Here is a 57245-nt window from a genome sequence, read left to right as displayed (position 1 = left end):
GCAGCGTGTTTTAGAAGCGGAAGGGGCCGCCTCGGCCCCGATCACGATGTATGAGTTCCCGGGTTATACGTGTATCTCCATCAATGAAGTCGCAGCCCATGGGATTCCAGGTGACCTCGTCATCCAAGACGGTGACGTGGTCAACGTCGACGTATCGGCCGTGAAGGACGGCTACTATGCCGACACAGGACGTACGGTCATCGCGGGCACACCGAAATCGGCTAAACACGAGCGGTTGGTCGAAGTGTCATTGACATCGCTCGAAGCGGGTCTCAGCAAAGTGAAGGCCGGCGTCAAGGTCAACCAAATCGGGAAAGCGATTTATGCCGATGCCCGTAAGAACGGCTTCACGGTCATCCGTAACTTGGCGGGCCATGGCCTCGGTCGCACGCTCCACGGTGAGCCGGAGACGATTTCGAACTACTATAGCCGTGAAGAGAACGACATCTTGAAAGAAGGACAAGTCATTGCCGTCGAGACGTTCATCTCGACGAAAGATGAAATCGTCTATCAATCAGAAGAGGACGGTTGGTCGTTGTTCACCCCGAACAACAGCCTCGTCTCGCAATTCGAGCACACGGTCGTCGTCACGAAAGACGGCTATGAAGTGTTGACGGGCACATTCCGTTAACGATGAAAAGGCGGCAGACGCGAGGTCTGCCGCCTTTTTTACGGAGTTTTTACAGGAGTCGAATCGTCTGTTCGCTCAGTTGCTCGATTTTCGTCCAATCCGGTGCGACCTGGTCGGGAAGCATCAATTGTCCGTTCTCGACTTCGAGCGGGGTATCGAGCAAATCGGTCTCGAAGTAAGCGCTCGTCCCGGCCATATCGGCCGGGTAGGCGGCTCCGTTCAATGAGGCGAATAAGAGCGTGTGATAACGGCCGATGGAGGACTCATACATCCCACCGACCCAGTAGGGGGTGCCGCTATCACGAATCGCGAGCGCCTCGCTCCAGCCGCCGACGCGGGCCGGTTTGATATTGACGATGCGACCGGCTCGAAGTCGATGCATCGTCGCCACGTCTTGAGCGGCACTGATCGATTCATCGAGACAAATCGCTGTGGTGAGCCGTGCCTGCAAGTCCGCTGTCTCGACCCAATATGTGCTCGGATAAGGCTGTTCGATCATCAAGAGACGGTAGGTGTCCAATGCCTCGAACCAGTCAAGCGATTGCTCGGAGCCACTTCCGTTCAAATCAATCATGAGCGGGGCGTCCGGAAAAACGCTGCGAATCTCGCCGAGCGCAGGAAGCAGTTCATGCGGGGACGCTTTTAACTTGATCCGGTCGAATCCGGACGCGAGCGCAGCCTCGATGGCGTTCAACGTCTGACTGAGCAGACCGATGCCAATCGTCCGGCCGCATGCCACGGCATCGCCGGCTTGGACGTATTGTTTTAATGTCTGATTCGCGCGGGCCGCTTCCACTTCCCATAGAGCGCTCTCCCACATCGCTTTCGCCATCGGTTGGCCGATGATCGAGCTGACATGGGGACCGAACGAGGTGGCAGACAACGTCATCCCTTTCAGGAGTTGGACAATCAAAGCGGACGTATCGATGACGGAGCGGACGGTCTCAGCCGTATACCATGGCGTCTCGAACGCGACACCTTCCCCGTAGCCGACAACACCGTCGACCGTCTCCAGCCGGAGAATGACCGTCCGTCTCGTCGTCAACACGGCGTGGGCGGTGACAATCGGATGTTTGAACGTGAGGGGGACGATATACAGTTCAGCGCGACGAATCATGGTCAGCCTCCTTTAAGCGATGACGCATCAATTTACCGTTGGCGTTACGAGGCAGCTCGTCGACGGCAATCCATGCTTTCGGATGTTTATAAGATGCCAGATGGTCGTGCAGCAGCTGAATCGCCTCATCGAAATCGAACGTACCGACCGTGAAGGCGGCGGGTACCGCTCCCCAAGTCGGGTCGGGACGACCGACGACCCCGACGTCTTGAATGCCCGGGCAACGCAATAACACGCTCTCGATTTCGGCCGGATAAATGTTCTCACCGCCGGAGATGATCAAATCACTGCGGCGGTCATGGACGTACAAGTAACCGTCTTTCATCGTGCCGAGGTCGCCCGTTTGCCAATAGCCGTCGGGCGTCCAAGCATCGGCCTCTGGCTGTTTATAGTAACCAGGGGTCACCGTCGGTCCGTTCACTTCAATCTCCCCATCCGCATTGATACGGAGTTGGGTCGGCGCGATTGCTTGACCGCTCGAACCGATGTGGGCGAGTGCCTCGGCTGGCAACAGCGTCGCGACTTGCGAACACGTCTCCGTCATCCCGTACGTCTGGGCGACCGGTAACTGCCGCCGCTCGGCTTCTTCGAGCAACGGACGCGGTACGGGACCGCCGCCGACGAGCAGAAGTTGCAACTGATGGCGGGAGAGACCTGCGTCGAGGAGCCGCTTAAGCATGACCGCAACGAGCGAGATGTGGGTGATTCTTGCCGTCGCAATCAACTCGAGTGTACGAGCGACATCGAACTTCGGTTCGACGTATAGTAGCGAACCGAAACGGGCGCTCCGATACACTTGCGCGAGTCCGCTCATATGGAAGAGCGGCGTCACGACGAGCATCCGGTCACTTGTCCCGTAACCGAGGCGCGTCTTGGCCGCCTCGGCGCTCGCGACGTGATTGCCGAACGTCTGCTTTACGGCCTTGGCCCGTCCAGTCGTGCCTGAGGTGAACATGAGCGACATGACTTCATCGTCTGCCCACTCGTGCGGTGTAGCGAGTGACGCCTCATCTCGTGACGTCAACGCGAATTGGGTGATTGACAGGTCAATCGGTTCATCGACGAGCAATACATCGATATCGGCCGTCTCGATTTGTCCTGCCAGTTCGCTCATCGTCAACCGCGTGTTGAGCGGAACGAGCACTTTTCCGAGTAACTGGATGGCATGGACAGCGATGACATAATCAGCGCTGTTCGCAGCGCGTAATCCGATATGGCGGGCTTTGGGTGCGACCCGTTCCAAGAAGTGGGCTAAACGGGCACTCTCCGCGCTTAACTCGGCCCAGGTCAAACTGACGGACGCGGTGACGAGTGCCATGGCGTCACGTCGATGTTGTGTCACATAACGATTCATCATCAGGACCTCCAAAAAAAGAGTAGCGAAGTCGCTACTCTTTGTCGATTTACGGGAAACGCGGGAACTGACCGAAGTCTGGGTCGCGTTTTTCTTTGAAAGCGTCGCGTCCTTCTTTTGCTTCGTCTGTCGTGTAGTAGAGAAGCGTCGCGTCGCCGGCAAGCTGTTGAAGTCCTGCAAGTCCGTCCGTGTCGGCGTTCATCGCTGCCTTCAAGAAGCGAAGTGCCGTCGGAGAGTGTTGCAAGATCTCTTGGCACCATTGGATCGTCTCGGCTTCAAGTTGCTCGAGTGGGACGACCGTGTTGACGAGTCCCATGTCAAGCGCTTGCTGTGCGTCGTATTGACGGCAGAGGTACCAGATTTCGCGTGCTTTCTTGTGGCCGATGATGCGAGCCAAGTAACCTGAACCGTAACCGGCATCGAACGAGCCCACTTTTGGTCCAGTTTGACCGAAACGGGCGTTGTCGGCTGCAATCGTCAAGTCACAGACGACGTGCAAGACGTGTCCGCCACCGATCGCATAACCGGCTACCATGGCGATGACTGGTTTCGGGATGACGCGAATCAAGCGTTGAAGGTCGAGGACGTTCAAGCGTGGAATCTCGTCGTCACCGACGTAGCCGCCGTGGCCGCGTACTTTTTGGTCGCCGCCTGAGCAGAAGGCTTGATCGCCTTCACCAGTCAAGATGATGGCACCGACTTCTTTATCGTCACGGGCGCGTGCGAACGCGTCGATGAGCTCGTTTACCGTGAGTGGACGGAACGCGTTCCGTACTTCCGGACGGTTGATGGTGATTTTGGCGATGCCGTTCCACTTCTCGTACTTGATATCTTCGTACGTGCGGACCGATGTCCAGTTTGCTACTGATTCCATTTAAATTCCCCCTAAAATCAATTTCTCTATCATTGTACCAAATTGTTGGGCATTCTCGACATGTGGAGCATGAGATGCGTCCGAAATTTCATGAATTTCAATATCGGGACGGATCAACTGCATATTCCGAGCAATCTGTTGAAACTTCACATCGTGTTCCCCGACGATCAAATCGGTGCGAGGTAAACGGTCGAGTAGCGGCCAGAGCGACGGCATGCTACCCGTCCCGATGGCACGGAGGCTGTCCGCGAGTGCGGCTGGATGTTGGGCCAACCGCTCAGGACGGAGGGCGGCGCGCATCTCGTCGGTTTGATGCCAGAGCGGAAGACGTTCCCAACGGTCAACGAACGCCTCAAGTCCTGCTCGCTCGATGAATTCGGCGAGCTTTTCGTCTTGAAGCCGGCGTTGTCGACGTTCAGCCGCTATGTTGAGCCCGGGTGTCGTGCTAATGCCGATGAAATGGGTGACCCGATCATCATAGGCGGCGAGTGTCATCCCGATACGTCCGCCGAGCGAGTAACCGACGACCGTCCACGGACCTTCGTCCGTATCGAGTAGCGCCGACAAGTCTTTAATCTGTTGACTCATCTTGGCACGCCCGACCGCTTGCTGTCCGGTGCCGCCGTGTTGCAATAGCGACGGGGCGACGAGCCGGACGGGAAGCTCAGGGAACTGGGAGATCCAAGCCGCACTCCCAGTGAATCCATGAAGAAGCAAAACGGGACGGCCGCTCCCACGTTCGAGCACCTCATAGGAGACGCCACGCACGGAACGCATCACGTTTCGTTCTCCGTCGTCAAACGGTCCGTGAGCGAAGCGGTCCAACGACGATGCTCGGCCACGTTTTTATCGCGATCAGACGGAAATTCGATCAGCTGAACGCCTGCTTCAATCGCCGTCATGACATCTTCAGGCTGCTCGAGCAAGCGATAGCTGAGTCCGTATGTCTCGGCAAATCCGCGCAAGTTCAAGTGGAGCGGTGTCCCGAACAAGTCCTCGAACATTTGTGGTGCAATCGAGGCTTGTGGTAAGAAAGAGAAGATGCCACCGCCATCATTGTTGACGACGACAATCGAGAACGTGCCAGGATGCGATTTGACGAGTTGCAGGGCGTTACTGTCGTGATAGAATGCCAAGTCGCCGATCAAGAGAGCGGCCTTGTCTGTATCGTGACAGGCACCGAGCGCGCTCGAGATGATGCCGTCAATCCCGTTCGCCCCGCGATTGGCGAGGACGTCGATTGACTGACCGGCTGAAAGTGTCGTATCGATATCACGGATCGGCATGCTATTGCTGACGAAGATGCGATCAAGACGAGACGCCAGCAAATGACGCGTCAATGCACTTTCTCCGCTCAAAGCAGGTTTTGCGGATTCGGCGACGCGTTCGAACAATGCGAAATGATCGAATAAGTCGGCGTCATAGTCTTTGTTGATGGTGGCGACATAATCAATCGCATCGCCGTACACGACCGTGGCGCTGTTCGACGGGTCGCGGAACGATCCCGGTTGCTCAATCAAGACGTATGGCACGTCGTGAAGCCACTGATTCAGCCGTTTCGAGACGGGGGCAGCCCCGAACCGGACGACCGCATCAGGTGTCCATTCTGTGCGATCCTCGCTAGCGAGCCACGCGTCATAGTTCGTCAAGACATGGTCAAACCGGCGCATCCCGCTCAATGGGTCGGCGAAGACCGGAATACGGTGGGCCAGCGCCGACGCATAGAGAGGCTCAAGCCATGATGTCGGAGTACCTGGTCCGACGATGAAGGCGAGACGATTGACGTCAATCTCTTGTTTGAACCGTTTCAAGTCGAGACTTGTCGGTTTAAGATAGGTCGGGTCAGAGGATTCGGCTTCACCGCCCAGGAGTGACGTCAAGCGCTCGATATCCGGCAACAACGGTTCACGGAACGGGATGTTCACATGGACCGGGCCGAATGGCGCATGCATACTCGCCCGAACGAGCCGGGCCACTGTCTGTTCCATGTAGCGCTGGCTCGCAGCTTCAGGAACGGGGAGGTCGACGCTCGTTTTCACGTGGTCGCCGTACAGTCGAACTTGGTCGATCGCTTGAGGCGCCCCGACGTTCCGAAGTTCGTGCGGCCGATCGGTCGTCAACACAACGAGCGGCAGTTGTGAGATATTTGCCTCGGCCACCGCCGAAAAGTAGTTGGTGGCGGCAGTACCGCTCGTGCAGATGAGCGCGACCGGGCGCAACGATGATTGCGAACGAGTCAACCCGAGTGCGAAAAAGGCGGCCGACCGTTCGTCGACGATGATATGATGTCGGACGCTCGGATGAAGATAGGCGGCCATGGCGAGCGGTGTCGAGCGAGAGCCGGGACTGATGACGACGTCCTCGACCCCTTGTTCGACGAGCCGGTTCATCATACCGGCGACCCACTCCGTTAACGGTTCATTCATGCTTCATTGCCTCCTGCGCGTACTTTGTCCAATCCGAGAGCTTGCTTGATTGGACTGAGCTTGATTTCTGTCTCGGCGAGCTCCGCTTCGAGTTCAGACTCTTGGACGATTCCACAGCCTGCGTATAGCGCCACGAATTGATGGTGGACAAGAGCCGACCGGATCGAGACGACGAACTCTCCTTCACCGTCCGTGTTCAGCCAACCGAACGGTGACCCGTACCAGCCGCGGTCGAACCGTTCAATCTCGCGCAACAAGCGGACAGACGTCCGTTTCGGAGATCCACCGAGCGCCGGGGTCGGGTGGAGCGACTCGATGATCGACAGCAAGGATGCGTTCGTATCGAGCGTTGCTTGAATCGGTGTGTGCAGATGGAACACCGACCGGTTCTCCAAGATGCGCGGCGACTCCGGTGCCTTGATGGTAGCCGCGTATGGTGTGAGGGCGTTCTTGATGTCCTTCACGACGATTTGGTGTTCCTCGAGGTTTTTGGCGTCGTGGAGTAACGTCTGTTTGGCTACATCTGATTCGATCTCGGTGTCTGGTCGCTTGATGGTGCCGGCGATGGCGGCCGTTTCAATGTACGGTCCTTGTTTCTTGACGAGCCGTTCCGGCGTCGCTCCGAAAAAACCGATTTCCCGCTTCGGCTGATACAAGAACACGTAACTGCCCGTCTGATGTTCTGACAAGTGGCGCAGTGTCGTCGCGAACGGGAACGCCTCTTCCGAGGTCTGGTAGATTTCTTCCCGGGCGATGACGATCTTTTCGACTCGTTCTTCGGTGATGTTCAGTTTAGCTTGTTGGAAACTCGACTTGAAATGGTCGACGCCGTCTTTGACTTGTGAGTAAGTCGGTGTTTGTTCGTCGGGCGCATGTAGCGCGTTGAACTGGGCGAGTTGATCGGCCAATTGAATCAAATATTGTTCGACCGAACGTTTGGCCGAGACGAGCGTCGAAACGGTCAACGTGTGCTTGTCGCCCGAGCGGCGATATAGAAATTTCGGCACGACCAACGATGCTTCACCGAACGCTTCCCACATATTTTTTTGGGGCCGCACGAACGTGTCGAACGAAAAGCCCGAGAACGCATAAATGACTGCGTCGACGTCCCGGCGGTGCAGGCTCCAATCGTACTGTAGACGTTGGAAACGTTCGGGACCAGAAGCCGTCAACACGAGCGCATCGGCACATCCGAGCATCTCGAGGGAGCGGTCTGGCGTCGAAAAATAGTAGTGGGACGTTTCAGTGTTTTGAATAATATGGAACGCGTCGAACGAAGGGATTTCCCACGTGTACGAGGCAAGTACCGGTCGTTGCCAAGCACGTGCCCGTTTATGGGCTTGTTCGATTCGTTGTTTAATGTGTGTTTGAGTATCTGGCATGAAAGAAAAGCCTCCTCAATCCAATGGAATTCTCATTCTTTAGTGTATCATGACTTCACGACAGAACTGGCCGTCAAATGCTCGAGAAAGTGAAGGGAGCCGTCCGAGCGGCGGGCATTGACAGGTTTTTTCAAAGAGACGTAAACTAACGAAGGGAGGGAAGTGCATGAAGAAGAGAGAGAAAGGTGCGTATTGGCGCATGATTCGCCCGCATACGTTGACAGCGAGCTTTATACCGGTGCTGTTAGGGACGTTCATCGTCCTCGGGCAAGTCGAGTTGAAGTGGGGATTGTTCTTAGCGATGCTCATCGCCTCGGTCTTGATTCAAATCGCGACGAATTTATTTAATGAATATTATGATTACAAGCGTGGACTCGACCACGAAGGTTCCATTGGAATCGGTGGCTCGATCGTACGTGATGGGTTCACACCCGGACAAGTGCTCGGGATCGCGCTCGGTATGTATGGGGTGGCGGCTGTGCTCGGGCTCTATATTGCGGCTTCAACGAGTTGGCATTTAATTTGGATCGGTGTGCTGTCGATGGTCGTCGGATTCCTGTACACGGGAGGTCCGCTCCCGATCGCCTACACGCCGTTCGGGGAAATCGTCGCTGGCCTATTCATGGGTTATGTCATCATCGGCATCTCGGGATATATCCAAATCGGGACGGTGACGACAGAACTGTTGCTCGTATCGTTTCCGATGGCGCTTTTGATCGGGGCGATCTTGCTCGCGAACAACATTCGTGATTTGGATAATGATAAAGTGAATGGGCGCAAAACAATCGCCTGTCTCGTCGGACATCGTCGTGCCGTTCTCGTCTTGGCCGGATTCTTTATCGCGGCATTGGTCGGCATCCTCGTCGCCGTATTCGGGTTTGGCGTGACGCCGTGGGTGCTGTTGTCATTGCTGACAATTCCAATCATGGTACGGGCAGTGAAGTGTTTTTGGGTCAAGCGTGAACCGGCTGAACTCATGCCGGCGATGGCGATGACCGCAAAAGTGAACACGTTGTTTGGCGCTTGGATGGTCATCGGGTTAATGGTCGCGCGGCTAATCGCGTGAATTAAGAGGAGGGAACCACATGTCAGTCGTTCAAGAAATGCTAGCGTTCAATGAAAAATTCGTAACAGAGAAACAATATGAGCAATTTGTCTCGGATAAGTTTCCCGATAAAAAAATCGTCATTTTAACGTGTATGGATACGCGTCTGACGGCGTTGTTGCCTCAAGCCCTCGGACTAAAAAACGGGGATGCCAAAATCATAAAAAATGCGGGAGCCGTATTGTCACATCCGTTCGGATCGGTCATGCGTTCGATCCTCGTCGCGTTGTATGCGCTCGGGGCCGAAGAGGTCATCGTCATCGGTCATTATGATTGCGGCATGGCGGCGATCGATCCGAATGCGGTCATCGCAGAAATGGAACGTCGCGGCATTGAACCGCAGACACTTCAAACACTCAAGTCGTCAGGGATGGATTTGGAGAAGTGGTTGCACGGGTTTGACTCGGTCGAAGCGAACGTCGTCAACTCGGTCAACCTCGTCAAAAACCACCCGCTCTTGCCGCCGGGCACGAACGTCCATGGGTTCGTCATCGACCCTGCGACCGGTCGTCTCGACGTCGTCGAAGCATAATGCAAAAGGCGGTCTCTTCTGGAGAGACCGCCTTTCTTTCGTTACCCGTATGTGTTGACGGGAATATCTTTATAGTCGTCATCGTCCGAATCTTTTGATTTGGACTTTTTATTTTTCTTATAGTTTTTCTCGTACTCACGTTCGCTCGGCGTTTTGAAGAAACGTTGCCAAGTAGCGTTGATTTCTGAGCCGATCAAAATGATCATGCCGGTCAATTGTAACCAAAGCAACGTGACGATGATTCCTCCGAGTGAGCCGTACGTCGAATCGTAATTGCCGAAGTTCGAAACATACAGGCTGAAGCCGAGGGAGACAATTTGCCAGGCGATGACGCCAAAGATCGCACCAGGAATCGTGCTCTTCCAGAACACGTGTTGCTGCGGGGCGATTTTATAGAAAATTGACAGCGTAAAAATCAAGATGACGGTCGTCAACACGTAGCGGAACACATTGATCAAGATGACGTCAGCCCCCGAAATAGGGATGAAACGGGCCACGAAATCGATGATTTGCGAACCGAACACGTTCGAGACGATGAGCAGTAACATGCCAACGCCGAGTAATAACGTCAACCCGAGGGCGATGCCTTTGCTGACGAAGAAATTACGTTCGTTATCTTCCCCGTACGCGTGAATCGCCATATTGATCAAGCGTTCAACCCCTTTGGCCGCCGACCAAATGGCTAAAATCGCACCGATCGAGAGGAGTCCGCCGCGCGGTTCACCGATGGCGTCGAAGATACCGGTCAAAAACTCAGTCGCGGCAGCCCCGGGCGCCAAGTTGTTCAACTGCTCTTGGAACGACGCCTGAGAAATGTCAAAGAACGACAGCAACGCGAGAATGAAGATGATACCCGGGAAAATCGATAAGAACCAAAAAAAAGCGAGTGTCGCGCCGTAATCTTGAACATCATGTTCTTTGAAGCGACGAAGCAACTCTTTCCCGAAGGCGAACCAATTCTTTTTTTCTTTTACTTCTGTAGTATCCATATATGTGCCTCCTGAACGTTATCGTTAGAAACTTTCTTTCCCGAAATGTCAGGAGGCTACACATGAAATCAGTCTTCGGCCAGCGTTTTATTGAAAAATCGCTCGGCTTCATTCGACAGCAAGTCGGCGAGTGACGGTGGTCGTACCGGCAAATGGCTGAGCGCGCTTCGCTTCACCCACATCGGCGTATACGATCCGTTCGTTTGCTCTGCTTGAAATTCTTCACCTGTCCCGGTCCCGAACTCACCACCGGTCATCCGGGCCCAGTAGTATGGGTTCAACTCTCCATTGAAGGCGACATGTGCGGCCACGCCTTCAAGTTCGACGTGGACGCCGAGCTCTTCGAACGCTTCACGGACGGCCGTCTCTTCAGCCGTATGACCGAATTCGACACCGCCGCCCGGAAACACATAATACAAAAGGTTTTCTTTCTCTCGGCGAATGAGCGCGACTTCGTCATGTTCATTCACGAGGATGATGGCACTGCGTAATTTCGTTCTGACCAATGGAATCGTTCCTTTCGATTTCGTATCGTGAACAAAACGCATCGACTCGCGGCCGATGCGTTTTGGTTAATCTGTTGCTGGTTGTTCAAGTGAGGCGTACATGTCAGGTGTCAGGCCGTTATCGTGCGAGGCGATGACTTTCCCAGCGACGCGCATCCCGAGTCGGAGCGCATCTTCAATCGGGTGACGTTTCATCAACTCAGAGATGACAGCGGAGAAGAATGAGTCACCCGCACCGGTCGAGTCGGCAACTTTCACTTTCGTCGTCGGGACGTGACCTTGTTCATTCGTGCGTAAGTCGACATAGACGGCGCCGAGCTCACTCATCGTGACGATTGTGAGCGGAGCTCCTTTCATTGCGAGCACTTCGGCGACGCGTAACGCATCGTCCACAGTGACGATGGACATATCAGACAAAATCTCCGCTTCTTCGCGGCTACAGATGAAGCCGGTGAAACCTTGGAGTAAATGACGGTTCCGTTCAATCACCGACAGATGACCGCACACGCCATACAGCGGAAGCTTCATTTCGCGGCACAGTTCAATGGTCTCGTTCAATACATTGACCGACAAGTCGAGGTCAATCGCGACCGCCTCACTTTCAGCGAACACCGTATCGATGCGACGGAGGATACATTCTTCCATCATCGCTTCGTCCGGTTGCTTCGAGATTGACGTTTGCAGGTCGCCGTTGTTATCCATGACGGCAAGCCACATGCCCATCCCATTGTCATCGAGCAAATCGACGTGATCGACGTTGACGTTCAAACCGCGGAGTTCTTCGAGAACACCCATCCCGATTTGATCGTTCGTCACGGTCGACACGAAACGGACGTCATTCCCGAGAACACCTAAGTTTTGGGCGACGTTTCGGCCGGTCCCACCGTTCGAGAACGCGATGTCACCGACGTTCTTGGCATCTTTATGAAGCGGGGCGAACGAGGTTCCTTTAATATCGACAAACACCTTGCCGATTACTGCAATCGTATTCATATACTGTACCACCTTTAGCCAATCTTCCTATCAGTTCCGGTCTCATTAGACACATTGTTTCAATTATAGCGAAATTACTAACGGCTTTCAACGACGGTTTGAATGAGTGTCGAATTTTGTCATTCCCACGAGGTGCTGAGCAAACGAAGCCCGTTCAAGATGACGAGGATGGTCGATCCTTCATGGCCGACGACCGCGAACGGCATGACGAGCAGTTCGAAGATATTCGTCGCAATCAACACGAGGATGACACCTAAGGCGAACACGACGTTTTGGAGGACGACGCGATTCAATTTACGGGACTGTTTGATGGCCGAGCTCAACCGACGGAGGTCGTTTTTCATTAAGACGACGTCGGCCGTCTCGAGGGCGGCGTCTGTCCCTTCACCCATGGCGATCCCGACATCGGCTGTCGCGAGGGCAGGGGCGTCGTTGATGCCGTCGCCAATCATGCCGATGCTACCGTATTCTTGTTTTAATTGTTTAATCTGCTCGACCTTCTCTTCTGGGAGACATTCGGCGATGTAACGGGTCAACCCGGCCTCAGTGGCGATGGCGCGGGCTGTCGCCTCGTTATCGCCCGTGATCATGATCGTCGCGATACCGAGATGGTTGAGTCGTTCGATCGCTTGTTTGGCTTCAGGGCGCAGTGTGTCCCGGAGCGCGAACGCTCCAATCGTCTTCTCTTCATCGCTGACGAACACGAGCGTATGGCCGGCAGCTTTTAAACGTTCGACATCGTCGCGGAAGAAATCTCCGCTCAGATCGGCGAATTTTTGTTTGCCGACCCGATAGGCGACACCATCGATCGTCGCTTCAATCCCGGACCCGGTCACGTCTTTGAAGTGTTCCATCGTTCCTGTGTAGTTCCCTGTGAATTGGACGAGCGCTTCGGCGAGCGGGTGCATCGAATGTTCTTCAATCAAGCTGACGATGCGATAGACGTGCTCTTTCTCAACGGTTGGATGGATCAATGCCGATTGGACTTCTGGTTTACCGATTGTAAGCGTGCCGGTCTTGTCGAAGGCGATCGCTTTCAAACGGCCCATGTTCTCGATATGAACGCCGCCTTTGAACAAAATCCCATGTTTGGCGGACGAAGCGATGGCGGCGAGTGCGGCCGGAGTGATGGCTGCGACGAGGGCGCACGGCGAAGCGACGACGAGTAAGATCATACCGCGGTAAATACTCGTCTCAAGCGACCACGGCGTCAACACAGGTCCGAGCAAGATGATTGCGGTGACGGAGGCGAGCACGACTTGAACGTAGCGTCCCTCGTACCGGTCGATGAACTGGGCGGACGGTGATTTTTCTTCTTGCGCTTGCTGTACCATTTGAATGATTTTTTGGAACAACGTTTCCGTGGCGAGTTTTGTCACTTCTAACATCAAGACACCGTTCAAGTTGACGCTTGAGCCGTATACCTCGTCGCCGACGTTTCGGTCGACCGGAATCGATTCACCGGTGATGGCGGCTTCCTCGATCGAGGCACTGCCTTTCAAAATCCGACCGTCGACCGGGATGCGTTCGCCGGGTCTTACGTAGATGTGGTCTCCGACGCGAAGGTCGTCGATATGGACGACCTCGAGGCCGCCCGAAGCGTTCAATCGCGTCGCTTGTTCAGGTTGCAGTTCCATTAATGACTCGAGAGCGCGTTCGTTTTTGTTCATCGTGTACGTCTCGAGTGCACCGGACAAAGCGAAAATGAAGATGAGGATGGCACCTTCCATCCAATAGCCGATGGCCGCGGCGCCGATGGCCGCGATGATCATGAGCAGTTCGACGTTCAACGAACGGGTTTCCCACGTATCGGTCAGACCTTCTTTCGCTTTGGCATATCCGCCGATTAAAAAGGCGGTCAAATAGAGGGTGACGTAGAGCGCAGGAGCTCCGTCTTGTCTTTCCGCGATATATGCGAGTACAATCAATACACCACTGATGAGCGCCATGATGAGCTCGATATGTTCGAACCAGTTGGCCCGTTTGAAGACGTGGCTTTTTTCCTGTGTGACGGTTGATGTGTTCATGTGAGCACCTCTTTCTAAATGAGAATATATATCAGTTAAATGATAATAATTGAGGATGATTATCATTATCTATTGTTGATATGATTGGATTTAATACTAGTTTCGGCTCATAACCTTATTTATAATGATTATCATGTAAGTCTATTTTAGCACCAATCGTAATAACTCACAAACTAAAAGATTAAGGAGTTTTTGTGTCATGCAGAATGTATTTCAACGCCCTTGGACGGTCACGTTCCTCGCGCTATTCAACACGTTTTTATGGGGGAGCGCGTTCCCGTTCATTAAACTGAGCTACGAGGCGCTCGATATTCAAGAACACGAGTACGGCCAGCAGTTGTTTTTTGCCGGCGAACGTTTTTTATTGTCCGGACTGCTCTTGCTCGTGATTAGCCGCCTCGTCTTCAAACGGCCGATTCGATTAAACGCGGAAAAGTTGAAGGCGTATGCACATTTAGGGGCATTTTTGACATTCTTACAATATTTGTTCTTTTATATCGGGCTTTCCATCTCGACCGGGGTGCAAGGTTCGATTATCGCGGGATCGACCTCATTCTTCCAAATGGCGCTTGCCCATTTCCGTTATGAGGATGATCGTCTCAACCGATTGAAGGGGATTGCCCTCACACTCGGGTTCTCTGGGATCGTCATCGCCAACTGGCCGACAGCGCACGCAGAGATAGGATTTGGGATTGGCGAGATCTTGCTCATTATGGCGATGATCTCAGGGGCGTTCGGGAACTTGATTGCGAAAGACTACTCACGCGCACATGATGTCGCCCCGATGACGGCTTGGGCGATGGTCTTCGGCTCGCTCGGTCTTCTCGTCGTCGGCTATGTGCTCGCGCCAGGGGATGTGTTCCTTCCTTACACAGTCACGACGCTTTTCTTCTTGCTGTATCTCGCGCTCTTGTCTGCAATCGGGTTCACGTTATGGAACACACTCATGAAATATAATCCGGTCAGCCGGGTATCACTTTATATGTTTTTTGTTCCCTTATTCGGTGTCGTCTTATCGAGCGTTTTACTCGGTGAAACGATCCCGTGGAACGCGCTTGTCGGATTATTGTTCGTCATCGCGGGCATCTATCTCTCGACTTATTTCCAGGGGCGAGTCAACCGTTCGGCCCGTTGATCAAACAAAGCTGACGCACGGTTGACGGAATCTTGTTCCCATGGCAAAATATATTAAAAATTCTGAATTCTTTCAGTTGAAAATCGGTCTTCGTTGTAAAGACTTGCGTGCGAATCTGATAGAAGGGAGGATTGTGCCATGGCAAGAAATCCGATTGTCCGAAATATACTCATCTCGCGTCAACCACGGGACGAGTACGTCAAATACGTGATGAAGTGCGTAAGTCGCGGATTGAAGGAGCATCACGACCAAGTAGACGCGCGTGCCACGAGGCAAGGGGAGGACATCCAGACGAAGTGGCATATCAATGATCGCGTCATTGAAGTCACAATCAAGTCGGACGTGCTGGCCTCACTAGAGACAGAACCGTTCGCGCTCGATGAAGTGTTCATGCGCGCGTTCGAACGGAATGACGTTCGTCTCGGTCCAATCAAGGAATGAGTGATACGAAAAAGGGTGAGTCTCCGTCGAGACTCACCCTTTTATGCGTCGATTGGCTTCGCTTTCGCTGTGAACAGACTCACAGCCAAGATGCCGAGAATAAGTGTGTACATCAAGAAATACACTTCTTTCGGTAACGCAATCCAAAACGCGCCAATCATCGGTCCGCTGATCGAACCGACGCTGAACGAGATGCTATAGAGCATATTGCCGGTCGGTAACAACGAACGTGGCAACACTTCTGTCATATGAGCCAAACCGAGCGAATACGTGGAGCCGAGACCGGCCCCGGCAAGAGCGAACAAGACGAGCAGCCAGGCGTAATGGTCGACGGCGAGGTTGGCGACGGCGAAGACGAGCGTGCCGAGTGTCAACACGATTTGCAGGATGCGTTTCTTTCCGAAGTGATCGGCGAGGCGGCCGAGCGGTAACTGGACGATAATCGAGGCGACGATGAACGTCGTGATGAGCGTACTCGTCTGCGTCAGCCCGATGTCGTTGCGGACCGTGAAAATCGGTAAGTTGGCATTCAAGCTCGCCTCAAGGAACCCGTATGTAAAAGCAGGTAAGAGTGTATATCCGCCACCGATGAGGACGAGGCGGATGCGTCCTTTCGAGTCGGTCTTCACTTTCTCAGCCTCAGGGTACTCGTTGTCGACCTTGAAGATCAAGAACAAGGATGCGAGACAGAAGACGATCAAGACGAGGAACGGCAGCCAAAAGTGGAGGTCGACGAGCGGGGCGATGAGCGGGCCGACCGCGAATCCGAGGCTGAACGCCATCCCGTAATACGCCATCGCCCGGCCAAGACTTCGCTTCTCGCTCGCAGACGTGACCCACACTTGGGATCCGTAATGGAGCGCCGAATCCCCAAATCCGATGACGAAACGCATGAGTGCCCACATGAGCAGTGACGGCCAGAGCGGCAAGAAGAACGTGGCAAGCGCCGTCAAGACGATGCCGAGGACGATGGTCGGCCGAAACCCGTACTTGCGGACGAACCGTTCGAGTAGTGGCGCAGAGACGATGACGCCCAAGTAGAGCATCGTCGCATTCAACCCGTTCAACCAGGCCGGGTTGCCGTCCCGTTCGATGAGCGTCGACAAGAGCGGGATGAGCGCGCCTTGAATCAAACCAGAAATAAAGACGACGAGTAATAAAATCGAAAACCGAAACCGTTGCATAGTTCACCTCATTATTCATTACATAGTAAAAAGCTGAGAAAGGTCTCAGCTTTTTGGTTCGTCAATCGGTTGAGGTACATGATTCAAGTGTAAGAGTTCATCATCCCAACTGCCTTGACTGAATACTTCATCACGGTCTACTTTGTCTGAAACGAATGCGGCTGTCAATAAGATGCTGAGCACACCACCGAAAATGATGATGGCCATGACGGTGATCATGAATACATAGATGGCTGTCATCTTTAAACACCTCGATTCAGTTTATATACTGAACATTTCCCGAAATGAAACAATTAAAACGGCTCGGCGACACGTTCTTGAAAGTTCACGTCCGGGTAATACGCTTGCTTGACGAGCGCGTTCGGTCCGAGACACTTGACGGCGGGGCAGTGGCATGACAGTGTGGCGTTCAGACTGCTGTTCGTCCACGCCTCATACGCGTCTTGGAACGAGGTATCATACAGTGTGCCGAGCGTGCCGAGCTCGTCTCCGAAGTCGGTGACGATAATCTGGCCATCGAAGATATTCGTGTTGAGGCGTGAGCGGCCATCTGGGTCGTTCCGAACGGTGACGTTCTTCGCCTCGTGGAGTCGTTTCAACAAGGCGCGGTCCTCTGGCGCGTCGGAGCAGGCATAAAACGGCAACGTCCCAAACAACATCCAGACGTTCTCGTCCCGGACGTCGAGCAGGTCATGAATCGCCTGACGGGTGTCGGCAAGCGATGCCGACTCGAGCGCGCTAGCAAAATCTGCGGGGTACATCGGGTGAACTTCATGACGCTGACAGCCGAGTGCGACGATCTCTTCATGGATTTCTTTCAAGTGCGGGATTGTCCGCTTGTTGATCATCGTCTCGGCGGATACGATGATGCCTTCGGAGGTGAGCGCCCGGGCATTGTCTTTCATCGTCTGAAGCATCTTCAAACGTGCCTCCGCGCTCGGTTTCCGGTCCATCATCGCGAAACCGCCCTCTAAGAAATCGGCGTCTGTGCCCCAGTTATGCGAAATGTGCAAAACGTCGAGGTAAGGGGTAATAAGATGGTAGCGAGAGAGTGGGAGCGTCAAGTTCGAGTTGATTTGCGTCCGGGCGCCACGCTCTTTCGCATAACGCAAGAGCGGGACGACGTAGTTCCGCACCGACTTCATCGACAGCATCGGCTCGCCGCCTGTGATGGAGAACGCCCGTAAATGCTCGATCTCATCAAGGCGCGAAATCAATAGGTCGAGCGGGACTTCAGGTTCTTCCGTCTGATCGAGCATATAGCCGACCGCGCAATGTTCGCAGCGCATATTGCATAGCTTGGTCGTCGTCACTTCGACGTTCGAAAGGACGAGGCGACCGAACTCGGTTTGATCGAGGTAGGCTTCCCATGGATCAAACGTTGTCGAGATGTTTTGCATATCAATTCCACCTTTTCATCAAGTCACACGAAATAGTATGCTATAATAACAACTCTTTGTCACGAACCAAAGGAGCGATCACGAGATGGGTAAATCACGAACAGATACGGCAGGAAAAATGAACGTGTTAAAATCGAGAACGGAATTACTGTGCTTATCAGTCAATACGTTGGACGAATTCACGACGCCAGAGGATTTGCATCGATTGTTAGCTGATATTGATTCCTTACGTGCGAAAGTCGTACGTTACGCCAAAGATTTAGAACAAGTATCTCGAAAGGATGAAACACATTGAAACTGATCGTAGGAGAATACACTAGCGCCCAAGCCGAACGGCTAGGCATTAACGGAGAGGGCATCGCGACGATTGATCGGATGGTCATCTTCATCCCAAACTTATTACCAGGCGAGAAGGCGAAAGTCGAGATTACGCGCGTCGAACGGAACTACGCCGAGGCACGCGTCATCAAGCGCGACAACGATTCACCGGACCGGGTCAAACCGCCGTGTCCGATTTATGACGAGTGTGGCGGTTGCCAGATTCAACATATGAGTCCGCGCCTACAGATGGACTATAAAGAAGAAATCGTCCGCAACGCCTTCCGTCAGAAGACGAAACTGAACGTCGACAAGTCGGATATCCGTGCGACGAAAGGGATGGACAACCCTTGGTACTACCGCAACAAGTCGCAATTCCCGCTCTCGACGCGTCGCGGCGAGATCGTGTCGGGTCTCTACAAACCGAACACAAACGAACTCGTGCCAATCGAACACTGCATGGTACAGCAGCGCGACACGACGAACATTAACAACGCCATCGTCCGTATTTTGAACGAGCTCGACATCCCGGTATACGATGCGCGCCGTGACGTCGGTTTCGCCCGTACCGTCATCGTCCGCTCAGGCTACAAGACAGATGATGTCCAAGTCGTGCTCGTCGTCGGGAACGAGGACGTCCCGCGTTTAGATGAATTGAGCGATCGCATCATGGCGTTACCGAACGTCGTATCGTTCCACATTAATATCAACTCGAACCGTTCGGGTGTCATCTTCGGTTACCGTACGGTCCATATCGCCGGTCAAGACAAGATGGACGAGCAACTCGATGACGTCCATTACCACTTGTCACCGCGCGCGTTCTTCCAGCTCAACCCGGCTCAGACAGAAATCATGTATCGTGAAGTCGTCGAGGCGGCTGGACTCACGGGCGAAGAGCGCGTCATCGATGCGTACGCCGGTGTCGGTTCGATCGGGCTATGGCTCGCGCCGCACGCAAAAGAGATCCGTGGGATGGAAGTCGTCCCGGAAGCGGTCGAAGATGCGAACGCGCACATGCGTGAGAACGGCTTCAGCCATGCGACTTATGTCGAAGGCCGGGCCGAACATTGGATCCCGCGCTGGGTGAAAGACGGATGGATTCCAGACGTCATCGTCGTCGACCCGCCGCGCACAGGGGTCGATCATCAACTGTTGAATGCGATGATTTCATCGAAAGCGAAACGCATCGTGTACGTGTCATGTAACCCGCAGACGCTCGCGCGTGACGCGGATCAACTCATGAAAGCCGACTATAAGATCAACTATATTCAGCCGTACGATATGTTCCCGCAGACGGCGCATGTTGAGTCAATTGTCGTCTTCGAGAAGAAGAAAAAGAAAAAGTATTGACGGGGTTGTGAAAACGCTTGCAATAACGATGTTTTCACGTTATAGTTCAGATGTCAGACTTCTTTGATAAACGTTAAGAAGCGGAGGAACATCAGATGATCCCACAAGAAAAAGTGAACGAGCTTGTCCATAAAGCGATTGATGCACGGTCGCGCGCCTATACTCCTTATTCGAAGTTTAATGTCGGGGCTGTCGTCATCGACGAGACCGGCAAAGAGATCTCGGGTTGCAACGTCGAGAACGCTTCGTACGGCTTGTCGATGTGTGCAGAACGGACTGCCATATTCAAAGCGGTATCGGAAGGCAGCAAGGCAATCGAGACTGTCGTCGTCGTCGGCGACACGGACGGACCAATCTCGCCATGTGGCGCTTGCCGTCAAGTTATCGCCGAGTTTGCCAGTGACGACTTTACATTGATTCTCGCGAACATGGCCGGGGAGACGAAAGTGATGACGAAAGAAGAGATGTTGCCTTACGGCTTCTCGCCAAGCGATTTAACATAAAAATGCGGACGAATTTCGTCCGCATTTTTATTTATTGCCCTCATATTTTTTCTCGCTGACCGAGTCATCCTTCGAGTGCCGCTTATGTTTTTCATCTTTCACTTTCTGGTTCAGCTCTTCTACCGGGATCGGGTCGACCGTTTCCATCCCTTCCTGGTCGAAGATGCTCTCCTTGTCCGTATCGACGGCATCCGGATTATCAAACGGTCGCTTGGACGTATCTTTTGACTGTTTCATCTTCATCGCCTCCTTGTCTTGACTGTTATTCCACTTCCTGAATGGGTGTAAACGCTTTAGAAAACGGGTTTCGATTTTGCGGAACAGTGGAATTATCGGTACATAGTGACTAAGGAGGGGTATTCGGATGGATAAGAAAGTATTGATGGGAATCGTACTCGGGGTAGCTGGGGCCGCGCTCGTCGCACCAAAAGTGGCGGCACTCTTGACTCAGGACCGAGATGACGATACATGGAGCAAGATGGACAAGATGGAAAGTGTCGATTCGGATAAGGATGAGGCGGAGGAAGGCCTCACTCAACTCGATTCGAACTATCGGGCCGAGTGGCAAGCGAATGGTTATCCACAGACGCACGCCGAGCGGGAACGTCTCATGAATGAATCAGATGACGCCTATAAAGGCAAAGACATATAAAAAAGACAGCCGCGGCTGTCTTTTTTATATGTCTTCATCCGGCAAGAGCGGCAATGTGAGCGTGACGGTCGTTCCGTTGCCAACTTCTGAAGTGAAGTGCATCGAGCCGCCGTGGCGTTCCATGATGTGTTTGGCGATGGCGAGGCCGAGCCCGGTCCCGCCATCTTCGCGTGTGCGGGACTTATTGACACGGTAAAATCGCTTCGTCAATTGATCGAGATCCTCTTTCGGGATCCCCCGACCTTCGTCCCGAATCTCGGTGACGGCATTGTCGGTGGTCGCATATGTCTTCACATGGATCGATTTCCCGGCTTCGGTGTAGCGAAGGGCGTTATCGAGCAAGTTTCCAACGACTTGCTCGAGGCGGTCGTGGTCCCCAAGAATAATCAAGTCGAAATCGAGGTCCGTCTCAATCGTGACGCCTTTCGCTCCAGCAATCGGCTCGAAACGGTACAGCACATCTTCGAGCACTTGCGAATAGACGACCGGTTCTTTCGTCATCGGATATGAGTCACGTTCGAGTTGGGCCAAGTCGAGCAAGTCATTGACGAGCCGTTGCAAGCGCTCCGTCTCATTCTCGATGATCTCGTAATATTGGTTTTTCGTTTTCTCGTCGAGCGACGGGTCTTGGAGCATTTCCGTATAGCCCCGAATATATGACAACGGTGTCCGCAATTCATGACTGACGTTCGCCAAAAATTCTTTCCGTTGCTCTTCGACGAGACCGAGTGACTCGGCCATCCGGTTCAGCGTCTCGGCGAGCTCGCCAATCTCGTCATCGTAATAAATCGGGATACGGTGCGAGAAGTCGCCTTTGGCATATACTTGCGAGGCTCGCTTCATTTGTATGAGTGGCTGAATGATCGTATCGATAATTTGCGTCCCGAAGATGAGCAAGTTCACGATCATCAAGATGAGCAAGAACGTGATCATGAGCCGAATCGGTTGGAACGGCTCACTGATTTTACTTAACTCCATATATAGGATGAGCGCATTATCGAGCTCGCCGTCCCGGATGAGCGGGAAGGCGGACATCAGGATATCCACATCCTCGGTCGGGTGTTTACGGGTGACGGAGATCGCGTAGCCGTCTTGCAGTTTGGCGAGGTCTTGTTCCCTTAAAAACGTCTTGCCTGAGCCGAGACTGTCTTCCCTGACCGACGAGAGGAACACTTTCGTCTCGGTCAGTTCGTTCGTGTACGTCATACTGTCCGAAAACGCGTCAGAGAAGCCGTCCGCCTTGTAGATGGTGACGAGCTTCTCTCCGCGGTTGATGAGCAGTTCTTCCTGCGTCTGAATATAGAACTTGTCGTACAAGTAAAACGTCATGATGATGAACACGAACGCGGAGAAGAGGCTAGCGGTCCAGATGGTGATCCAAATCCGCTTCCGGATCGTGTATTGCTTCATACGGTCGCCTCGAACTTGTAGCCGATCCCCCAGACGGTTTGAATGTAGCCACCTGCTTCACCGAGCTTGAGGCGAAGCGTCTTGATATGCGTGTCGACCGTCCGAAGGTTACCGTGGTACTCGGTGCCCCAAATTTGATCGAGCAACTGTTCACGTGAGAAGACTTTCTCTTCATTCGTGATGAACAAGTAGAGCAAATCGAACTCTTTACGGGTCAAGTTGACCGTTTTCCCTTTTACGCTGACCGCACGGCCGTCGATATCGATGGACAAGACTCCGGTATCGAACGTCGCTTCTTGTTCTTTCGAGAAGTTATGCGTCCGACGAAGCGTTGCTTCGATGCGGGCAAGCAGCTCGCGCGGACTGAACGGCTTCGTGATATAGTCGTCCGCGCCGATCTTCAAGCCATGGATGCGGTCGAGTTCTTCTGACCGGGCCGTGAGCATGATAATCGGGACGTTCGAGAACTCGCGGATGCGCATGCACGCCGTGAGGCCGTCGAGTTCAGGCATCATCACGTCGAGCAGGACGAGGTGGAACGACTGTTCTTTCAATAAGTCGATTGCCTCGAGGCCGTTCGTGGCTGTGACGGTCTCATATCCTTCCTTCTCTAAGTTCGAAACGAGTAAATCCCGCATTTGTTCTTCATCATCGGTCACTAAGATGCGAAACGTTGGTTCTGACATTGGGCATTCTCCTTTACAAAACGGTTAACGAGGCTGTGTGATAATTCCCTCATACCTCTATCATACCTATCTCTCCGAATTAGAACAGAAATATTCATTGCCGTAAAGTTGTCCTCATGAAATCCACACAAAAACGCCACAAAAAAGCCAATTCTTTGTCAGAATTGGCTTACGCTTCGAGCTGTGCTTCATAGGTATGGTCGAATTCAGGCGCATGGAGTGAGTGCAAGTAGAGTTGGAAGCTCGACTTCGACACTTCATACAAGACATATTCGACGTCCCCTTGGTTGATTTCAGTCAATAGTTCAGACCGGATCTCGTTAGCGCAGAAAGCGTACGGTAGTTTCTCAGCTGCCGCGATCGAACGCTCATTCGATTGACGGATTTTTAAAAATACACTTTCCATGTCAAGCTCGAAGAAAAGTTCAGAGAAGAACGCTTCTTTCGCGACTTGATTGTAACCTTTGCCGTGATACGGTTTGCCAAGCCACGTCCCGAGGAATCCATAGCCCGATTCCACATCGAACAAGCTGATTGTCCCAATCGGGGTACCGAACTCGTTCGTGATGGTACGTGAGATGATGTTTCCTTGCTCTTCTAGCTCGATGATTTGCTTCGTGCTAAATAAAAACTCGTCAAAGTGGACCGTCTTTTGACGGACATACGGAAAGACATCTGGGTGTTGCATCAGTTCGAACAACTCCGCGCAGTCGGTAAGCTCACGAAATTTGAGCACCTTTACATTCCTCCTCCTATTTCAGACCGCTGAAGAATAGTTGTAACGAAAGCATACTTCTGGCTTCGTTGTTCGAACTTGCCTTGGCTGCTCCCTTTTATGAAGTTACAAGATTATTTTATATAGTTTTTTTGAAAAAGCAAGTAAATAAAATGCAACTTCACAAAAAAATAATAAGAGCGCTTTCATGACTGGCCTCACTCACATCTCATGATGTGTTTTCGATCGGCTCGTCGAGTAAACGATGTGGCCATCGACGATGGTCATAATCGGCTTTGACATGTAGTCGAGCGGGAAGTGACTCCAAAGGACAAGGTCGGCATCTTTGCCGATTTCGAGCGAGCCGATGCGGTCGTCTACTCCAAGCGATTCGGCCGGATGGATCGTGATGGCGCGGAGTGCGACGTCGACCGGAAGTCCTTCGCGGGCAGCAAGACCGGCGCAAAGATTTAAATATTGAACGGGCGTATAAGGATGGTCCGTCGTGATCGAGACGATCATATCGTGTTCATGTAAAATTCGGTACGTCTCCCATGTTTTGTTCTGGAGCTCAATTTTCGATTTACGTGTGAACGTCGGACCGACGGTGACATGTTTGACACCGAGTTCGCGTAACTTTTCAGCGACGAGATGTCCTTCCGTACAGTGCTCGATCCGATAATCGAGGTCGAACTCTTGCGCGAAGCGGACGACCGATAAAATATCGTCGGCGCGGTGGGCGTGGACCCGGATTGGCATCTTGCGGTCAAGGGCGAGTTGAATCATCTGGCTGCCGAACGTGCCGATCGTCTTCGTCGAGTCGACGGTCCGGAACGCTTCACGCAATAATCCCATGATCCCCATGCGGGTCAACTCACCAGATCTCCCCATACTGTGGACACGCTTCGGGTTCTCCCCGAGGGCGAGCTTGAGACCGGCATAACGCCGAAGTACCATGTCCTCGATGAAGCGGCCGTGCGTTTTAATGACACTCGTCACCCCGCCGATGACGTTCATACTGCCGGGCATGACTTGAACGGCAGTGACTCCGGCCATGAGCGCCTCTTGAAACCCTTCATCGAGCGGATAGACGCCGTCGATGGCCCGAGCGTGCGGCGTCATCGCCTCGACGGTCTCGTTTGCATCGTTTCCGACTGAACCTGTCCCTTCGTCATACAGTCCGAGGTGGGTATGGGCATCGATAAACCCTGGGAACAAGAAGTTGCCTTCGGCTTCGATGACCGTTTCTCCGTCGAGCGGGTCCAGCAAGTCTGCCATTTCAATGATTTTGCCGTCCTTGACGCGCAAATCTCCGTAAAAATGTGGGGCAGTGATTGGATAAATGTGGGCGTTACGAATTAACAAATTACTCACGTGCTAGCTCCTTTCAAATCAAATGAAGTAGTTGTTTCAAAGCGGGTTCTAACGTTTCGTAACGGAAGCGGAAACCGTGATTGAGTGCTTTCGTCGGGACGACTTTCGCCCCTTCAAGGACGATGACACTCTTCTCTCCGAGCGCGAGCTTGAGGAGCGGTGCTGGGGCAGGTGCCCAATGCGGGCGATGCATCACGCGTCCGAGCGTTTTTCCAAACTCATTCATCGTGACGGGCGTCGGTGCCGTGCCGTTGACGGGGCCTTCGATGGAAGTCGTCTCGATGATATGGACAAACAGGCGAACGAGGTCGTCCAAATGAATCCACGGTACCCATTGCTGTCCTGAGCCGAGCCGTCCTCCGACACCGAGCGTGTACGGCAGTTTCATGAGCGGGAAGGCACCGCCGTCATTCGATAAGACGACACCGGTCCGCATCGTGACGAGGCGAATTCCCATGTCTTTGATCGGGGCCGCCTCTTTCTCCCACAATACACAGACGTTTCCTAAAAAGTTGGTCCGGTCCGGGAGTGGGGTCGCTTCGGAATACGTGATGGAACGGTCTTCCCCGTAAATCCCGATGGCGGATCCGCTGATGACGACGCTCGGCTTGCGTTTCATATTTTTAATGATCCGAACGACTTCTTTCGTCCCGTCGATTCGGCTTTGAAGAATGGCTTGTTTCTGTTTATGTGTCCAGCGTCCATCGTTGATGGAGGCGCCAGCCAAATGGATGAAGGCGTCGACGTCTTGCAACTCGGACTCAGGATGGCTGTCAGGCGTCAACCATTCAACGAACGAGATCCCTCCTTGTCGTGGGCGCGGGCGGCGCGTCAATACGACGACTTGATGTCCGACCTCGGCGAGCGCGCGGACGAGCGGGCGACCGATTAGTCCGGTTCCGCCGGTGATTGCAATTTTCATAAGTCTCCCTCCAGTATATTGAAGCGATTTCAAAACGGGTATGAGTTCCATAAAGAAAGCGGACCGTTCGTATTGTGAATACCCTTTCTTCTAACTTATCAAAAATCCTGCTCGAAAGGGGAACGTGATATGTTAGAAGCAGGAAATGGAGGGATTTCGTGAAAATTGCCAAGTTTACGACCCAGAAGAAAAATAAAGACCGGCTCAACGTGTACGTCGAGAAGGACGGGCGTGAGGAGTTTGCGTTCGCCATCGACCTCGACGTCTTCATCAAATATGAATTGACGAAAGGGATGGAGCTCGAAGACGACTTCGTCCGTGACGTTCTTCAAGCCGAAGAAGAACAAAAAGCATATAAAGCGGCCGTCAATTATTTATCGTACCGAATGCGTGCCGTTTCAGAGGTGCGTGACTACCTCGTGAAGAAAGAGATAGATGAGGCAGCCATCAAGCGCGTCATCGAGCGATTAATCGAACAGCGCTACTTGAACGATGCTGAATTTGCCAAAGCCTATACCCAGACGAAGTTCAATACGAGTCCGAGCGGACCGGTCAAAATTAAACGAGAACTCACCCAGCTCCGAATCGACGCTGACATCATTGAAGAAGTCATCGGCGCAATTTCGCACGAAGACCAGCTTGAAAAGGCCGGAAAATTCGTAAATAGGAAACAAATGGAAACAAATCGCCGTTCTGCCACAGAAGTGCAACAAAGAATTCAACAAACCCTAATGCAAAGGGGATTTACGTTTGATATCATTTCAGAGGCGATTCTCACGTTTTGGGAGAACGAGGATGAGGACGTTGAACTTTCGGCTTGTTTGACACAGGCGGAAAAATTAAATCGGAAGTTCAGTGGATATGCCCCATATGAGCGGAAACAGCGGATGAAGATGCAGCTTCGACGCAAAGGTTTTCCATATGAGGTGATTGATCGGGCTTTAGATCGACTCGCTGAACAAGAGTCATAACGGGAGATTCATTTACGGTAGGGGAAAAATCTGAAAAGGTGGGTCTACATTGACGATTTTTGAATGGATTACAGCACTCATGCCGATTGTGGCAGTGCTCGTATTATTGGTCATTATGCGTTTACCGGCGTCGGTCGCGATGCCGCTCTCGCTCGTATTGACGGCAGGACTGGCGTTCTTCGTCTGGCAACTCGATGCGACACGGATTATGGCGGCGACGTTACAAGGACTCGTGATCGCCGTCACGACGGTCTGGATTGTGTACGGTGCGATTGGGATGATGAATACGATGAAAGAGGGCGGCGGTATGAACGCGATTCGCTCTGGATTCGTTAACATCACACCGGATCCCCGGATTCAAGTGCTCATCGTCGGCTGGTTGTTCGTCTCATTCATCGAAGGTGCTTCGGGCTTCGGGACACCAGCTACGGTTGCGGCGCCCCTTTTGATCGCCCTCGGCTTCCCGCCGATTGCAGCGGTCGTCATCGCTTTATCGGCCGACGTCTCGGCGGTCACGTTCGGTGCGGTCGGCACACCAGCTTTAATCGGAATTGGGAACGGGCTGTCGCTTGACGTCAATCAACCGGAAACGATCGAGTTTTTGACAAGCGTCGTCTTACAGACGGTACTCATCGACATGTTCGTCGGTTTGTTGATTCCGTTTATCTTGATTTTGATGCTGACCCGATTCTTCAGCAAAGAGAAGTCAATCAAGCCGGCGCTCGAAGTGTTCCCGATTGCCATTATCGCGGCACTCGTTTACAGTATCCCGGCCTACATTTGGACACTCATCCTCGGATTTGAATTCGGGGGCATGCTCGGCGGGTTGACGGGTCTCGTCATCCTCGTCGCAATGGCACGCAAAGGGATCCTCATGCCAAAACGGGTGTGGACGTTCGACGGTTATGCCGATGAGATCGAGCAGCCGCTTGAGAAGCCGTCTGTCGGTAAAGGCAAACGTGAACTTCCGCAGTGGAAGGCGTGGGCACCATATTTGATTTTGACGATTTTCCTCGTGTTGACACGGACTGTGCCATTCTTGAATGAATTGGCACGTAGCGTCCGCATTGACTTGCCAAACATCATCGGGGTCGAAGGAATCTCGACGTCGTGGGAACCGTTCTATTCGCCAGGGTTCATGTTCATCTTGACGATGATTGCGACATTCTTCCTCCACAACATGAGCTGGTCACAAGTGACTTCGGTGTTTAAAGCGACGACGCTCGGTGTCGTCGGGACGGCCATCACGCTCGCTGCGTCAGTGCCGATGGTTCGAATCTTCATTCACTCAGAAAATGGTGGAGCTGGCCTGGCTTCGATGCCGGTCGAACTCGCCACGGCTGCAGCCGATACGTTCGGCGGTGTCTGGCCGCTCGTCGCACCATGGATTGGGGCGCTCGGCGCCTTCGTTTCCGGATCGGCCACGTTCTCAAACATGATGTTCTCAAGTTTGACGACGAATGTTGCCGAATCCGTTGGTTTGAACGAGACGCTCGCGTTATCGATGCAGATGGCAGGAGCCAACGCCGGTAACATGATTTGTGTGTTGAACGTCGTCGCGGTCGCCTCGGTCGCAGGTCTTCTTGGGAAAGAAGGAACGATCATTCGCTATACGCTCATGCCGATGATTTACTACGTGACGGCGACTGGCCTTGTTGGCTTGATGCTCGCCACCTTCTTCTTGTAAAAAAGTTACAAATTATTTACGACAATAATATTGACAATTTTCTGAACAGTCTGCTAAGGTTTTAGTAGATTTTCAAACTATGAACAGAGAGGAGCCAGCATGATGAAGTACATTCCAACACTACAACGCACACACACAACATCATATGGCTACTCGTATTTGACTGCGTAATTTGGCAGCTGGATAGGGGTAGTGTCCTTTCCCTGACCATGCAAAAGACTGAAGACTCAGAAGCGTACTTCATCCGATTGGTTGCACAATCAGGTGACGTGCGCTTTTTTTGCGTGCGCGGAAAGGACGGAAGGGGGAATCAGTCATGAAACTGATTAAACAACTAGATTGGTTTATTAAAAGACAGAAGCGGACGTATATCGTCGCCATCATCCTGCTCATCATCACCGGAGTCGTCGATATGCTGCCGCCATGGATTATCGGACAGGCGATCGATGCCATCCGCGAAGGGAGCTTGACGACGGAACGTCTCGTCATGATCGTCGGATCATTGCTCAGTATCATGGTTTTATCATACGTCCTTTCATATCTATGGATCGCCCGTCTGTTTGGGACGGCGTTCCTGCTCGAGAAAAAATTGCGGGCCCGTTTCTTCGGCCACTTGCTCCGGCAGACACCGCGCTTCTATCAACAGCACCGCACCGGGGATTTGATGGCGCTCGCGACGAACGATTTGAAGGCGGTGGAACGGACGGCCGGGTTCGGCGTCATGACGCTCGTCGACTCGTTCAATATGACGCTCATCGCCCTCACAATCATGGGCGTGTTCATCGATTGGAAGTTGACGCTCGCCGCACTCTTGCCGATGCCGCTTCTCGCCTGGTCGATGAATAAGCTCGGACGCCAAATCCATGCTCGCTTCACAGCGGCACAGGACGCGTTCGGCGTGATGAACGACCAAGTCGTCGAATCGATTTCAGGCCTTCGGGTCGTCCGTTCGTTCGTCCAAGAAGAGGCGGACACGAAGAAATTCGACACGATCACCGACGACGTGATGGCGAAAAACATGCACGTCGCGAAAATCGACGTCTTGTTCGAACCGGTCATTAAACTGCTCGTCGGCTTGAGCTATTTGATCGGTTTGTCGTTCGGAACGTATCTCGTGTTCACGAACGACATCACACTCGGACAGCTCGTCTCGTTCAACATCTATCTCGGGATGCTCATTTGGCCGATGTACGCGTTCGGGGAACTGATCAACGTCGTGCAACGGGGGACGGCCAGCCTTGAACGAATCGAGGCGACGATGAACGAGACACCGGACGTCGTCTCGACCGGCACGGTCGAAGTCGGCGTCCCGGAGAAAATCACGTTCAAATCACTATCGTTCCAATATCCAGGATCGACCCGAGCCTCGCTTGAAGACATCGTCTTGCACGTGTCGCGTGGCGAGACGATTGGCATCGTCGGACCGACCGGGGCCGGGAAGACGACGCTATTGCGTCAAATGCTCCGCGAGTATCCAATCGATGACTCGCTACTCGTCAACGGGGTCCCGATTCACGACATCAAACTCGATACCGTGCGCGGTTGGAGCGGTTACGTCTCGCAAGAACATTTGCTGTTCTCGAAAACGGTCCGTGACAATATCTTGTTCGGCTCAAACGATGCGACGGAACAAGACCTTGAAACGGCGATTCGACTTGCGGCGTTCGATACCGATATCGAGCATTTAGAGAACGGTCTCGACACGGTCGTCGGGGAACAAGGGGTCATGCTCTCGGGTGGCCAGAAACAACGGCTCTCGATTGCCCGCGCTCTCTTGAAAGACCCAGAGATCCTCTTGCTCGACGATTCGCTTTCAGCGGTCGACGCCAAGACGGAAGCACGCATCATCGATTCGGTCCGGACGAGCCGGGCCGAACAGACGACGTTCATCGTCGCGCACCGCCTGTCCGCTGTCGCCCATGCCGACCAGATTCTTGTGCTGCAAGACGGTCGCGTCACAGAGCGGGGCACACATGACCAACTGATGGAACGACGCGGTTGGTATTATGAACAATACGTTCGACAAGGAGAGTCGGAGTAATCCGGGAAAGGGGGAATCTCTCATGATCGATCAATACGAATTAGATCCAGTCCGCAGGAAAAAAACGATCCGTTCACTCGTCGGCTATGCCAAACAAGTGAGACGCTCGATTTTCCTCGGTTTGACCTTACTATTTTTAGCGGTCGGCGCCGAACTAGCCGGACCGTATATCGCCAAAATTATCATCGACGACCATATCGTCGCCATCGAGCGCGATTGGGTTCAAGTCGAGTCAGGCGGGAGTGTCGACTTTGACGGCAACTCCTATGAAAAAGAGACACGGCTCGACGGAGAGACCGTCGTCCGACCTGTCTCGATCGTTCAGACGACGGACGGATACTATCTCGTCCCAGACGCTGTCATGAGTGGTGGGGTACGTGAAGTCGAAGACGGCGTCCTCACCATCACACGGAGCGAGGAATCAGCGACGTACGACAATATCGTGCCGCTCTCCTCGACCGATGTGTTTCAATTTTATGAGACGGATCTTCAGGCCGTGCTTATGTTATCTGCCTTGTACGTCGTCTTGCTTCTTATCGCGGCCGGTTTGAACTGGGGGCAACAGATGCTCCTCCAGCGATCGGCCCATAAGATTGTCAAGACGATGCGACTCGACGTCATGCGACATTTGCAGACGATTCCGGTCCGCTACTTTGACCAGACACCGATCGGGAAAATCGTCAGCCGCGTCACGAATGACACTGAGACGATTCGCGACCTATATTTAGGCGTGCTCGCACGCGTCTTCCAAAGCGTCGTCATGATGATTGGTGTCCTGATCGCCATGTTCTTCTTGGACGTGCGCCTCGGTCTCGTCTCGCTCATCATCATCCCGGTCGTCATCGTCTGGATTAAGCTGTTCCAACGCCTGTCGACCCGAAACAACTTCCGTGTCCGTGCCCTCGTCGCGGATATGAACGCCCAATTGAATGAGAGCATCCAGACGATGCCGATCATTCAATCGTACGTCAAAGAAGATCTCGTCTATGACGAGTTCAACGAGAAAAACAGCGACAACTTCCAAACGAGACGGAAACTGCTCAAACTGGATGCGCTCATGTCGCACAACTTGGTCAACTTCTTCCGCAACATGGCGCTCGCCTTACTCATCTGGGTCGTCGGTGCGCAGACGCTTGGAACGGGCAGCGTGCTCACGCTCGGGATTTTATACGCCTATATCGATTACGTGTCACGGATCTTTGAGCCGGTCACACAAATCATGAACCAACTGTCCCCGCTCCAACAAGCGCTCGTCTCGGCAGACCGGATGTTCCAGTTGCTCGACGAGAAAGGGGAAGACGTGTCCACGGAACGGATTGCACGCTTTAAAGGCGAGGTCGCCTTCGAGGACGTGTCGTTCAGCTATGAGGCCGGGAAACCGGTGCTTCAACACATCGATATCCATGCGGAACCGGGTGAGACGGTGGCGCTCGTCGGTCATACGGGCAGCGGCAAGAGTTCGATCATGAACCTGCTCATGCGTTTTTATGACCCGTCAGAAGGAACGCTCAACATTGATGGCATGGACGTGACGAAACTGCCGACGCAAGCCGTCCGCGCCCATCTCGGTATCGTGCTCCAAGACCCGTTCTTGTTCACGGGCTCGATTCGAACGAACGTGACGCTCGGTGACGAGACGATCTCGGACGAGCGGATTTGGCAAGCGTTGACGGCGGTCGGAGCCGATCGATTCGTCAAACAGTTGCCACACGGAATAGACGAGCCGGTCATCGAACGCGGCGCCTCGCTTTCGAGCGGAGAGCGCCAGTTGATCAGTTTCGCCCGTGCCCTCGTCTTCGACCCAGCCATCCTTGTCTTAGATGAGGCGACGGCAAGTGTCGATTCGGAGACAGAAGCGCTCATCCAAGACGCGCTCAAGACGCTCACATATGGGCGAACGACGTTCGTCATCGCGCACCGTCTCTCGACGATACGGGAAGCGGACCAAATCCTCGTCCTCGATCACGGTCACATCATCGAGCGAGGCAACCATCAATCACTCATCGCTGATGGCGGGGTCTACGCCCGGATGCATGAGTTGCAAAGTAAACAACAAGCCATCAGTTGAGGAGGTCTTATGGAGATTATCGGAAAGCATAACCGGGCCAAAGTGTTCAATGAACGGATTGACGATACGACGCGGGCCCAAATCCAAACACTCGTCGATCAACCGTTCACGCAAGGTGCCTCGATTCGAATCATGCCGGACATGCATGCCGGCAAAGGCTCGGTCGTCGGAACGACGATGACGATTCACGACAAGGTCGTGCCGAACCTCGTCGGCGTCGACCTTGGGTGTGGCATGCTCTGTACGGAAATCAAGGTAAAGCGCATCGACTTTCAACGGCTCGACGACGTCATCCGCCAATATGTACCGAGCGGGATGAACATCCGGGATACAGCACACCCGTACGCGTCTGAGCTCCCACTCGAGGATGTGCGGGCGCCTTATAAGCTCGACCGGGCCCTCCGCTCGGTCGGCACGCTCGGCTCGGGCAATCATTTCATCGAAGTGAACCGGGACGAAGCCGGACGCACGTTTCTCGTCATCCACTCCGGCTCACGCCACCTCGGTGTCCAAATCGCTGACCATTATCAACAGTTGGCGGTCGAGCACATGATGAAGACGGTCGACATTCGAGACGAGATTGAACGGATGAAGGCGACGGGACGGCAGCAGGACATCTCGGTCTATCTCGAGACGGAGCGCGAGGCACGGAATCGTTTCCGCGACCTCGCCTACGTCGAAGGGGAAGCGATGGAAGATTACATGCACGACGTGCGCATCGCACAGCAATATGCGGCCGCCAACCGTCTCGCCATGACCGACGTTATCGTTGAGGCGATGAACTGGAACGTCGTCGACCAATTCGATACGGTCCACAATTATATCGATCACGACGCGATGATGCTTCGGAAAGGGGCCATCTCGGCGCGGAACGGGGAGCGGGTCATCATCCCGATGAACATGCGCGACGGCTCGCTCATCTGTACCGGGAAAGGCAACCCGGATTGGAACTACTCGGGTCCACATGGCGCCGGTCGGGTCATGTCACGCTCGGCAGCGCGGAAACGGGTTGACTTCAAAGAGTTCAAACGATCAATGGAAGGGGTTTGGTCGAGCTCGGTCCGGCCGTCGACGATCGACGAATCACCGTTCGTCTATAAGTCGATGAAAGAGATTGTTCGCTATATCGAACCGGCCGTCACGATTGATCAAGTCATCAAACCACTGTATAACTTCAAGGCGAACTGAAAGGTCGAATTCAGTTTCGCCTTTTTCTTTTCCGCGAAAAATCTGATACGCTACAAGAGAGGTGAGCGAAATGGAAAAACGATTGAGTGATTTATCAAAATATGAACTCGAACAAGAGATTCGGGCGCTCCATGAACGGAAGCGGAAAGCCGAGCAGATGGGCATGGTCAGTGAGATTGAGGTCGTCTTGCGACGAATTGCGATTGCCGAGAGCTACTTGATCGACCCGAACTCGTTCAAGCCGGGAGCGACGTATATCGTCAACTATAATGACCGTCCATTCCGATTGAAGTTTGTGAACGGCGTCATGGGTTGGGGGACATTCGAAGGCGAGACGGCTGAGCATGCGATTCCGCTCTCGGAGCTGTCGGAGGTGAACGCATGAACCGGACCGAACAATACGAGCGCTTGGCACACATCTTGAAACAGAAAAATGATGTCTTAAGCGACGTGGAGGCGTTGACGTGGGTCGAAGTGCTCTGGGAGGACTTTGAGACGACACTCGCCCGGGCCGGAGAACCATATCCGGGAGAAGCAAAATCGTTCCAGTATGTCGTGCAACAGATTGATGCGTACGGACCGCAACTCCACTTGTTTCAAACGAAAAATGAGAAGTTCAAGCACTTGATGTCAAAGCGCGACCTTCATTGAAAAATCACGCCATAATTGGCGTGATTTTTTGCTTGCAAACAACTCACAATCCGTTATAATAAAGGTCGCTATTAGTTCGTTTCATAGTTAAGTATTTATAAACTTTCTTTAGTTGGAATCATCTTTCACTAAACTTGAGACGAGGCCGAAAGGAGGGAATGTGACTTGGACGTCGGTCAAAAAATCAAACGGCTCCGCGTCAAGAAGGGCTTGACGCAAGAAGAGCTGGCCGAACGCACGGATTTGAGTAAAGGGTATATCTCTCAAATCGAGCGTGATTTGAGTTCACCTTCGCTTGAGACATTATTCGACTTGTTAGAAGTACTAGGTTGCTCACCGAAAGAATTTTTCGATGAAGAGATCTTTCAAAAGGTAAGTTATAGCGAAGACGACCGGACCGTGTATGTGGATGAGGAACGAAAATACCGGACCGAATGGCTCATCCCGGAATCGAACGAAAAAGAGATGGAACCGATTTTGCTGACCTTCTCCAAACATGGGGAATTCAAGCGCTATGAGCCTTCCCGTTCTGAGACGTTCGTCTACGTCCTGTCAGGGCGGGTCGCCTTGAAGCTCGGCCATCACACGTATTTCGCCAAAGCGGGAGAAACATTATATTACGTCGCTTCGGATTCACATCAGCTCGTCAACGACTGTGATGGCGAGAGTGAATGTTTGATCGTCGCGACCCATTCATATTTATAAGGGAGGAACCGAAATGAACCCAGAAACGATTATCCGCTTTGACAACGTGTCGAAGCGTTACGATGACACCGTCGTCTTGGAAAACATTAGCTTTGAGATTGAACGAGGGAAATTCTATACGTTGCTCGGACCGTCTGGATGTGGGAAGACGACGATTTTGCGTCTGATCGCAGGTTTCACGGATGCGACAGAAGGCGACATCCAGTTCAACGGGAAGCGCATTAACGACGTCCCAGCGAACAAACGTCAAGTGAACACTGTGTTTCAAGACTATGCGCTCTTCCCGCACTTGAACGTGTTCGAGAATGTCGCATTCGGTCTGCGCATCAAAAAGATGAAAGAAGCGGACGTGAAGACGAAAGTCGAACAAGCGCTCAAATTCGTCAACCTGAAAGGGTACGAGTCACGTGAAATCGATGAGATGTCAGGCGGGCAACGCCAGCGTGTCGCCATCGCACGTGCCATCGTCAACGAACCGGAAGTCATTTTGCTCGATGAGCCGCTCTCGGCGCTCGATTTGAAGCTCCGGACGGAGATGCAATATGAGCTTCGTGAATTGCAACAGCGTCTCGGCATCACGTTCATCTTTGTCACGCACGACCAAGAAGAAGCGCTCGCCATGTCGGATGAGATTTTCGTCATGAATAACGGGAAGATCGTCCAAAGCGGGACACCGACCGACATTTACGATGAGCCGATCAACCGTTTCGTCGCCGATTTTATCGGAGAATCGAATATCGTACCGGGCGTCATGCCAGAAGATAACATTGTCACGTTCGCCGGGAAGACGTTCGATTGTGTCGACCAAGGGTTTGATCGCAATGAAAAAGTCGAAGTCATCATTCGTCCGGAAGATTTGGAGATGACGTCGGTCGACTCGGCGAAACTCGTCGTCGATGTCGACTCGCAACTGTTCCGCGGCGTCCACTATGAGATTTGCTGCTATGACCAAGAAGGGAACGAATGGCTCGTCCATTCAACGAAAAAATCGGTCGTCGGCTCAAAAATCGGCCTCACGTTCGATGACGAGGCGATTCACGTCATGCGCTTAGGGGAGACGGAGGAAGAGTTCGACCGTCGTCTCGAGTCCTATGAGGAGGTCGCTCATGAATCAAACTAGTCAAACCGCGAAGACGGTCTATTTGACGACCTATTGGTTATGGATCGCGCTGTTCGTCATCGCGCCGCTCCTGCTCGTCGTCTACTACTCGTTTTTTGATATCGAAGGGAACTTGAGTTTAGAGAACTATCAGATGTTCTTCACGTCGACATATTTGACGATGACGTTGTCTTCCTTCTGGTATGCGTTCTTGATCACGTTCTTCTCGCTCTTGATCGGGTATCCGACCGCCTATTTATTGACGAAGACAAAGCATAAGCAACTTTGGCTTTTGCTCATCATTTTGCCATCATGGATCAACTTATTGCTTAAAGCCTATGCATTCCTCGGAATCTTCGGGACGTACGGCATCACGAACCAATTTTTAGAGGCGATTGGCATCGGGACACAACAGATTTTGTTCACGGATTTTAGTTTCGTGTTCGTGTCGGTCTATATCTTCATCCCGTTCATGATCTTGCCGATTTATAACGCCATCGAGAAGCTCCCGCCGTCGCTCGTCTATGCGTCGCGTGACCTCGGGGCCTCGAACTGGACGACGTTCCGCCGGGTCATCTTCCCGCTCACGCTCGACGGCGTGAAGTCAGGGATTCAAATCGTCTTTATCCCGGCATTGTCACTGTTCATGATCACCCGACTCATCGCCGGAAACCGAGTCATCACGCTCGGGACGGCGATTGAACAACAATTCCTCGTCACGCAAAACTGGGGCATGGGCTCGACGATTGCCGTGTTCTTGATTTTGGCGATGGTCCTCGTCATGGTCATCACGCGTGACTGGGGCGCGAAAGGAGCGGTGCGTCGATGAAACCGAAAAAATTTAAATTAGCCAACCTTTATTTGATGGCGGTGTTCTTCATCCTCTACGCACCAATCATCTACTTGGTCGTCTACTCGTTCAACAGTGGCGGGACGATGAGTAACTTTGAAGGCTTCACGCTCGACTGGTACAAGTCGCTCTTTACCGACACCCGCTTGCTCGTCATCGTCTTGAACACGATTGTCATCGCTCTGCTGTCGGCGACGATCTCGACCGTGCTCGGCGTCATCGGCGCGCTCGCCATCTATACGGCGCGGCAACGCTTCACGAAGACGTCGCTCTTGTCGCTCAACAACGTGTTGATCGTCAGTCCGGACGTCATCATCGGGGCGTCGTTCCTCATCCTGTTCACGATGCTCGGGATTCAGCTCGGTTTCTACTCGGTGCTATTGGCGCATATCGCCTTCTCGGTGCCGATCGTCGTCATCTTGGTCTTGCCGAAGCTGCAAGAGATGAGCCCGACGCTCATCGATGCGTCGCGTGACCTCGGCGCGAGCACGTGGGACGTGTTGACGAAAGTCATCTTGCCGTATATCACACCGGGCATCTTCGCCGGGTTCTTCACGGCGCTCACGTATTCGCTCGATGACTTTGCCGTCACATTCTTCGTGACCGGCAACGGCTTCACGACACTTGCCGTCGAAGTCTACTCACGGGCTCGCCAAGGCATCTCGCTCGAAATTAACGCTTTGTCAGCCATCTTGTTCTTGTTCACACTCATTCTCGTCCTTGGGTATTATGTACTTGCCCAACGCGGTGGTAAAGCGAAGGAGGTAAGACGATGAAAAAATTGGTCATCATGTTGACGGTGCCGGTCCTCGTCAGTGCCGCTCTTTTGCTCTGGGTGTATCAAATCAATATGGCGCAAGGGTTTGGCGGCGATAACACGCTTGTCGTCTACAACTGGGGCGATTACATCGATGAAGACTTGATTGGCGAGTTCGAGGAAGAGACGGGTTTGAAAGTCATCTATCAGACGTTCGATTCGAACGAGGCGATGCTCACGAAAATCGAGCAAGGCGGTACGGCGTTCGACATTGCGGTCCCGTCGGATTACGCTATCAGTAAAATGATCGAAGAGGACCTGCTCTTGCCGATCGATTATGACAAGCTCGAGAACTTCGATAACATTGACCCACGTTTCCTCGACAAGTCGTTCGATCCGGGTAACACGTACTCGGTCCCTTACTTCTGGGGAACGGTCGGTATCGTGTACAACCCTGAGCTCGTCGACGGTGAGATTACGTCATGGAACGACCTATGGGACATGCCGCTCGAGAATGACATCTTGCTCGCAGACGGGACCCGTGAAGTGATGGGCTTCGGTCTGAACTCGCTCGGTTACTCGCTCAACACGACGGACAAAGACGAGTTGCTCGAGGCGGAGAAAAAGCTCGAGACGCTCTGGCCGAACATCAAAGCGATCGTCGGCGATGAAATCAAGATGCTCATGGCCAATCGCGAAGCGGCCGCGGCCGTCGTCTGGTCAGGTGACGCCTCCGAAATCATGTACGAGAACGAAGAGTTGACGTACGTGATCCCGGAAGAAGGGACGAATCTCTGGTTCGACAACCTCGTCATCCCGAACACATCGAAAAACGTCGAAGGCGCGCACCAGTTCATCGACTTTATGCTTGACGCGGAAATCGCGGCCCGCAATACCGACTATGTCGGATATTCGACACCGAACGAAGCGGCACTTGAATTCTTAGATGAAGAAGTGACGTCAGACGAACGTTTTTATCCGTCAAAAGAAGTGACAGATGAGCTCGAAGTGTATGAGAACTTAGGCAAGCGCATGAACGCGTACTACAACGAACTCTACTTGCGCTTTAAAATGCAAAGTAAATAAAAGGAGTCCCGCTCACCGTGAGCGGGACTTTTTTGGATGGGGCGGGGAATCACGTCACCCGTTGCTTGGCAGCGATATGGGCCTCCCTGACGGCTTCGTCCGCAGATGCGAATTGGAGCAGCTGCTCGTAGATGGCCGTCTGTTCCGCCAACGTCAACCGGGCCTCGCCTGGCAAGGCAATCTGCTGTTTCCATGTCTTCCGGTTCAATACGGGAACGTCCGCCACGTCGATGCGTTTCAAGGTCGACCGGTCGCTGAAGACGATCCAAGAGTGGAGCAGACTCCGCTCCACAGCAAGCGTTTGTTCCATCGCTTTCATATGCAACTCGTTTTGTTTAATCGGATTGAAAAAGCGGAACTTCTTTCGATTCGGCATCGACTGCGTCCAGTGCCGTTCTTGTTCATGTCCAAAAATCCAGCCGCTATAATTTTTTGACTCAATCACGTGGACACCACTCTGGTTGATGAACACCACATCGATTTCAGTCGTACGCTCTCGATTCTTTGGGTGAGGCAAATATAGATTCGTCAAGATGAAGGGATTCGGGACGCGCTCCTCGATGGCGGCGACACATAAATACTCGCCGTATAAGCCGGTGTCTTGAACGACTTTGAAATAGCTGTGTCCGGTCTGGGCGTAATAGCGGCTCCGTTTATAGCGCTTGACCTTCGTATACAACATACCGCCAAGCACCAGAAACAGAGGACCGAATAGACTGACCAATGAAATCAACATTCCGTTGAACGTGCTCGTTAGAAGCTCGGACATAGGCTGCCTCCTTTCGTGTCTCTTTTTACTATATCGAATCGGGCCGATTTTTAGGTTGATTTTTGGGTATAATTGGAAATGTGATTTTAAGAAAAAGATGTCTATTGATTGAAAAAAGACCAGCCATCGAGATGACTGGTCTTCTACATTCAGCTTTGATGCAACTCGGCCCGTTCTTCGTCCGTGAACACACGGGAACGACTTAAAAATCGTTTTCCTTCCACGCCCTCGACCGAGAACATGCCGCCCCGGCCCTCGACGACGTCGATGATGAGCTGGGTGTGTTTCCAATAATCGTATTGCTTCTCGTGCATATAGAATGGACACCCACCAATCTCACCGAGCAGGACGTCATGATCCCCGATCATGAACTCATCTTGGGGGAAACACATCGGGGAGCTCCCGTCACAACAACCGCCCGACTGGTGAAACAAGAGCGGTCCATGTTTTCGTTTCAGCTGTTCGAGGAGCGCAAGCGTGGCGGGGGTGGCCTCGACGCGATTCACCATCTCAGAAGAACCCGAGTTTTTGTTCGCTATAGCTGACGAGCATGTTTTTCGTCCGTTGATAATGGTTGAGCATCATCTTATGGTTCTCGCGGCCAATCCCAGACATCTTGTATCCGCCGAACGCGGCATGGGCCGGATATTGGTGATAGCAGTTGATCCAGACGCGACCCGCTTGAATCTCGCGACCGAACCGGTAAGCCCGATTCATGTCACGGGTCCAAACGCCGGCGCCGAGTCCATATAACGTGTCATTCGCGATGGCGAGCGCCTCGGCATCGTCCTTGAACGTCGTCACCGACAAGACCGGTCCGAAAATCTCTTCTTGGAAGATACGCATCTTGTTATGGCCTTTGAAGATGGTCGGCTGCACATAATAACCGTCAGCGAGTTCGCCGTCCATCATGTTGCGCTCACCGCCGATGAGGCATTCCGCACCCTCCGACTTTCCGATCTCCAAGTACGACAAGATTTTTTCCATCTGCTCATTTGAGGCTTGGGCACCCATCATGACGTCAGGGTCGAGCGGATTTCCGAGTTTGATCGCTTTGACCCGTTCGAGGACGCGTTCCATGAATGGCTCATAAATCGACTCGTGGATGAGCGCGCGTGATGGGCACGTGCATACCTCGCCTTGGTTCAAGGCGAACATGACGAGTCCTTCGATCGACTTGTCAAAGAAATCATCATCGGCGTCCATGATGTCGGCAAAGAAGATGTTCGGCGATTTGCCGCCGAGTTCGAGCGTGACCGGGATGATGTTTTGTGAGGCATACTGCATGATGAGTCGACCTGTCGTCGTCTCACCCGTGAACGCGACCTTATCGACGCGGTCGCTCGACGCGAGCGGTTTGCCGGCCTCGAGTCCGAACCCGTTGACGATATTCAACACGCCTGGCGGAAGCAAGTCTTCAATCAATTCCATGAGCACCATGATGGAAGCAGGCGTCTGTTCAGCTGGTTTCAACACGATACAGTTTCCGGCAGCGAGAGCCGGCGCGACTTTCCAGACCGCCATCAAAATCGGGAAGTTCCATGGGATGATTTGGGCGACGACACCGAGCGGTTCATTGAAATGATAAGCGACCGTGTCGTTGTCGAGTTCACTGATGCCGCCTTCCTGTGACCGGATGACGCCCGCAAAATAGCGGAAGTGATCGATGGCGAGCGGGAGGTCGGCGTTGAGCGTCTCGCGGACGGCTTTCCCGTTCTCCCACGTCTCAGCGTAGGCGAGCATCTCAAGGTTCTCTTCCATACGATCGGCGATTTTATTTAAAATGACAGAACGTTCGGTGACCGACGTTTTGCCCCATGCGTCTTTGGCGGCATGGGCCGAATCCAAGGCGAGCTCGATATCTTCTTTCGTTGAGCGGGCGACTTCGCATAAAACTTTACCATTTACCGGAGAGGTGTTCTCAAAATATTCTCCCCCTGCAGGCGCGGTCCACTTTCCGTTGATGTAGTTTTCATAGCGGTCTTTAAAATGAACTTTCGTGCCTGTCGAGTTTGGGACTTCATAAATCATGGTCGTTCCTCCCTTTTCCGTAAAGTGTAGGGACCTTATGTATGCGCTTACATTTTACTGTAAGCCAACTGTTCCCTTTTTCCATCGTAACGGGAGGATGTGATAAAAGTCAAAATTTTTTGACAATAATTTGTCACATTTAGCAGGTAATGTTTTGAAGTCAAGATTTGTGGTAAACATCATATTAGCATCAATTTTAAATCGAAGGAGTGGACGTAATAATGGCAAAAACATATCAAGTCGACCCGGCACACAGTTCGATTACATTTACGGTCAAGCATATGATGATCTCGAAAGTAAAAGGGGAGTTCAAAGATTTTCACGTCGAAGCGAACGGACAACCGGACGATCTCGCGAACGCCCGCGTGAACGTGACGATCAAGGCGGCATCGATCGATACGAATAACAGCGATCGCGACAACCATTTACGGTCCGGAGACTTCTTCGATGTGGAGCAACACGAGGACATCGTGTTCGAGTCGACATCGTTCCGCTCAAAAGGCGGCGGTGAATTCGAACTGACCGGGAATTTGACAATTCGCGGGACGACCCGGGAAGAGACGTTCGAAGTCGAATATGAGGGAAGCGCGAAAGATCCATGGGGCAACATGAAGCACGCCTTCACCGGTGACGGGTCGATCAACCGGGAAGATTACGGATTGACGTGGAACCAGGCGCTCGAAGCGGGCGGCGTCCTCGTCGATAAAAAAGTGAAGTTTGACTTTGAGCTCCAGTTCACGGAGTCGGAGGCATAAAAAAAGTCGCTCTCGCGAGCGACTTTTTACTGTTCGTAGGCCAATTTCTTTTGTAAGCTCTCTTCGCTGAACACCCAACCGGTGAACGAAGACAACACTTCGTTTGACACTTCATCGACGATGACGACGGCGACGAACGGATAAATGTCTTTCGAAAAGTAGCGCAAGTTCGTGAAGCGATATTCAATCATGCCATTGTGGCGTGTGACCGTATACGTGTGAATCTTCGAAAACTCAAGGAACGATTGAAGATCCGCATTTTTACGGGCCTCCACGAAGTGAAGGTCGTCTTCCCCAGGCATCGGCTTGTCACGGAAACGACCACATTCGATGACCGTCCCTTTTTTTACTTTGACTGCTCCTAAACCGTTGCGGAATCGAACGGCGACGTGCCAGTCATCCCAGCCGATACCCGGCGAGATGAACAGTTCGTGGGCGCCGGCGAAGTGACGGGCGACCGTGGCGAGGGCGCGATTACGCAATTTGAACTGGATGGCGTAATAGCTGATGACGAGCGCAATGAGCAGTGCAAAAATCGGGACAGTCGCCCCTGTGATAAGCCATAATACATATGCGCCGTAATAGGCAGAGAACAAATACGGATCGAACGTCCCGATGACGCCCCAGCCAATCCATTTCTTCGAAAATGGTTGGAGGGCTTGCGTCCCGTAGGCGTTGAACAAGTCGACCGTGACGTGCAACAGCACGGCGATTTGTGCCATGACCCATAATGAGGCAGGGTTGACGCCAAGCGCGGGTCCGATGACAGCGCTGACGATGATCGGCCAGGCGAGGAGTGCGGTGATTCCGTGTGAACGACCGCGGTGCTGGCGTAAATACGTGCTATTTCCTTTTAGTTTGAAGACCGTGTCAAAGTCCGGAGCATGCGAGCCGACGAGAGCCGTCGCTGTCATGGCTAGAAACATTTGTGCGTCGCCTGACACCTCTGGGCTGAGGGTCGCGATTGCACTTAAACCAAGTCCCATCCCAATGTGAGTAGCAGTATCCAATGTGCTTCAGCACCTCCATAAGTAGAAAAAACGGCGTTATTTGATCCATTTCATCATACAATATTTTTAAAACGAGGGGAAACGAAATGCTCGATGTTGATAAATTGTTCACAAATTATAATATTCAAGAATTTAACACAAATTTAGTGACGTGGTTCAACCGCGAAAAGCGAGATTTGCCGTGGCGTCACGGGAAAAATCCGTATCGCGTCTGGGTGAGTGAGGTCATGCTCCAACAGACGCGCGTCGATACCGTCATCCCATACTATAACCGTTTCATGGAGCGCTTCCCGACGATTGAGGCATTGGCAGCGGCCGAACCCGATGAGGTCGTCAAATATTGGGAAGGACTCGGTTATTACTCACGGGTCCGAAACCTTCATCAAGCCGTCCGGGAAGTCGTTGCCGTGTACGATGGCATCGTCCCCGAGGAAAAAGAGCGGTTCGAAAAACTAAAAGGCGTCGGGCCGTATACGACCGGGGCCGTGCTCTCGATTGCCTACAATCAGCCGGAACCGGCCGTCGATGGCAACGTCATGCGCGTCATGTCCCGTCAATTCGGGATTTATGACGACATCGCCATCCCAAAAACGCGGAAATTGTTTGAGCAAGTCGTGCGTCGACTGATGGACCCGGCGCATGCCTCGGACTTTAACGAAGGCATCATGGAACTTGGGGCGACGGTATGTACGCCGAAAAACCCGATGTGTTCGCTTTGTCCCGTTCAAGACGATTGTTATGCTTATACCCATAACGTTCAAGATGAACTCCCGGTCAAGACGAAAAAAGGGGCGGCTCGGATTGAAATGTATGATGCGCTTTATTGTCGACAAGAGGGCCGCGCAGCGTATATGAAGCGACCGGAAACAGGTCTTCTCGCTGGAATGTGGCAATATCCGCTTACAGACCGGGGAACGGGGGAACAGTTAAACGGAACCTATGTTGGACAAGTGAAACATGTGTTTTCCCACATTGTCTGGTACATCGACTTATACGAAGTCGAGACGTTACCGGCAGGGGAATGGACTTGGCTCGACGAAGAGGCACGGGACGTGGTGACCGTATCGGTCGCCCAACAAAAATTAGAGCAGATGGCAGGTGCAAAAGATGAGACAGTTTGACGTACGAACACCATATGACACATCCGTTGACACGCTTTGGACGCTGCTTCAAGATGCTTCGCTCTTATCAACACTGACATCGTTCCCGAAAGTGACGCTCCTTGGGGATGGGGCATCGGTCGAGGGGAATCTCGTTCAATTGCGGGTTGGTGTCGGTCCAGTTTCATTACCGTGGAACAGTGCCATCACCTTGACCGGGAATTACGCTTTTTGTGACCAAGGTGTGAAGTTGCCGTTTCCGTTCCGTCGCTTCAGCCATGTCCATCGGGTCGAACAAGTCGGAGGACAGGCTGTCATGGTCGATGAGGTCACATTCGATAGTTACGTACCGACCGTCCTTGTCGAATACTTCGTGCTTCGACCGATGTTCAAAGCGCGAGCCAAAGCATTCCAAAAAACACTAAATTCGTGAAAATAAGAGATTTCCTTTTTCATTGGTTCTGAAAGTCGCTATAATTAAATATGAGAATTGTATAGCATCATAGCGGAAAGGAGGAGCTTATGAGCTTATTTCCCAAAGCAGGTAGCAAGATCGAGATACAGAGCTACAAGCACAACGGAACTTTGCATCGCGTTTGGGAAGAAACGCTCGTCCTTCAGTCGTCAAAAACGGATATGATCGGATTCAATGACCGCATCATGGTCAGTGAGTCAGACGGCCGGCAATGGAGAACTCGTGAGCCGGCAATTTGCTACTTTTCATCTGAGTTTTGGTTCAATGTCATCTGCATGATTCGCGAAGATGGGATTTACTACTACTGTAATCTAGGTTCGCCGACAACGTTCGATGGGGCAGAACGTGCCATCAAGTACATCGATTACGATTTGGACATCAAGGTGTTCCCGGATATGTCGTACACGATTTTAGATGAGGATGAATATGAGCGGCATCGTCGCGAGATGAATTATCCGAAAGCGATTGATCGAATCTTGAAACAGAACGTTCAAGAACTTATTAACTGGATTCGAGGACGGAAAGGGCCGTTCAACCCAACATTCGTCGATGAATGGTATCGCGAATACGAAGCACGTTACCGGAGATGATTGCTCATCTCCGCTTTTTTCTTGAAGGAGGAACTAATGGGTAGTATTAAACGTTATTTAAAGTTCGTTAAACCGTATAAAAAACAAATCGCGCTGACCATCTTCGTCGGGATTTTGAAATTCTCCATCCCGCTCGGGTTGCCGCTCCTTTATAAATATGTCATCGATAACTATTTGACGGAAGATGCTCCGGCTGCCGACTACACGGAGCTCGTCTGGCTGTTCAGCATCGTCTTCTTCGTCTTCCTCGTCTTGAAGCCACCGATTGAATACTTACGCCAATATTTGGCGCAATGGGCGGCGACGCGGATTTTGTTCGACGTCCGGAACCGATTGTTCGACCACGTCCAAAAGTTGTCGCTCCGCTACTATTCGAACAATAAGACGGGACAAATCATCTCGCGCATCATCAACGATGTCGAGCAGACGAAAGATTTCGTCATCACCGGTCTGATGAACATCTGGCTCGATATGGTCACGATTTTGATTGCCATCGCCATCATGTACACGATTGACCCGCAGCTGACGCTCATCGCCGTCTTGCCGCTCCCGTTCTACGCCATCGCCGTCCGTTACTTCTATGGACGATTGCGCCGGCTCACGCGGGAACGCTCGGCCGCCCTTGCGGACCTTCAAGGTCATTTGACCGAACGCGTCAACGGGATGGCCGTCATCCGCAGCTTCGCGCTCGAACCGTATGAGAACAAAGCGTTCGAAGAACAAAACGGCGGTTTCTTGAAGGCTGCTCTCCGCCATACGGGGTGGAACGCGAAGACGTACGTCGTCGTCTCGACGATCACCGACATCGCTCCAATTTTGATTTTCACGACGGCCTCATGGCTCGTCTTGCAAGGGGACGTCTCGCTCGGGACGCTCGTCGCCTTTATCGCCTATATCGACCGTCTCTATGCACCGCTCGGTCGTCTCGTTAACTCGGCGACGACGCTCACGCAATCAGTCGCTTCGATGGACCGTGTGTTTGAATTCCTCGATGAGCCGTACGACATCGAAGAGAAGCATAGCGCATTCGTACCTGTACAAACGGCTGGCGATATCGAACTCGACCGGGTCAGCTTCGCTTATGAGAAAGACGGAGCCCGGGCTCTCCACGATGTCAGCTTGCACATCCGTTCTGGAGAGCGGGTCGCGTTCGTCGGCATGTCTGGCGGCGGGAAATCGACGCTCGTCAGCCTGATTCCACGGTTTTATGACGTCACGTCAGGCAGCATTAAAATTGACGGTACCGACGTCCGCGATTTTAAACTGCGGGCCCTCCGTGACCAAATCGGGATGGTTATGCAAGACTCGGTCCTCTTCAGTGAATCGGTCGCGATGAATATTCGGATGGGGAATCCGGAAGCGAGTGACGAAGATGTGATCGCCGCCGCGAAAGCTGCCAACGCCCATGAGTTCATCTCAAACTTGCCGGACGGCTATAATACGCCGGTCGGGGAGAAAGGGGTTAAACTGTCAGGTGGGCAAAAGCAACGGCTCGCCATCGCCCGGGTCTTCTTGAAACATCCACCGATCATCATTCTCGACGAAGCGACGAGTGCGCTTGACCTTGAGAGTGAGGCGATGATTCAGGATTCGCTCGCGCGATTGACGAGAGGCAGAACGACGCTCATCGTCGCGCACCGATTGTCGACCATCACCGACGCCGATAAAATCGTCGTCGTCGATAACGGACAAATCATGGAGACCGGGACGCATGAAGAACTGATGCGTCGCCGCGGCGCCTATTACGATTTGTATATGATTCAAGATTTAGCAGTCGTCGAATGAGACGGGACCTCGAGGAAACTCGAGGTCTTTTTGTTTTCCGTGACAGTGAGACGGGAATGAAGAAACGACATGCCAAAAGGGGGATGAACCAATGATGAACGGGGAAGGATTAATTACGGTAAAACCGCTAAAAGACGCGCTCGAGCTGACGTGGTCAGTCGAAGGGACGGTCCGGCTCACGCGGAACGGGAAGTATGTGTATGAAGGAACCGATCAACACTATGTCGATCACGAGACCGGTGTGGGAGAACAAGTCGCTTATCGCATCACGGACGAACAGGGGGAAGTGGCGAAAGTGTATACGGCCGCCGTCGACCCAACTGACGACTTGTACTGGAATCGTCATCTCACGTCGGCAGTCGTCGCCTCGAACGGCACCCATCTCCAATGGGACCCGATTGCTGACGTCGAAACGTATGCGATTTACCGGCAAGGACGACGCATTGCCGAAGTCGTCGGCCATGCTTATTTGGACGAGACGCCGCTCCATGAGCCGACAATGTATGAAGTGCGGGCGCTCCGCTCTGTGAAGCGAGATGAGAAACCGGGGACGAGTCTCATTCACGCCGTCGGCAAAGCGATGTCACTCGCCAAAGAATTGAAGACGGACACGAGACGGGACAAGGAATTGTACGTCATGTATTTTCTCGTCAGTCCGATTCGACCTGATTTGGAGACGGTGGACCAGATTCAGCTTCGCGTCCAGACGTTCATCCGCCCGCCGATGATTAAAAACCCGAACTTGTTGTCGCCTCATCCGTATTTTGAAGGAGACGGTCGCCCTTATAACGTTCATGCGACCGACTATCGCACGCGGACGGAAGTGAAGGCCGAAGGGCTGAGTGATATTCCGATCGTCTCCATCAAAAAAGATGCGAATGTGACGCGTGGCTATACGAAACATCACCGTTTGACGGGTGAAGATATCGCCTCTGTCGACCAAGTGTATCTTGAAGATGTCGATATCGACCGCGGGCGGGCGGCGTATCGGTTGCAACATTCCGTTGGCAACCCGCTCGTTATCGCGCCGGACATCAAATATACAATCGTCGCGCAATTAAAGGACAATGCTACGTTCAAGCTGTCCGGAAGTCATACGCAATCGCCACATCATGAAGTGTATCTTCAAGTCGGTGATGCCCCATGGACGACGATTCACCGGGCGGACGACCTCGGTGTCAGTTTCATGGGCAATCCGATGCCGGAGTGCCACTGGACGTACTTGACCTGTATGGACTAAAAAAAACCGTCGACTCATCGAGTCGGCGGTTTTGGTTGTTGGTCGAGAAATCGGCTCCGTTCTTCCGGCGTCGGCAGTTTGCACGTCTGTTTTTGTCCGAACCACTGATAACGATGTTTAGCGATCACATCATAGCCGAAATCACGAATCGGTTTTGGGACGAACCTCACAAACCTGAGCCAACGCCACTTCCCATCCAATCCTTCAGCGATGCGGACCGCCGCGTCGGATTTAATGTACGGGACACCATCGCGAATCAACACGATGCTGTCGACCGAGTCGTTGATACGATGACGTTTACGTAAAGCTTGACCGGCCTCGCCTTGAAGCGAGGCGAAATGAAAGTTCCCCGTCGCGTCACGGTTCAAGATGAACTGGACGCTCGCGTCGCAAAAGTTACAGTCTCCATCAAATAATACAATGGCTGGCATACCACTCGCCTCCTTCACTCTTGCCTGTTTCCGTTCCGGTGTCACTTCAAACGTCATGCGGCGAGCTGGCGCACCGATTCCATCCTATATAACGAGACGTAGTAGAGGTAGGCACCGAGCGCTCCGAACAAGAAGATGTAGCCACTCATGAACACGGGTCCGATGAATGCTCCGACGACAATCCCGGCCGCGGCCACGAGTTTGGCCCCGTGGAATGTGAGTCCACCGAAAGCAAGGTACGAGGCGCGACGCTCCGGGTCGAGCAAATCGACTTGTTTCACTTGGTGGATCGGCGAGTACAGCAATTCGCCGACTGTGAAGACAACGGCCAAGACGGCGAGAATCAGGAACGAGTTCATCGACGTGATGGCAGCGTACGCCGTGATGTATAACGACAAGCCGATGAAGAACACGTATTTCTCACGGTACCGTTTCACAAACGCAGTGACGGCGAACGTGATGGCGACGACGAGTAGTGTATTCTCGAGTTGCATGAATGCCATCATTCGGACACCATCGAACGGAACACCGACGATCGAGCGCTGTTGAAACGATTCCGCCAAATGAACACCGATATAGTTCGCCATATGGAACTCGGTCGAGAAGACGAGCATGCTGCCGAGCACGAACAACATCCAGCGTCGGTCATTGAGGGCGATCCGGTAGTTTTGAATCACGCCGACAATCGGATTGGCCGGCGTCGACCGGTTACCTTGATGCGAATCGACGAGATAGCGTTGCAAGACGACCGTTGTGATGGTCAATACGAGCGTCATCCCGACGAACAAGCCGAAGCGGTAGTCACGATAGAAGGCACCGCCGAGCATGACACCGCCGGCGATAGCCAAGTTGACGAGCCAATAATCATATACATAAATCGCTTTCCGATTCGATTCTTCCATCGAATCGATGACGATTGCCTCCAAGGCCGGATAGTTCAACCCGTTGGCGACCGCGTGACCGAAGTAGAGAATGGCCACGGCGAGTGCCCAATTGTTTGATGGGTGAATCGCCACCGTCATTCCGATGAAGCAAAGGATTTGAACGAGTTGGCCGATTTGTAAGACGTGCTTGCGATTGAAGCGATCCGAGAAGTACCCACCGAACAAGCCGGTGACATACCCGACGATGACGAATGACGTCATGATGATCCCGGCAGCGATTTTGTCGAGTTCTTCTGAAAAGTATAAAGCCATGAATGGAAAGATGGCCGAGCCGACGATGCGGATGAAAAAGCCGCAGACGAGTCGAAGCCGAACGTTGGTTGGAAAATCTTTGAATTTCATGTGAGCACCTCCTTGTCACTACTTTAAACGTGGACTACACTTGGTAAAAAGAGACAAAATATTTGGACATGTCCACTTTTAGGGGGGAGGTCATGAATGCGAAACTAGTGGCGATTTATCGCCACACGATAGAGACGGGCAAAAGGGAAGTGACGTTGCGGGAAGCGGTTGAAGCGGTCGGCTATAGTGAGAAACAAGTGAAGCGTGATATCAAGGCGTGGCAAACGTTAGGCTGGGTGGAATATCAGGCCGGGAAAGGGCGGGGTCATGAATCAATACTCCGCTTTCAGTCGGGATTTGCTCGAACGCTGAACGACTGGGTCGAAACCTCATTCTCAACGGCCTCGATGGCGGACGCGGCCAAATGGTTGGAGTGGGAGTGGCCACCCGAGTTACGTGAATTGATTCAAGCCCGGATTTGGAGTCGATTCGGTTTCGAACAGACGGAAGAAGACCGATTCGTGTTCCCGCGTACCCGGACGCTTGAATCACTCGACCCGCTCGACATCCATATCGCGATGGAGGCGTCCTTGTCTCGGCACGTCTTCGATCGCCTCTTCGAATGGGATGGGACGACGGTCCAAACGTCCCTTGCCCATCATATCGAAGAAGTGACATTCGGATTTCGGTGTTATATCCGAAAAGGCGTCACATTCCACAACGGAATGACGTTAGCCGCCAAAGATGTCGTTTACTCGTTGAATCGATTATTGGCTCGCGGAAAACAAGTTTGGTTGTTCGCGCCAATCGAACGGGTCGAATCGCCGGCGCCTTACGTCATTGACATCCATACGAAAGCGCACCGGGCCTACATCGAACGTTTACTTGCCCAAACGCCGGCATCCATTACGTATGAAGGGGCAGAAGGGATTGTCGGGACGGGACCGTTCAAATTGGAGAAACGGTCCGAAGAAGTCGTCCGGTTGCGGGCGTTCGAGCGTGGGCTTCGACCGCGTCCTTCATTAGATGTGGTCGAATTTGTCACGTTCTCAGAAACGGATTATGCCAAGTGGAGCGCCGGTGATGATCAGAGCATCGTCAAGTGGATCGCTGAGGCCGGGGCGCGTTATCTCATGTTCAACTTGCAGCACTCTTGGCTCAAAGATGATATGGACACACGACTTGCCATTCAACAGGCAATCCATAAAGAAGCGTTCGTCGACTTGGGAGGAGAGCGTCATCAAGTGGCCCATGGTTTTTTCCCGGAGGCGAGTCGACCGGTGGCGGCACCAAAAGCAACGGGAAGTTCGCGCCGTCCACTGCGTCTATTGCATTTGCCGTTCGACGTTGCGACAGAAGACGCGATGCTTGTCGCGGAACAGTTGCGCGTAGCCGGCTTTATCGTTGAGACCGAGACGTATACGATTGCCTCGTTACTACAAGAGGAGACGCTGCGCCGTGCTGATTTGATTTTATGCGGGGAGATGATGAGCGAAGATCTCGATTTGGCGTTTCTCGCGTTTTTGACGAGTGAACTGTCACTCGTCGGCAAGTTAATCGCGCATGAAAAGGAGCTCCGGACGATGATAGACCGTTACCGTCAGACCGATATGAGTGCGTGGCCGTGGCTCCATCGTGATGTCGAGCGTTATTTGACAGAAGCAGCACTTGTTATTCCTCTGTATCACGTGGCCCGAGAGCGGCGATTCCCGAGCTTTCTAGGGGAAGTTCCAGTCGATGTGTTCGGCCACCCCCGCTATGACCAGCTGTGGATTCGGCCTTCGGTGTAAACGAAAAAGAGATGCCGCGGCATCTCCTTTTGCTTATAGTTGGGCGAACGCGCGATTCACAGCGGCAATCGTCTCTTCGATATCTTGTTCGGTATGCTCAGTCGTCAAGAACCAAGCCTCGTACTTCGAAGGGGCTAAATTGACACCGTTCTCGAGCATCAATTTGAAGAAACGTCCGAACACTTCACCGTCTGATTTTTCGGCGCCTTCGTAATCGGTCACAATCTCGTCCGTGAAGTAAACCGTAAGGGCACCTTTTAAACGGTTCAACGTGATGGTCACACCATGTGTTTCTGCGGCTTCACGAATCCCGGCCTCGAGCTCGGCACCGAGTGCGTCGAGCTTTTCGTAAACGCCGGGTTGCTCGAGAACCTCGAGACAAGCGAGACCCGTTGCCATCGACGCCGGGTTGCCGGCCATTGTTCCGGCCTGATAGGCTGGGCCGAGCGGAGCGACCGTCTCCATGATTTCAGCTTTACCGCCATAGGCACCAATCGGCAAGCCTCCGCCGATGATTTTCCCGAGTGCGGTCATATCCGGTTCAATCCCGTACACTTGCTGGGCGCTTCCGTACGTGAAACGGAACGCCGTGATGACTTCGTCGTAAATGACGAGTGCACCATGTTCATGGGTGATGTCATTGACGGCCTGGAGGAAGCCTGGTTTCGGCTCGACGATCCCGAAGTTACCGACAATCGGTTCGACGAGGACGCAGGCGATTTGACTTCCCCATTCGCTCATCATGTCTCGGAACGCCTCGACGTCATTGAACGGCACGGTGATGACTTCTTTCGCCGTAGCTCGTGTGACGCCGGCTGAGTCTGGTGAGCCGAGCGTGGCCGGTCCACTGCCTGCCGCGATGAGCATCAAGTCCGAGTGACCGTGATAGCAACCGCTGAATTTGACGACGAGCTCACGACCGGTATAGGCGCGAGCGACACGAACGGTCGTCATGACCGCCTCGGTCCCTGAGTTGGTGAAACGGACTTTATCCATTGACGGGATGGCCGCCTTTAGTTTTTTCGCGAACTCGACTTCAAGCGCGTGCGGTGTCCCGTAAAGGAGTCCTTTAGACGACGCCTCAATCAACGCTTTATGGATATGCGGATGGGCGTGGCCTGTGATAATCGGTCCGTACGCCGCCAAATAGTCGATATAGCGATTGCCGTCGACGTCATAGAAATAAGCGCCGTCTCCTCGTTCCATATAGACGGGTGCACCGCCGCCGACTGCCTTGAATGAGCGGGAAGGGCTATTGACCCCGCCGACGATGTGCGTCAAGGCGTCGGTATACAAAACGTCTGAATTGTTGCGTGTAGATGGTGTTGCCATATGTATTGCCTCCTTTTACAAATTCGCACTTATTGTATCATAGCCGTCAACCGCATAAGCTCAACGTTTGACGACCGTTCAAGAAATCAGTACACTATTTATAAAGATTACTATGTAAGAAATAGGTTAATTCTAACTGACATTTCGCATGAATTTTATAGAAGAAATGAGGGATTGACGTGGGAAGCGAAATGCTTGACCATGCTGTTCAGTCGCTCCGAGAACATGGAGTCAGAATGACGCCTCAGCGCCAGGCCATTTTGGAGTACCTCGTCACGGAGCACAGTCACCCGACAGCGGATGACATTTATAAGGCACTTTCGGCGAGATTTCCGAACATGAGTGTCGCTACCGTCTACAATAACTTGCGCGTCTTTAAAGAAGTCGGACTCGTTCAAGAGATGAACTATGGGGACGCTTCGAGTCGCTTTGATTTTGTGACGTCGCGTCACTACCACATCATCTGTGATGCATGTGGGAAAGTCGTCGACTTCAACTATCCGGTCCTCGACGAGATCGAATCGGTCGCGTCTCAATTGACAGGGTTCAAAGTCGATCGTCACCGTCTTGAAGTATACGGGACGTGCCCAGCTTGCCAAGCTGAACAAGCGCATAAACATTAAAAAACATCCTCAGGCAGAGGATGTTTTTTTATTCGTGTGAATGGGTTTGACGCTTATTATATTTTTCATCGAACTCTTTACCTTCGAGCGATTGATCGATCGTGAGCGGTTCGTCGCAGTGCATACATAAGTCGACCCGGCCGAGCATCTTTGTCGGTTTCTCACAATTCGGGCAAGTGACGACGATGGCTTTCGTGGATGCCATCCCAATAATAAAGTAGAGCGCTGAACTCGATAACACCATCACGAAGCCGAGCAACATGAAAATAATCATCAGCCATGTGATGCTTTTCGCCAACAGGCCGAGATACATGACTCCGATTCCCGCAAAGACGAGCAACAACGCAAGGTTTCGAGCGCGGTTGATTTTATTCCCCCGTTTTTTCATTTCGTAATCCCTCCATGTCTGTCTTTACTATAGCTCATCTGCACGACCGTGAGAAGTTCATACAATCGCTGGCAGGAGAATTTTAAAAGAAGGCGAATCATTTTTGTATCAGATTATTGGGTGGACGATTGTGGTTCATCATTATAGAAAGAAGGTATCAAGGTGACTATGGAGTATGCGACGCGCACGATCTATTCGGAATATGCGGCCTTGAAGACAACGCTTGGCATCATTGAAGTGAAAAAGAAACGGCCGAGAGATCCTTTGACCGATCAATCGGACCGGCTGTTGATTGTGATTGAAGCGAAAGAAGAACCGTTCTGGACAGTGAAACATTATCAGGTTGGGCAAGAAAAAATTATTCTTCATCTCGTAAGTGACTCGATGATGGATCGTTGGATTTTAATGAACGAGAATCGCCGGGCCATTCATTGGATTGAAGATGGAATGGTCTTGTTTGAACGAAATACGTTTTTATTAGACTTGCGACAACGCCTTCGTAATTTTTCGAATGATGAGCAACGTCTTCAACTGTCCCTTGCTTTTGCGAAGTTGTTGCGACGCTTTGAAGATGGACGAAGCTTATTTTTACAAGAGGAGCATCAAGATGCTTTCACCCAAATCCATCATGCCTTGACTCATTTGGCGCGGTTGTCGGTGTTGGAGGCCGGAATTCATCCGGAAATCGTATTGTGGAAGCAAGTGCGCACACTCGATTTGGAAATATATAAGTTACATGAAGAACTGGTGAGCGGACAAGAATCGCTAGAACAGCGGATTCATTTGGTAATCATCGGCATTGAACATTTGATTCAATCGAAAGTGTTGCCCGGCACTCTTCTTCTATTACAAACGATGCAACAACGGGATGAACCGTGGCCGTTCTCAGAATTGATGGAGCATCCGAACTTGCAAGCATTGAAAGTCGACCTGGGGAGCATCGTCGGCTTCCTCGTTCGAAAAGGATATGTCCGGTCGGTCGCCCGGCCGACAAAAGGCGTCGGTGTCGAAGCAATCGCTTATGAAATCGCCTGACTACTATAGAAGCGAATGGAGTAGCTGATTTAGATGAAAATGATGAAGTTTATATTAGGCAGTGTGTTTATTGTGTTTGTGGCTTGGGTCATATCAGTTTTCATAGGATTGTTCATGATGGACGATCCGGTTGCCGGGGCACGTCCGATTGTATGGACGATTTGGTATGGAGTGGCGTTAGTGATTGTCATTATGGCGCTATATGACTTCTCACCGTTGAAAAAAGGTCATCTCAAGCGAATCACTTTAATTGGAACGGTGCTCGGGATCGTCTTCTTTGGTTCGGTGAAAGGCTATTATGTGTATACAGAAGGTTTACGGATTGAAGAACGGGGCGTCGAGTTGATGGACTATCAGCCTTTTAAGGAAAAATCAGATTTAGCGGAGCTGGACGGCGAATCTTCGTTTAAACTAGACTCGAAGTTGCCGCGTCTCGATGGCGCGACAGCCCTTTATCCACTTTATGCGTCTTTCGTCGAGACGGTCTATCCATCAGGCGAATATAATCCATACGGCATCGAAGAATGGGATGAGAGCCCTGTCGTCTCGACGACGACAGGTGAAGCCTATGATCGTTTGATTCGCGGGGAGACAGATATCATCTTTGTTGCCGGACCATCGGATCTACAAGTGGCTGCGGCCGAGAAGGCTGGTGTGCAGTTCAACATGACGCCGATCGGGCGCGAAGCGTTTGTCTTCTTTGTACATGAAGACAATCCGGTTGACTCTCTCAAATTAGAAGAAATACAGCAAATTTATGCGGGAGACCTCGACGATTGGAGTGAGGTCGGAGGCGAGACTGATACGATTCGAGCATTTCAACGTCCAGAAGGGAGCGGGAGTCAGACTGCTCTTCAGCGGGTGATGGGGGAAGAGAAACTGATGGATGCCCCAGTCGAAGATGTCCCGGAAGGAATGGGTGGGATTATCGAGCAGACGGCAGCCTACCACAACCATAAGAATGCGATTGGCTTTTCTTTCCGTTATTACGCGACCGAGATGGTAGAGGACCATGACATTAAATTACTTCAAGTGAACGGGATTGCCCCGACGGTCGAGACGATCGCTGACGGGACGTATCCAATCACTTCTGAATTTTATGCCATCACGACAGAAGAGAATTATGAAACGTACAAGCCGTTTTTGGATTGGATGACGTCTGAAGAAGGACAAACATTGGTAGAACGGACGGGTTACGTTCCGTTAGCGCAAGACTGAAGGGTTGAGCCTCGCTAAGGGGCTCAACCTTTTTTTATTTTTTGTGATATTTCTATTGACGAAGTGGTAAATAGAGATTATAGTTATAAACGTTGTCACAGCGAAAGATTATTTCAGTAAAACAATTTGTGAAAAAAGTTGTTGACGCGGAGATAGACGACGTGATAAATTAATGAAGTCGCCAAGAGCGGCAGACGAACTTTGAAAACTGAACGATGAGGCAAAAAAAGTTTTACAATTTTTGAATGAAGCGCAAGCTTCGTCATTTTTAAAGAGCTATATCAAATTCTTTGGAGAGTTTGATCCTGGCTCAGGACG

58 protein-coding genes (1 of these 58 running past the window's edge) are annotated in these 57245 nt (G+C 52.4%); 31 read left to right on the top strand and 27 right to left on the bottom strand.

The window, feature by feature from the left end; genetic code table 11:
- Nucleotides 1-631, top strand: partial view of a type I methionyl aminopeptidase gene (map, locus tag KNP60_RS12325; RefSeq protein ID WP_138859932.1) — the 3' portion only. It extends 119 nt beyond the left edge of the window; the window shows 631 of its 750 coding nt (coding positions 120-750); the start codon falls outside the window, past its left edge; its stop codon occupies nt 629-631.
- Between the two features lie 49 nt (nt 632-680).
- On the opposite strand, the gene menC is transcribed toward map, so the two are convergent.
- Genes menC through KNP60_RS12295 form a run of 6 tightly spaced genes read right to left on the bottom strand, consistent with a single transcriptional unit; the run spans nt 681 to nt 7784 of the window.
- Entirely contained in the window at nt 681-1748 is a 1068-nt protein-coding gene (gene menC, locus KNP60_RS12320) for an o-succinylbenzoate synthase (protein ID WP_214797582.1), read from the bottom strand.
- Nucleotides 1732-3102: an o-succinylbenzoate--CoA ligase gene (gene menE, locus KNP60_RS12315; protein WP_214797581.1), complete on the bottom strand. Its 1371-nt coding sequence runs from the start codon at nt 3100-3102 to the stop codon at nt 1732-1734. The genes menC and menE overlap by 17 nt, the downstream gene beginning before the upstream one ends.
- Nucleotides 3103-3151: 49 nt before the next feature.
- Complete coding sequence (gene menB / locus KNP60_RS12310; RefSeq protein ID WP_021067784.1) at nt 3152-3976, bottom strand: 1,4-dihydroxy-2-naphthoyl-CoA synthase; 825 nt, start codon at nt 3974-3976, stop codon at nt 3152-3154.
- The gene (locus KNP60_RS12305) at nt 3977-4753 is read right to left on the bottom strand and encodes an alpha/beta fold hydrolase (protein WP_214797644.1); all 777 of its coding nucleotides are present in this window, start codon (nt 4751-4753) and stop codon (nt 3977-3979) included.
- Nucleotides 4753-6402, bottom strand: a complete 1650-nt coding sequence (gene menD, locus KNP60_RS12300; RefSeq protein WP_214797580.1) for a 2-succinyl-5-enolpyruvyl-6-hydroxy-3-cyclohexene-1-carboxylic-acid synthase — start codon at nt 6400-6402, stop codon at nt 4753-4755. The genes KNP60_RS12305 and menD overlap by 1 nt, the downstream gene beginning before the upstream one ends.
- Entirely contained in the window at nt 6399-7784 is a 1386-nt protein-coding gene (locus KNP60_RS12295; RefSeq protein ID WP_034781040.1) for an isochorismate synthase, read from the bottom strand. The genes menD and KNP60_RS12295 overlap by 4 nt, the downstream gene beginning before the upstream one ends.
- A gap of 166 nt (nt 7785-7950) precedes the next feature.
- Here KNP60_RS12295 and KNP60_RS12290 point away from each other — a divergent pair, with 166 nt between their 5' ends.
- Nucleotides 7951-8850, top strand: a complete 900-nt coding sequence (locus KNP60_RS12290; protein ID WP_214797579.1) for a 1,4-dihydroxy-2-naphthoate polyprenyltransferase — start codon at nt 7951-7953, stop codon at nt 8848-8850.
- A 19-nt stretch (nt 8851-8869) separates the two neighbouring features.
- Nucleotides 8870-9421, top strand: coding sequence for a beta-class carbonic anhydrase (locus KNP60_RS12285; RefSeq protein WP_034781037.1), 552 nt, complete (start codon nt 8870-8872; stop codon nt 9419-9421).
- A gap of 41 nt (nt 9422-9462) precedes the next feature.
- Here KNP60_RS12285 and KNP60_RS12280 read toward each other — a convergent pair whose 3' ends face one another.
- From KNP60_RS12280 to KNP60_RS12265, 4 genes are all read right to left on the bottom strand, one after another.
- On the bottom strand, nt 9463-10410 hold the full coding sequence (locus KNP60_RS12280) for a YihY/virulence factor BrkB family protein (protein WP_034781035.1): 948 nt from the start codon (nt 10408-10410) through the stop codon (nt 9463-9465).
- A 68-nt stretch (nt 10411-10478) separates the two neighbouring features.
- Nucleotides 10479-10916: an NUDIX domain-containing protein gene (locus tag KNP60_RS12275; RefSeq protein WP_034781346.1), complete on the bottom strand. Its 438-nt coding sequence runs from the start codon at nt 10914-10916 to the stop codon at nt 10479-10481.
- 66 nt (nt 10917-10982) lie between these two features.
- Nucleotides 10983-11909 carry a carbohydrate kinase family protein gene (locus KNP60_RS12270; RefSeq protein ID WP_034781033.1) on the bottom strand — a complete coding sequence of 309 codons (927 nt, stop codon included), beginning with the start codon at nt 11907-11909 and terminating at the stop codon, nt 10983-10985.
- 119 nt (nt 11910-12028) lie between these two features.
- On the bottom strand, nt 12029-13936 hold the full coding sequence (locus KNP60_RS12265) for a heavy metal translocating P-type ATPase (protein ID WP_214797578.1): 1908 nt from the start codon (nt 13934-13936) through the stop codon (nt 12029-12031).
- Between the two features lie 199 nt (nt 13937-14135).
- Here KNP60_RS12265 and KNP60_RS12260 point away from each other — a divergent pair, with 199 nt between their 5' ends.
- On the top strand, nt 14136-15071 hold the full coding sequence (locus tag KNP60_RS12260) for a DMT family transporter (RefSeq protein ID WP_034781029.1): 936 nt from the start codon (nt 14136-14138) through the stop codon (nt 15069-15071).
- 138 nt (nt 15072-15209) lie between these two features.
- The gene (locus KNP60_RS12255; protein WP_128123764.1) at nt 15210-15512 is read left to right on the top strand and encodes a hypothetical protein; all 303 of its coding nucleotides are present in this window, start codon (nt 15210-15212) and stop codon (nt 15510-15512) included.
- 41 nt (nt 15513-15553) lie between these two features.
- Here the strand turns inward: KNP60_RS12255 and KNP60_RS12250 are convergent, their stop codons facing one another.
- Genes KNP60_RS12250 through yfkAB form a run of 3 tightly spaced genes read right to left on the bottom strand, consistent with a single transcriptional unit; the run spans nt 15554 to nt 18096 of the window.
- Complete coding sequence (locus tag KNP60_RS12250) at nt 15554-16696, bottom strand: MFS transporter (RefSeq protein WP_138859923.1); 1143 nt, start codon at nt 16694-16696, stop codon at nt 15554-15556.
- 45 nt (nt 16697-16741) lie between these two features.
- Nucleotides 16742-16936, bottom strand: coding sequence for a hypothetical protein (locus KNP60_RS12245; protein ID WP_021067771.1), 195 nt, complete (start codon nt 16934-16936; stop codon nt 16742-16744).
- Between the two features lie 53 nt (nt 16937-16989).
- Nucleotides 16990-18096 carry a radical SAM/CxCxxxxC motif protein YfkAB gene (gene yfkAB / locus KNP60_RS12240; RefSeq protein ID WP_214797577.1) on the bottom strand — a complete coding sequence of 369 codons (1107 nt, stop codon included), beginning with the start codon at nt 18094-18096 and terminating at the stop codon, nt 16990-16992.
- An 85-nt stretch (nt 18097-18181) separates the two neighbouring features.
- Between yfkAB and KNP60_RS12235 the strand changes: the two genes are divergently transcribed.
- The 3 genes from KNP60_RS12235 to KNP60_RS12225 all read left to right on the top strand — a co-directional run bounded on the left by KNP60_RS12235 (nt 18182) and on the right by KNP60_RS12225 (nt 20267).
- A complete protein-coding gene (locus KNP60_RS12235) occupies nt 18182-18391 on the top strand; it encodes a hypothetical protein (protein ID WP_016510454.1) in 210 nt (69 codons plus the stop codon).
- A complete protein-coding gene (gene rlmD / locus KNP60_RS12230) occupies nt 18388-19764 on the top strand; it encodes a 23S rRNA (uracil(1939)-C(5))-methyltransferase RlmD (protein ID WP_034781018.1) in 1377 nt (458 codons plus the stop codon). The genes KNP60_RS12235 and rlmD overlap by 4 nt, the downstream gene beginning before the upstream one ends.
- 95 nt (nt 19765-19859) lie before the next feature.
- Nucleotides 19860-20267 (top strand): cytidine deaminase, encoded by a 408-nt coding sequence (locus KNP60_RS12225; protein ID WP_034781016.1) that lies wholly within the window; start codon nt 19860-19862, stop codon nt 20265-20267.
- 27 nt (nt 20268-20294) lie between these two features.
- Here the strand turns inward: KNP60_RS12225 and KNP60_RS12220 are convergent, their stop codons facing one another.
- Nucleotides 20295-20504 (bottom strand): hypothetical protein, encoded by a 210-nt coding sequence (locus KNP60_RS12220; protein ID WP_251131397.1) that lies wholly within the window; start codon nt 20502-20504, stop codon nt 20295-20297.
- Nucleotides 20505-20631: 127 nt separating this feature from the next.
- Between KNP60_RS12220 and KNP60_RS12215 the strand changes: the two genes are divergently transcribed.
- Complete coding sequence (locus KNP60_RS12215; RefSeq protein ID WP_034781013.1) at nt 20632-20919, top strand: hypothetical protein; 288 nt, start codon at nt 20632-20634, stop codon at nt 20917-20919.
- A 24-nt stretch (nt 20920-20943) separates the two neighbouring features.
- Here KNP60_RS12215 and KNP60_RS12210 read toward each other — a convergent pair whose 3' ends face one another.
- From KNP60_RS12210 to KNP60_RS12190, 5 genes are all read right to left on the bottom strand, one after another.
- A complete protein-coding gene (locus tag KNP60_RS12210; protein ID WP_214797575.1) occupies nt 20944-22329 on the bottom strand; it encodes a sensor histidine kinase in 1386 nt (461 codons plus the stop codon).
- Nucleotides 22326-23015, bottom strand: a complete 690-nt coding sequence (locus tag KNP60_RS12205) for a response regulator transcription factor (protein WP_021067764.1) — start codon at nt 23013-23015, stop codon at nt 22326-22328. Before KNP60_RS12205 ends, KNP60_RS12210 begins: the two co-directional genes overlap by 4 nt.
- A 169-nt stretch (nt 23016-23184) precedes the next feature.
- Nucleotides 23185-23751 carry a GNAT family N-acetyltransferase gene (locus KNP60_RS12200; protein WP_034781009.1) on the bottom strand — a complete coding sequence of 189 codons (567 nt, stop codon included), beginning with the start codon at nt 23749-23751 and terminating at the stop codon, nt 23185-23187.
- A 201-nt stretch (nt 23752-23952) separates the two neighbouring features.
- A complete protein-coding gene (locus tag KNP60_RS12195; protein ID WP_034781007.1) occupies nt 23953-25104 on the bottom strand; it encodes an amidohydrolase in 1152 nt (383 codons plus the stop codon).
- Between the two features lie 13 nt (nt 25105-25117).
- Complete coding sequence (locus KNP60_RS12190) at nt 25118-26026, bottom strand: TIGR01777 family oxidoreductase (protein WP_138859919.1); 909 nt, start codon at nt 26024-26026, stop codon at nt 25118-25120.
- A 158-nt stretch (nt 26027-26184) separates the two neighbouring features.
- Here KNP60_RS12190 and recX point away from each other — a divergent pair, with 158 nt between their 5' ends.
- The 12 genes from recX to KNP60_RS12130 all read left to right on the top strand — a co-directional run bounded on the left by recX (nt 26185) and on the right by KNP60_RS12130 (nt 39129).
- On the top strand, nt 26185-26997 hold the full coding sequence (gene recX, locus KNP60_RS12185; protein WP_034781003.1) for a recombination regulator RecX: 813 nt from the start codon (nt 26185-26187) through the stop codon (nt 26995-26997).
- A gap of 49 nt (nt 26998-27046) precedes the next feature.
- Nucleotides 27047-28684 carry an L-lactate permease gene (locus KNP60_RS12180; RefSeq protein WP_052090274.1) on the top strand — a complete coding sequence of 546 codons (1638 nt, stop codon included), beginning with the start codon at nt 27047-27049 and terminating at the stop codon, nt 28682-28684.
- A 316-nt stretch (nt 28685-29000) separates the two neighbouring features.
- Nucleotides 29001-30725, top strand: a complete 1725-nt coding sequence (locus KNP60_RS12175; RefSeq protein ID WP_214797574.1) for an ABC transporter ATP-binding protein — start codon at nt 29001-29003, stop codon at nt 30723-30725.
- 22 nt (nt 30726-30747) lie between these two features.
- Complete coding sequence (locus KNP60_RS12170) at nt 30748-32793, top strand: ABC transporter ATP-binding protein (RefSeq protein ID WP_214754213.1); 2046 nt, start codon at nt 30748-30750, stop codon at nt 32791-32793.
- 9 nt (nt 32794-32802) lie between these two features.
- Nucleotides 32803-33981 (top strand): RtcB family protein, encoded by a 1179-nt coding sequence (locus tag KNP60_RS12165; protein ID WP_214797573.1) that lies wholly within the window; start codon nt 32803-32805, stop codon nt 33979-33981.
- A gap of 70 nt (nt 33982-34051) precedes the next feature.
- Nucleotides 34052-34366 (top strand): YfhH family protein, encoded by a 315-nt coding sequence (locus KNP60_RS12160; protein ID WP_138859914.1) that lies wholly within the window; start codon nt 34052-34054, stop codon nt 34364-34366.
- Nucleotides 34363-34632 (top strand): YfhJ family protein, encoded by a 270-nt coding sequence (locus tag KNP60_RS12155; protein ID WP_214797572.1) that lies wholly within the window; start codon nt 34363-34365, stop codon nt 34630-34632. The genes KNP60_RS12160 and KNP60_RS12155 overlap by 4 nt, the downstream gene beginning before the upstream one ends.
- Nucleotides 34633-34797: 165 nt before the next feature.
- Complete coding sequence (locus tag KNP60_RS12150; protein ID WP_138859912.1) at nt 34798-35337, top strand: helix-turn-helix domain-containing protein; 540 nt, start codon at nt 34798-34800, stop codon at nt 35335-35337.
- Between the two features lie 13 nt (nt 35338-35350).
- A complete protein-coding gene (locus tag KNP60_RS12145; protein ID WP_034780995.1) occupies nt 35351-36457 on the top strand; it encodes an ABC transporter ATP-binding protein in 1107 nt (368 codons plus the stop codon).
- The gene (locus KNP60_RS12140; protein WP_034780994.1) at nt 36444-37265 is read left to right on the top strand and encodes an ABC transporter permease; all 822 of its coding nucleotides are present in this window, start codon (nt 36444-36446) and stop codon (nt 37263-37265) included. Before KNP60_RS12145 ends, KNP60_RS12140 begins: the two co-directional genes overlap by 14 nt.
- On the top strand, nt 37262-38062 hold the full coding sequence (locus tag KNP60_RS12135; protein WP_034780992.1) for an ABC transporter permease: 801 nt from the start codon (nt 37262-37264) through the stop codon (nt 38060-38062). The genes KNP60_RS12140 and KNP60_RS12135 overlap by 4 nt, the downstream gene beginning before the upstream one ends.
- A complete protein-coding gene (locus KNP60_RS12130; protein WP_214797571.1) occupies nt 38059-39129 on the top strand; it encodes an ABC transporter substrate-binding protein in 1071 nt (356 codons plus the stop codon). Before KNP60_RS12135 ends, KNP60_RS12130 begins: the two co-directional genes overlap by 4 nt.
- Nucleotides 39130-39178: 49 nt before the next feature.
- Here the strand turns inward: KNP60_RS12130 and KNP60_RS12125 are convergent, their stop codons facing one another.
- From KNP60_RS12125 to exaC, 3 genes are all read right to left on the bottom strand, one after another.
- Nucleotides 39179-39898, bottom strand: a complete 720-nt coding sequence (locus KNP60_RS12125) for a nuclease-related domain-containing protein (protein WP_214797570.1) — start codon at nt 39896-39898, stop codon at nt 39179-39181.
- A gap of 149 nt (nt 39899-40047) precedes the next feature.
- On the bottom strand, nt 40048-40407 hold the full coding sequence (locus KNP60_RS12120; protein ID WP_214793294.1) for a DUF779 domain-containing protein: 360 nt from the start codon (nt 40405-40407) through the stop codon (nt 40048-40050).
- A gap of 1 nt (nt 40408) precedes the next feature.
- Nucleotides 40409-41929 (bottom strand): acetaldehyde dehydrogenase ExaC, encoded by a 1521-nt coding sequence (exaC, locus tag KNP60_RS12115; RefSeq protein WP_214797569.1) that lies wholly within the window; start codon nt 41927-41929, stop codon nt 40409-40411.
- Between the two features lie 221 nt (nt 41930-42150).
- Between exaC and KNP60_RS12110 the strand changes: the two genes are divergently transcribed.
- Nucleotides 42151-42684, top strand: coding sequence for a YceI family protein (locus KNP60_RS12110; RefSeq protein WP_034780985.1), 534 nt, complete (start codon nt 42151-42153; stop codon nt 42682-42684).
- A gap of 26 nt (nt 42685-42710) precedes the next feature.
- Here the strand turns inward: KNP60_RS12110 and KNP60_RS12105 are convergent, their stop codons facing one another.
- Nucleotides 42711-43694: a metal-dependent hydrolase gene (locus tag KNP60_RS12105; protein ID WP_214797568.1), complete on the bottom strand. Its 984-nt coding sequence runs from the start codon at nt 43692-43694 to the stop codon at nt 42711-42713.
- 86 nt (nt 43695-43780) lie between these two features.
- Here KNP60_RS12105 and mutY point away from each other — a divergent pair, with 86 nt between their 5' ends.
- The 5 genes from mutY (at nt 43781) to KNP60_RS12080 (ending at nt 48884) form a co-directional block, all read left to right on the top strand.
- The gene (gene mutY / locus KNP60_RS12100) at nt 43781-44815 is read left to right on the top strand and encodes an A/G-specific adenine glycosylase (RefSeq protein WP_214797567.1); all 1035 of its coding nucleotides are present in this window, start codon (nt 43781-43783) and stop codon (nt 44813-44815) included.
- Entirely contained in the window at nt 44802-45227 is a 426-nt protein-coding gene (locus KNP60_RS12095; protein WP_034780979.1) for an SRPBCC family protein, read from the top strand. Before mutY ends, KNP60_RS12095 begins: the two co-directional genes overlap by 14 nt.
- An 89-nt stretch (nt 45228-45316) precedes the next feature.
- The gene (ntdP, locus tag KNP60_RS12090; RefSeq protein WP_021067741.1) at nt 45317-45859 is read left to right on the top strand and encodes a nucleoside tri-diphosphate phosphatase; all 543 of its coding nucleotides are present in this window, start codon (nt 45317-45319) and stop codon (nt 45857-45859) included.
- A gap of 36 nt (nt 45860-45895) precedes the next feature.
- Nucleotides 45896-47644: an ABC transporter ATP-binding protein gene (locus KNP60_RS12085; RefSeq protein ID WP_214797566.1), complete on the top strand. Its 1749-nt coding sequence runs from the start codon at nt 45896-45898 to the stop codon at nt 47642-47644.
- Between the two features lie 91 nt (nt 47645-47735).
- A complete protein-coding gene (locus KNP60_RS12080) occupies nt 47736-48884 on the top strand; it encodes a DUF3238 domain-containing protein (protein ID WP_034780975.1) in 1149 nt (382 codons plus the stop codon).
- A 14-nt stretch (nt 48885-48898) separates the two neighbouring features.
- On the opposite strand, the gene KNP60_RS12075 is transcribed toward KNP60_RS12080, so the two are convergent.
- Nucleotides 48899-49315: a thiol-disulfide oxidoreductase DCC family protein gene (locus KNP60_RS12075; RefSeq protein ID WP_138859904.1), complete on the bottom strand. Its 417-nt coding sequence runs from the start codon at nt 49313-49315 to the stop codon at nt 48899-48901.
- Nucleotides 49316-49368: 53 nt separating this feature from the next.
- Nucleotides 49369-50601 (bottom strand): MFS transporter, encoded by a 1233-nt coding sequence (locus KNP60_RS12070; RefSeq protein WP_214797565.1) that lies wholly within the window; start codon nt 50599-50601, stop codon nt 49369-49371.
- A gap of 92 nt (nt 50602-50693) precedes the next feature.
- Between KNP60_RS12070 and KNP60_RS12065 the strand changes: the two genes are divergently transcribed.
- The gene (locus tag KNP60_RS12065; protein ID WP_214797564.1) at nt 50694-52331 is read left to right on the top strand and encodes an ABC transporter substrate-binding protein; all 1638 of its coding nucleotides are present in this window, start codon (nt 50694-50696) and stop codon (nt 52329-52331) included.
- Nucleotides 52332-52364: 33 nt separating this feature from the next.
- On the opposite strand, the gene KNP60_RS12060 is transcribed toward KNP60_RS12065, so the two are convergent.
- Nucleotides 52365-53663, bottom strand: coding sequence for a glutamate-1-semialdehyde 2,1-aminomutase (locus KNP60_RS12060; RefSeq protein WP_034780968.1), 1299 nt, complete (start codon nt 53661-53663; stop codon nt 52365-52367).
- 191 nt (nt 53664-53854) lie between these two features.
- Here KNP60_RS12060 and perR point away from each other — a divergent pair, with 191 nt between their 5' ends.
- The gene (gene perR / locus KNP60_RS12055; RefSeq protein WP_029596002.1) at nt 53855-54286 is read left to right on the top strand and encodes a peroxide-responsive transcriptional repressor PerR; all 432 of its coding nucleotides are present in this window, start codon (nt 53855-53857) and stop codon (nt 54284-54286) included.
- A gap of 28 nt (nt 54287-54314) precedes the next feature.
- Here the strand turns inward: perR and KNP60_RS12050 are convergent, their stop codons facing one another.
- The gene (locus tag KNP60_RS12050; protein WP_034780966.1) at nt 54315-54674 is read right to left on the bottom strand and encodes a YgzB family protein; all 360 of its coding nucleotides are present in this window, start codon (nt 54672-54674) and stop codon (nt 54315-54317) included.
- Nucleotides 54675-54842: 168 nt separating this feature from the next.
- On the opposite strand from KNP60_RS12050, the gene KNP60_RS12045 reads away from it, so the two are divergent.
- Both KNP60_RS12045 and KNP60_RS12040 read left to right on the top strand, forming a co-directional pair.
- Nucleotides 54843-55709 (top strand): nucleotidyltransferase-like protein, encoded by an 867-nt coding sequence (locus KNP60_RS12045; protein ID WP_214797643.1) that lies wholly within the window; start codon nt 54843-54845, stop codon nt 55707-55709.
- 117 nt (nt 55710-55826) lie between these two features.
- On the top strand, nt 55827-56927 hold the full coding sequence (locus KNP60_RS12040; protein WP_251128587.1) for a PstS family phosphate ABC transporter substrate-binding protein: 1101 nt from the start codon (nt 55827-55829) through the stop codon (nt 56925-56927).
- Nucleotides 56928-57245: the final 318 nt, after the last annotated feature.

Origin of the sequence: Exiguobacterium sp. s5, assembly GCF_018618075.1 — a bacterium.
GTDB classification, from domain to species: Bacteria; Bacillota; Bacilli; order Exiguobacteriales; family Exiguobacteriaceae; genus Exiguobacterium; species Exiguobacterium mexicanum_A.
The sequence above is the reverse complement of the archived record's forward strand: the minus strand, read 5'-3'. Positions and strand labels throughout refer to the sequence as shown.

Excerpts from the sequence above, each read along its gene's own strand:
- KNP60_RS12130 (WP_214797571.1), top strand. The coding sequence starts at position 38,059 with ATGAAAAAATTGGTCATCATGTTGACGGTGCCGGTCCTCGTCAGTGCC.
- KNP60_RS12085 (WP_214797566.1), top strand. The coding sequence starts at position 45,896 with ATGGGTAGTATTAAACGTTATTTAAAGTTCGTTAAACCGTATAAAAAA.
- KNP60_RS12255 (WP_128123764.1), top strand. The coding sequence starts at position 15,210 with ATGGCAAGAAATCCGATTGTCCGAAATATACTCATCTCGCGTCAACCA.
- KNP60_RS12125 (WP_214797570.1), bottom strand. The coding sequence starts at position 39,898 with ATGTCCGAGCTTCTAACGAGCACGTTCAACGGAATGTTGATTTCATTG.
- KNP60_RS12285 (WP_034781037.1), top strand. The coding sequence starts at position 8,870 with ATGTCAGTCGTTCAAGAAATGCTAGCGTTCAATGAAAAATTCGTAACA.
- KNP60_RS12280 (WP_034781035.1), bottom strand. The coding sequence starts at position 10,410 with ATGGATACTACAGAAGTAAAAGAAAAAAAGAATTGGTTCGCCTTCGGG.
- KNP60_RS12145 (WP_034780995.1), top strand. The coding sequence starts at position 35,351 with ATGAACCCAGAAACGATTATCCGCTTTGACAACGTGTCGAAGCGTTAC.
- KNP60_RS12245 (WP_021067771.1), bottom strand. The coding sequence starts at position 16,936 with ATGACAGCCATCTATGTATTCATGATCACCGTCATGGCCATCATCATT.
- KNP60_RS12050 (WP_034780966.1), bottom strand. The coding sequence starts at position 54,674 with ATGAAAAAACGGGGGAATAAAATCAACCGCGCTCGAAACCTTGCGTTG.
- KNP60_RS12305 (WP_214797644.1), bottom strand. The coding sequence starts at position 4,753 with ATGCGTTCCGTGCGTGGCGTCTCCTATGAGGTGCTCGAACGTGGGAGC.
- KNP60_RS12220 (WP_251131397.1), bottom strand. The coding sequence starts at position 20,504 with ATGAAACAGTCAAAAGATACGTCCAAGCGACCGTTTGATAATCCGGAT.
- exaC (WP_214797569.1), bottom strand. The coding sequence starts at position 41,929 with ATGATTTATGAAGTCCCAAACTCGACAGGCACGAAAGTTCATTTTAAA.
- menD (WP_214797580.1), bottom strand. The coding sequence starts at position 6,402 with ATGAATGAACCGTTAACGGAGTGGGTCGCCGGTATGATGAACCGGCTC.
- KNP60_RS12075 (WP_138859904.1), bottom strand. The coding sequence starts at position 49,315 with ATGCCAGCCATTGTATTATTTGATGGAGACTGTAACTTTTGCGACGCG.
- KNP60_RS12045 (WP_214797643.1), top strand. The coding sequence starts at position 54,843 with ATGGAGTATGCGACGCGCACGATCTATTCGGAATATGCGGCCTTGAAG.
- menB (WP_021067784.1), bottom strand. The coding sequence starts at position 3,976 with ATGGAATCAGTAGCAAACTGGACATCGGTCCGCACGTACGAAGATATC.
- KNP60_RS12135 (WP_034780992.1), top strand. The coding sequence starts at position 37,262 with ATGAAACCGAAAAAATTTAAATTAGCCAACCTTTATTTGATGGCGGTG.
- perR (WP_029596002.1), top strand. The coding sequence starts at position 53,855 with ATGCTTGACCATGCTGTTCAGTCGCTCCGAGAACATGGAGTCAGAATG.
- KNP60_RS12140 (WP_034780994.1), top strand. The coding sequence starts at position 36,444 with ATGAATCAAACTAGTCAAACCGCGAAGACGGTCTATTTGACGACCTAT.
- KNP60_RS12120 (WP_214793294.1), bottom strand. The coding sequence starts at position 40,407 with ATGGTGAATCGCGTCGAGGCCACCCCCGCCACGCTTGCGCTCCTCGAA.
- yfkAB (WP_214797577.1), bottom strand. The coding sequence starts at position 18,096 with ATGCAAAACATCTCGACAACGTTTGATCCATGGGAAGCCTACCTCGAT.
- KNP60_RS12190 (WP_138859919.1), bottom strand. The coding sequence starts at position 26,026 with ATGAAAATTGCAATCACCGGCGGAACCGGACTAATCGGTCGCCCGCTC.
- KNP60_RS12235 (WP_016510454.1), top strand. The coding sequence starts at position 18,182 with ATGGGTAAATCACGAACAGATACGGCAGGAAAAATGAACGTGTTAAAA.
- KNP60_RS12065 (WP_214797564.1), top strand. The coding sequence starts at position 50,694 with ATGAATGCGAAACTAGTGGCGATTTATCGCCACACGATAGAGACGGGC.
- KNP60_RS12080 (WP_034780975.1), top strand. The coding sequence starts at position 47,736 with ATGATGAACGGGGAAGGATTAATTACGGTAAAACCGCTAAAAGACGCG.
- KNP60_RS12060 (WP_034780968.1), bottom strand. The coding sequence starts at position 53,663 with ATGGCAACACCATCTACACGCAACAATTCAGACGTTTTGTATACCGAC.
- KNP60_RS12170 (WP_214754213.1), top strand. The coding sequence starts at position 30,748 with ATGATCGATCAATACGAATTAGATCCAGTCCGCAGGAAAAAAACGATC.
- KNP60_RS12110 (WP_034780985.1), top strand. The coding sequence starts at position 42,151 with ATGGCAAAAACATATCAAGTCGACCCGGCACACAGTTCGATTACATTT.
- KNP60_RS12175 (WP_214797574.1), top strand. The coding sequence starts at position 29,001 with ATGAAACTGATTAAACAACTAGATTGGTTTATTAAAAGACAGAAGCGG.
- KNP60_RS12095 (WP_034780979.1), top strand. The coding sequence starts at position 44,802 with ATGAGACAGTTTGACGTACGAACACCATATGACACATCCGTTGACACG.
- KNP60_RS12250 (WP_138859923.1), bottom strand. The coding sequence starts at position 16,696 with ATGCAACGGTTTCGGTTTTCGATTTTATTACTCGTCGTCTTTATTTCT.
- KNP60_RS12070 (WP_214797565.1), bottom strand. The coding sequence starts at position 50,601 with ATGAAATTCAAAGATTTTCCAACCAACGTTCGGCTTCGACTCGTCTGC.
- KNP60_RS12165 (WP_214797573.1), top strand. The coding sequence starts at position 32,803 with ATGGAGATTATCGGAAAGCATAACCGGGCCAAAGTGTTCAATGAACGG.
- KNP60_RS12260 (WP_034781029.1), top strand. The coding sequence starts at position 14,136 with ATGCAGAATGTATTTCAACGCCCTTGGACGGTCACGTTCCTCGCGCTA.
- KNP60_RS12160 (WP_138859914.1), top strand. The coding sequence starts at position 34,052 with ATGGAAAAACGATTGAGTGATTTATCAAAATATGAACTCGAACAAGAG.
- mutY (WP_214797567.1), top strand. The coding sequence starts at position 43,781 with ATGCTCGATGTTGATAAATTGTTCACAAATTATAATATTCAAGAATTT.
- KNP60_RS12265 (WP_214797578.1), bottom strand. The coding sequence starts at position 13,936 with ATGAACACATCAACCGTCACACAGGAAAAAAGCCACGTCTTCAAACGG.
- KNP60_RS12040 (WP_251128587.1), top strand. The coding sequence starts at position 55,827 with ATGGACGATCCGGTTGCCGGGGCACGTCCGATTGTATGGACGATTTGG.
- KNP60_RS12210 (WP_214797575.1), bottom strand. The coding sequence starts at position 22,329 with ATGAAGCAATACACGATCCGGAAGCGGATTTGGATCACCATCTGGACC.
- KNP60_RS12270 (WP_034781033.1), bottom strand. The coding sequence starts at position 11,909 with ATGAATACGATTGCAGTAATCGGCAAGGTGTTTGTCGATATTAAAGGA.
- menC (WP_214797582.1), bottom strand. The coding sequence starts at position 1,748 with ATGATTCGTCGCGCTGAACTGTATATCGTCCCCCTCACGTTCAAACAT.
- KNP60_RS12205 (WP_021067764.1), bottom strand. The coding sequence starts at position 23,015 with ATGTCAGAACCAACGTTTCGCATCTTAGTGACCGATGATGAAGAACAA.
- menE (WP_214797581.1), bottom strand. The coding sequence starts at position 3,102 with ATGAATCGTTATGTGACACAACATCGACGTGACGCCATGGCACTCGTC.
- KNP60_RS12225 (WP_034781016.1), top strand. The coding sequence starts at position 19,860 with ATGATCCCACAAGAAAAAGTGAACGAGCTTGTCCATAAAGCGATTGAT.
- KNP60_RS12290 (WP_214797579.1), top strand. The coding sequence starts at position 7,951 with ATGAAGAAGAGAGAGAAAGGTGCGTATTGGCGCATGATTCGCCCGCAT.
- KNP60_RS12215 (WP_034781013.1), top strand. The coding sequence starts at position 20,632 with ATGGATAAGAAAGTATTGATGGGAATCGTACTCGGGGTAGCTGGGGCC.
- KNP60_RS12155 (WP_214797572.1), top strand. The coding sequence starts at position 34,363 with ATGAACCGGACCGAACAATACGAGCGCTTGGCACACATCTTGAAACAG.
- ntdP (WP_021067741.1), top strand. The coding sequence starts at position 45,317 with ATGAGCTTATTTCCCAAAGCAGGTAGCAAGATCGAGATACAGAGCTAC.
- KNP60_RS12295 (WP_034781040.1), bottom strand. The coding sequence starts at position 7,784 with ATGCCAGATACTCAAACACACATTAAACAACGAATCGAACAAGCCCAT.